This window comes from Glutamicibacter sp. TV12E, from assembly GCF_052441935.1.
Classification (GTDB): Bacteria; Actinomycetota; Actinomycetes; order Actinomycetales; family Micrococcaceae; genus Glutamicibacter.
In genome coordinates, this window is sequence record NZ_JBQVVF010000001.1 from 1,209,328 (window position 1) to 1,263,969 (window position 54,642).

Consider the following 54,642-nt stretch of genomic DNA (forward strand, 5'->3'; position numbering starts at 1 on the left):
AAGCGGACGCCGGAACGTCGTGCTATATGCACGCCGTCGTCAAACCGAAGAGTTTGCCGGGGACCGGTTTGGATTCATAGTTTCCAAGGCTGTAGGTATTGCCGTTAAAAGGAACCTCGCTAAACGACGAATGCGGGAAATTGCCCACGAGCTTCGGCGCGTAGATGGCGATATCGACATTGTCGTGCGGGCCCTTCCTGGCGCTGCGGAACTTTCGTGGGAAGAACTTCGTTCCCAAATAAACGCATCTTTTTCAGCTGCGTTGCGGAAGCTCGAGGATCGCTGATGCGTAAGGATTCTGCTCCCCGGACCGGTGTGCTGTGGTTCATCATCGATATTCCACGCAACGTCGTCATCGGGATGCTCAAGATCTACCGAAAAATCATCTCGCCACTATATGGCGATGTATGCCGATACTTTCCTAGCTGTTCTGCCTATGGGCTCGAAGCAGTGACTCAGCACGGCGTTATCAAAGGTGCCGGACTGACCACTTGGCGTATCCTTCGGTGCAATCCGTGGTCACACGGAGGCGTCGATCATGTTCCCGAGGGACCAAGGATTTGGCCAGAAGGCAAACTGCCGAGGATCATAGTTCTGAATCATCCTGTGATTCCCGACGACGAAGACGCCGCGGATAGCGGCCGCAAGGAGCTCGACCACTGATGAACAACTTCCTAGACACGATATTGACTCCGTTTACATATGCGGTGTCGTGGGTTTTGTGGGCATTCCACGAACTGTTCACCCGGATTGGGATGGATGAAGGGTCAGGCGTTACCTGGACTCTGTCGATCATCTTCCTTGTGTTGCTGATCCGTACCTTGCTGATTCCAGTCTTCGTCAAGCAGATCAAGTCGCAGCGCGCCATGCAGGCCCTTCAGCCTGATCTACGCAAGCTGCAGGCCAAGTACAAGGGCAAGACCGACCAGATGTCGCGCCAGGCTATGGTTCAGGAACAGCAGGCGCTGTTCAAGAAGCATAAGACCAACCCGCTGTCGTCGTGCCTTCCGCTGTTGATTCAGATGCCGTTCTTCTTTGCGCTGTTCCGCGTACTGAATAACGCCTCCCATGCCAGCGAGAACAACCAAGCAGTTGGCGCGCTGTCCGTTGAGGACATCCGCAGCTTTGACAGCGCACAGATCCTCGGCGCTCCACTGTCCGAGACGTTCCTGGGCACCATCAATTCCGGAAACATCAACTGGGCCGTAGTAATCGTGGCCGTGATCATGATCCTTGCGATGATCGCTTCCCAGTTCTTCACCCAGCGCCAGCTGATGACCAAGAACATGAGCAAGGAGGCCCTCGAGGGGCCGTTCATGCAGCAGCAGAAGATGATGCTGTACATCCTGCCGCTGGTCTTCGGTATCGGTGGTATCAACTTCCCTATTGGTGTTCTGATTTACTGGACCGCTACCAACCTGTGGACCCTGTGCCAGCAGTTCTGGGTCATCCGCAACAACCCTACGCCAGGCTCGCAGGCCGAGCGAGAGCTGAACGCCCGCCGTGCTGAAAAGGGTCTGCCACCGGTAGGCGTGAAGAAGGAAGATGCAGCCGCTGCTGCCGAAGAGGCTGCCCAGCAGGCTGCCAAGGGCCAGCGCGAACAGCCAAAGCGTAATAACCGCCGGAAGAAGAAGTAGCGATGACTGCAACTGAGAATATCGACGCACCAGAATTTGAAGCCCAGATCGATGACGAACAGGAGGTTCTGGACGAGGGCGAAGTCGCTGCCGACTACCTCGAGGAACTTCTTGATATCGCCGATCTTGATGGAGACATCGACATCGAAATTCGCGGTGGACGTACCTACATTTCCATCGTGACCGAGGACGAGGACACGTCTTTGGACAGCCTGGTGGGCGAAAACGGCGAGACCCTTGACGCTCTCCAGGAACTGACCCGGCTAGCAGTTCTCACTGCTACTGGTGAGCGTTCACGCCTGATCCTGGACATTGGGGGCTACCGTGCAGACCGTGCAGAGCAGCTCAAGAATCTGGCCGAGGACGCTATTGCCAATGCCCGTGATACCGGCGAAAAAGTCCATTTGGAGCCAATGAGCGCATATGAGCGCAAGCTTGTGCACGACGTGATTGCCGAGGCAGGATTGCATTCGGAGTCCGAAGGCGAATCAACTCGACGCCATATCGTTGTTTCGGTATTGGACAGTTAAGCAAGAATACGCACCAGCGTGATGATCGACCTAAAGGACCAAGACCATGACTGAGGATCTCAGCCTTACTGCAGAAGAGACCCTGGCCGCCGAAAAGATCTTCGGGGACCGCCTGGATCTAGCCAAGCGCTACGTTCAGCATCTGGCTACCTCAGGCATCGAGCGCGGACTGCTTGGGCCTCGTGAGGTTCCACGCTTGTGGTCGCGCCATGTGCTCAACTGTGCAGTGATTGAATCCGTGATGGAGCACGACGTCGAGGTAGCTGACGTAGGCTCCGGAGCAGGCCTTCCAGGCCTATGCCTCGCCATCGCGCGCCCAGACTTGAAGCTCACTTTGATTGAGCCTCTGGAACGTCGCTGCATTTGGCTGTCCGAAGTAATCGAGGACCTTGGCCTTGATAACGTGACCGTCATGCGCGGCCGCGCCGAGCAAATGGTAGAAGTGGTTAACGCACGCTACGTTACCGCACGTGCGGTGTCCGCGTTGGCGAACTTGGCCGGCCTGACTATCCCGCTGCTGCACGGCCAGGGGGAACTCATTGCTATCAAGGGCCGGTCGGCTGCCGAAGAGATTGATAAGGCCTCGAAGGCCATCCGTAAGCTTGGCGGCAAAGAAACTGAAGTCTTGACCATTGGTGAAGATTTGCTTGCAGAGCCGACTACGGTGGTTCGCATTAAGGTTGGCTAGCCCAACGCGATAGTCTGTTAACTAGTTATGGGTGTGCGGTGACTTCATTTTGCAGAGTTCTGCCGAATGAAATTATTTAGCAATCTCAGTAACTTGTTTTGAATGTTTCACGTGAAACATTGTCGGTGTAGCCATCAACATAGGCTTCACCAATTCACGAGGAGGAGTTTTACCTGTGTCCAAGACTAAGAGCTCGTCGGATAGTGCTTTTGACTTCAGTGACTCTTCCTCGCCATTGGCTACGCAGATAGCTAGCGAACATCGTCGTCGCGAAGCTTTGGAGGCCCGAACGGTGCCAGCTCCCGAGAAAACCCGTTATTTCACAATCTCGAACCAAAAGGGTGGCGTCGGTAAAACCACCACCACAGTTAACCTGGCTGCCGCATTGGCCAAGGGCGGCTTGAACGTTTTGGTGATCGACATTGATCCGCAGGGAAACGCATCGACCGCTTTGGGAATTGATCATCATTCCGAAGTGGATAGCATCTATGACGTACTAATCAACGATCTTCCATTGTCTGACGTTGTGGCCACGTGCCCGGACCTGCCAACATTACAAGTTGCGCCGGCAACCATTCACCTGGCAGGCGCGGAGATCGAACTCGTTTCCCTGGTCGCGCGTGAACAGCGCTTGCAGCGCGCGCTAGACGATTACGCGCGTACTCGCCAGCGTGAGGGACTGCCGCGACTTGACTATGTCTTCATCGACTGCCCGCCAAGCCTGGGACTTCTTACCGTCAACGCCTTTGTGGCTGCCCGTGAGGTGCTGATTCCTATACAGTGCGAGTACTACGCGCTTGAAGGTTTGAGCCAGCTGCTGAAGAACATCGAGATGATTCAGAAGCATCTGAATTCCAAGCTCACTGTTTCCACCATCTTGCTGACGATGTACGACGGACGTACCAAGCTGGCAGCTCAGGTTGCCAATGAAGTGCGAGAGCACTTCCCGGAGCAAGTACTTGATGCGGTCATTCCCCGGTCAGTAAGAATCTCGGAAGCTCCAAGCTACCAGCAAACTGTGATCACCTACGATCCAAACTCAACCGGCGCCCTGTCGTACTCCGAAGCTGCCTATGAGATGGCTGAACGAGGCGCCTAGACCTGTGCGTCTAGTCTCCGCAAACTAGCCAATATTTTCAGATGAAAATATTTGTTTTTCTGGAGACTACTCGGTAGTTCAGTACGGTGAGCAACACCTGCACCAACTCTCTATAAGCATCCCCGGTTCAATGCCTAAAAACAGTAGACTAGTCTCGGGCTGAATGTTCGGACGAAAGGGCGTGCAATAATCATGGCAGAGAAGAAGCGTGGATTGGGCAGGGGACTGGGAGCACTTATCTCGAGTTCGCCGGTGTCGGAGTCTCTCGAAGAGACCAACGATGTTTCACGTGAAACAACCAAGCCTGAGGTTAAGGCGGCTCCTGGTAAAGCCAAGGCATCACGCCCCGTGGACATGTTCTTCGAACCTGGACGCAAGTCTTCAACGCCAAAGTCTGCCACAGCGACCACTAAATCAGCGAAGCGTCCTCGCGCTACCATGCCCGGCTTGAACACGACCCTTGCGTCAAAATCGAACTCAACCGAAGAGTCTTCCGCGAAAGCGGCAGAACCAGTCAAAGCAAGCGCGGAGTCAGCGGCAAAAGACGGCGTGCCGACGTCCCCGATCGAAAACTCATCAGGTTTGGTGGAAGTGCCTGGTGCACAGTTTGCTGAACTTGATGTAAAACTGATCCACCCTAACCGTAAGCAGCCCCGCTCCAATTTCGATCAGGAACACATGGATGAGCTCATCCATTCCATTCGAGAAATTGGACTTCTTCAGCCCATCGTAGTTCGCCCATCACGCGAGTCTGACGATGAACCTTACGAACTCGTAATGGGTGAACGTCGTTGGCGTGCCACCCAGGCAGCGGGTCTAGAGACGATTCCCGCGATCATTCGTGATACGCAGGACACCGACCTTCTGCGTGACGCATTACTTGAAAACCTCCACCGATCGCAGCTGAATCCACTCGAAGAAGCTGCGGCTTATCAGCAGCTTTTGGAGGAATTTAACTGTACTCAAGAAGTACTTTCAGATCGCATTGGGCGATCCAGGTCACAGATTTCTAATACGATCCGCCTCATGAAGCTTCCACCCTTGGTACAGCGCCGAGTGGCTGCCGGAGTACTCTCTGCGGGACACGCGCGCGCTCTGCTGGGTCTGTCGAATAACGAAGCCATCGAGCAGCTGGCGCAACGCATCATCAATGAAGGGCTCTCGGTGCGCGCGACAGAAGAAGCTGTAGCCTTGAGCGACGATAAGCCCAAGAAGCCCGCCAAGAAGGCAAGGGAGACGCAGCGAAACGAACGGCTCGATTTCCTTGCCACGTCTCTGGCGGACCGCCTGGATACCAACGTAAAGATTCAGCTGGGTAGCCGTAAAGGCAAGGTCAGTATTGAGTTCGCGTCGGTCGACGACCTGAACCGTATTATGCAAGTCATTGATCCAAGCATGAAGCAGTAATTTCTTCAGACAGGGCGCATGTTTCACGTGAAACATGCGCCCTGTCTGCGCTTGGTGATGTTTCACGTGAAACTTTTTGCCTATGATTGTTCTTCAAGTCAGACCTCCATTAATCGTATTGACTCCGGGGGAGGGTTGTCGGGCTCGACCAATCTAGTTGCCTGATTTGATATTCCCTAGACCAGTTGGACTCTCGTCCCAGACGCGTCTCAAAGTTGAACTGCGGTTTGTGAGATGAAGACAGGTAACTCAGATGCGGTATTGTTCCGCTTCTAGGAATTGGATCATTAGACTAATACTTTGTCTCGGTTACAGTTATCCCACCATCTCCCGCTGGCTGTGGGCGCTAAGCCCCTTTGAAACTAGTGCATATAGCCGTTCCTGCATTCCGGTGTTTCACGTGAAACAAGAAACTGTCTAGGTAACTCCTGCCAGCCAATAATCCGTTGAGTTTCCAGAGTTCCAGGCGAGACTGAGAATAAGTCTCGCTGAAAAATTCTAGAGCATGCCAGCCTGGCACCAACATCCGGAAATGGGCTGCACGCGTAGTTTGCACCAAGAAAGAATTCTGCCAGGCACCTGCCTTGGGATTCCTTATCTCGATGGCGTGAGTAATGAATGCGTCAGGCTCGAACGATGAGAAAGTATTCGCGCGGCGTTGCTTGCAGTTGTAAAGACTGTCAGCAGAGCAACGACGCCAATGCTAAAGCGAATGCTGGCGAACGGATCGTATTGCGGATCTTGTGCACTCTGCGTCATCCAGCCGGATAACTCTACTGATTGTATGCCTGAGGAAGACTGGCAATATCGATGTCGTGAAGAAGATGGTGGACCCTCTTTAGAAAATTTTCCGCCTATCGACGTCACAACTTCTGAGGGATGCACCTTCAGTTCGGCGTTGCCAGAACATTGCGCTGCTAGGCTGGTTCTTCTGATTAGCGTCGGGAGGAGACGTTCTAATTCATCTTGGACTTTGTCCGTTGACTGTCTTTGGAAGAGGGTGGTTTTCCCTGAGGGTAGGTACTTAGAAACTGGATTCCTGCAGATCCTTTTCGCTATGGCATTTAGACATAGGGCCAGAGTCTAGGAGCAGATTCACTTTCGAGAGTTATATAGATACCCAATGCCGAACGGCGGTTGTCGATGGCATTTGTAGCCAGCGTACCGCAAACCTGACCTAGCGCCAGGGGAGTGGCAGGTGAGATTCCTGCTAGTGGCTAGACATGACGCCCCCCCTTGCAAACTGTTTTCAAAGGTTGACGCTCCCTGGATCGATCACTAGCTACGGAAAGGCCACAGAAGCAATCGTGAATGCCGCAGTTCATGCAGCTCTGTTTTGATCATCAAATAATTCTCCAGGTAGATGGCAATCTCAGATTCGCATTCACTTGCCATTATTCTGATAAGTTCTGGGCGACGGCTCTAATCAGTACGAGGGTTTCCGAGAGCCCCATGCCGAGAATTCATAGTTTAGTTCAACGTAAACAGGACACCATTTGATGAAACGACGGGAACTCGAAGGGATCACTTTGGGGACTAGAGGCGTTTCCGTTTCACGTGAAACATCAATTCTCCTGGGTGATGTCATTGGAGTTCAATCATCAGTAGGTCACCGTTTCACGTGAAACATGACGGACTCGGCGAACTAAATGAGCATCGATAGATAAGGAACGAAAGATCTCCTACAGTCGTGATGTTCGAGGATGATCAGATATCGCTGAGGATACGTGGTGCACAATATCAACTCGGTTTAGTCTTAATTTAGAATCTGGCAGGACAGGACTTCGAGTGCCGCAGGTCCAAGCATCCCGCTGATTGTATGCAGGGATGAAAGTTTTCCGGAATTGCATTGTATCGATGCCAATGGTTACTGGAATTTTAGGCACTGGTGGGAATCTCCACGAAAGGGCTCGTACCTGGGCTGGAACCAACGATGACAGATAACCAGGACTTTTAGACGAAGCTAACGCAGTTATGCTTTCCACCTTGACTCCTAATTGTTCCAAGTATTAATTCAAGAACTTGACTTCGATTTCCTAGGGCTGCGTGTATTTGATTCTGCTTCCATGAACCGAACAAGTGCCCATCTAAGCGACAACAAGTCCCACGAGAGCGGCACAGGACAAAGGGTGCTCACTGGTGGCTCCCGAAGGCCTCCTCGGTGCAGCGGCGGGGAGTGGGGTAAGGATCGATCTCGGGCTACTGCAAACACTCAGGGACCGTATAGCGTCAACGTCCACCTCAGAGCGCCCAACGAGTCCCTTAAGGGACGCAGAGAAGGCTACAAGGCCTCTTAGCACCCGCATACCTCGGTGTGGCGACCATGTGCAACGTGTGTTGCTGACAGGAGGATCAGCGATGGCGTGAGCGGTCTATGAAACAGCATCAGCTCGAGCGCGCATCTGCAAGAGCTGCCTGCACCAGAGCTACTAATCCAGAAATCTCGCTCGCTAATGCAGTTGGAAGACCTTGGAGGGTTATGGTCACGGATGAGCGCAGTCGATCTTGCAGCAATCCGGGCAAGGTCCGTGTAGAGCTAGGTTGGGTACTTTACGTCCTCGGGAGAACGATTCCCGTAGGGGAGGAGCCGATCATTGCATTTGTCCCTATGGGCAAGTCTTAGATCACTCGCGAACATCGAATGGTTCGGACCTGCAGCCATCGACTATTGCGGCATTCCCCGAAGATGTGGCACCAGGAAATCGAAACCGTACAGGTTGACTAGCTTTGTCGAGAACCAGATTTAGCAAAGGTTTTGGTCGACACCCTCCGGCCAGTCCACCGTCGATGAGTTGGTACTGATGAGCGGATCAGAATGACTTGAAGAGGTTCCAAGAGGACTCAATCCTGTAGGTGATCCCGCTTCGGCAGACAGAACGAAATCGAAAGGCAGCGTTGAAGACGCGGCGATCAAGGGGATAATCGATTTCCAGACTGGAGTCGCGGAACTGAACCACGGACTGAGGTTAGGTCGGTTCCATCTTTCGATCTAGGTTGGCTACTGGAGAATGACGGGCGTACCAGACGTGGGGGAGGAGGGGCAGTGTCCGAAACTGAAACTTTGATCTAGCGGACTTTAGAACGGCAGCCTTTGAAGACGCGATAGTGAGAACGACAAAATACACCACGAGGCAGTTATCTCGTTTCTGAGTTCGCAATAGGCATGGGGCAAAGCGCGACCTGAACGTTGCGGAGAAGGGAGTTTGGACCAGAACAGCAACGGCGGTCGATAAATGCACTGAACTTGGCGGCCTAGTCCCGTCTTAGCTTCGCGGTTACCGGCAGAGAAGCATCAGAGTGTTGCCTTTCAACCGGTAGAAACCATCATGCACGGCCATGACTTGGCCAAGGTGAAGCATCCCGTCAATTAATGCCGCAGGTACACGGCGATCGACGAACACGGCGCCACACCCCGAGGCAGATACATCTCTCGTCTAGATCAGCGTTGCGTGCTCATATCGGCAAGCGGTCACGGCGACATGATCAGCACCAATCAGATCCAATGGGATGGCCGGCAAGAACGCACGGTACGCGCGTTGGCCGTTGCCATCCAATCACAGAACTGTTCGTTGAAGTCATCAAGCGTGGTGAATCAGGATCGTGGCATCAAGGAGTTTCGTAGTTCCGGTTGCGTCGATCCGCGATGCCCTAGGAGAGGCGCGATCGTGCCGAGGCTACCGTTCCAACCGTGCGCCCAGGGGACCCCTTGAACTGCTCCGGGTCTTTGGCCTTGCAGATGTCCTTGCCGCCGGCAGACCCGTTATCTGAATTCGACTGGTTTGAAACAAGATTCACGTGGTGGCGAGGGTTCCAGATGCGGTGCGTTAGGCCATCGGTATCGACTCTGGGGATTATCTGGCGGCTCGGTTCGACCAGTCCGCTGCTCAGGCAGGACATGGATACCTGCTCCCGAAAATAACGCTCCGGCCCGGTCAAGTGGATCTTTTCAGCGATCGTCGTCGCTGGAGAGAATGATGCACTTTTGCAGCTCCCGCACTCGTGGGGCGTACACATCGAACGTAGTCTTGATCGGTTTTCGTCCGTAACTAGTGAGTCTGGCGAAGACTGCAGGCTCGGTGACAATGGTGTGTAGAGGCCGAGGCCGCTTGTGATACATGCCTTGGGATATTCCCCACTACGAGCCTGCGTCGCAGGGACCGATCTTGCCAAAAGATCGCGTTTCTATCCTGGGGTTCATTTTTCGGCCATCATTAGCGACCAGTATTCAACCGACGGCGTTTACTTGTGGACTCGCTTGAGAAGTGGCGTGCTCGAAGATTGAAAAGTCCCATGGTGACCTTTGAACCTTGAAAGGCAAAAACGAGTAAAAGGAAAATTTTTCTCAGGCGGTGTTCTCTTTATCGGCGGATCCAAATTTTGGTGTTTGCACAAACTTGAAGTTCCAGACTCGCCCGCGGGGGGCTTAGAAGGTGTCCGCTGCTGGTCATGTCGTGTGCCGAACAGAATTGAAAATGATCCTCGTGGGAGAGAAGACCAACTTGTCAGGCGCAGGAAGGAAAATCACTGTAGAGCCGGGCAGCGATAGGAATATGTCCTCAGAATCATGAAAAACAACAGAATCGATTTTGATATCTCCAAATATTCGTCAGATCAGGTTCAGAAATGCTGACAGATCAATCCTGACCCCAGCTAGGGTATGAGGAAACCTCCAGACACAGAAAAAGGGACCGGCCGACGGCCGGTCCCTATCTCAGGTCTTGTGTAGGACTTACAGGTAGTCTGCGAAGTCCTTCTCGATGACAGCCTTTGGCTTGGCACCGATCGAGGTAGCAACGTGCTCGCCACCCTTGAAGACGTAAACAGCTGGGATGCTGGTGATACCGTACTTGGCGGCGATGCCTTGGTTCTCGTCAACGTTGACCTTGACGACGTCTACCTTGGCAGCGTGCTCTTCAGCGATCTGATCCAGAACTGGACCCAGCTGGCGGCAAGGGCCGCACCACTCTGCCCAGAAATCGACGATGACTGGCTTTTCGGCATCCAGAACTTCGCTCTGGAAGGTTGCTTCAGTTACTGCTTTTGCGTTGCTCATAAGAGAGAACCCCTTTCTGGGAAAACTAATTAGACGGTAGCTACAGTCTCGTTGACGTTAGCCAGGTAGTGCTCCACGTCCTGTGCAGCCGCGCAGCCGGAAGCAGCTGCGGTAATTGCCTGGCGGTAGGTGGAATCGATAACATCGCCGGCAGCAAATACACCTGGCAGCGAAGTCTTCGAGGTGCGTCCTTCGACGGCAATGGTGCCCTCGGAAGTCAGCTCGAGCTGATCTTTGACCAGATCAACACGTGGGTCGTTACCAATGGCAACGAAGATGCCGGTGACATCCAAGGTGCTCTTGGCGCCGTTGACGAGGTTGTTCAGCTCGATGCTCTGAACCTTGTCCTCGCCGTTGATGCCCACGACCTCGGAATCCCACACGAAGTCGATCTTCTCGTGCGCCAGGGCGCGTTCAGCCATGATCTTCGATGCGCGTAGCTCGCTGCGGCGGTGCACCACAGTGACCTTGGCAGCGAACTTGGTCAGGAACAGGGCTTCTTCCATGGCTGAGTCGCCGCCGCCGATCACGGCGATGTTCTGCTCGCGGAAGAAGAAACCGTCGCAGGTAGCGCACCAGGAGACACCGTGGCCGGAGAGGCGCTTCTCGTCGTCCAAGCCCAGTTCGCGATAGGCGGAGCCGGTGGAGATGATCACGGTGCGGGCCTGGTAGGTGGTGCCGTCGGCCAGGGACAGGGTCTTGATCTCGCCTGCGAGGTCCATCGAGGTGACATCATCGAAGAGGATCTCGGCGCCAAAGCGCTCGGCCTGCTTCTGCATGTTGTCCATCAGGTCCGGGCCCATGATTCCCTCGGGGAATCCTGGGAAGTTTTCCACGTCCGTGGTGTTCATCAGTTCGCCGCCGGCGGTGACTGACCCTGCGATGACCAGTGGTTTCAGGTTCGCACGCGCGGTGTAAATCGCAGCGGTATAACCCGACGGGCCGGAGCCGACGATGATTACGTCGCGGATTTCGTCGTTCTGTGCTGATGTCACGGGGGTAGAACCCTTTCGTCCTAATAGTGCGAGGTGGATAGCGAGGCTTTACCTCACTATCCACCTCAACGTATGGCTTTGCTAAAAAATTCCGCTTCTGTTACTTGGCGGAGAACTCGCCGATTTGCAGGCCGTATGGACGCGACTCGTTGCCGCCCGAAGCCTTGCGTGGCAGGTCGGTGACGTTCAGGAAGACGTAGGAGCCTTCCATGGAGTCCTTGTCGCCGTCCTTCACGGTTACGGAAACCGATGGGCCGGAGAACGAGCCCTTGGCTACGGACTTGGCATCTCCCAGATCGTCGGAATCGCCGACTAGGATCTCATAGTCGCCACCGGTGGCATTCAGGCCGTCCAAGTTCACCTCGGAGATCGCAGCCTCGTCTTCAAGCTCGAGGATGAAGACCATGTTCGATGCGAAGCCACCGAAGTTGCTGGTGGTGTACGTGTAGGTGTTGTACGAGCTGGAGGCGTTGCCATCGATCATGTTTGACAGGGTGCCATCGGTTTCCGCATTCAACTGCTGATTGCCGGGAACCAGACGTGAAACGTCCGCAATTTCAGGCTTGGGCAGGGTCGGCTCGGTGGATTCCTCGGCCTTGTCGGTCTCCGAGGGCTGAGAGGCTTCCGTCGTTTCGCTCGGCTCGTCCGCGGTGGTGTTCTTGTCTCCACCGAGGAAGTTGAAAGCGAAGACAACGGCAAGGATCAAGACGATCAGCAGAACCGCGCCAACCAGCAGGCGGGTGCCCTTCGAGCTGCTTTCCTCTTCTTCCTCATCGGTGACGGGAGCCGCTGCACTCTGGGCAGGTACATTCTTGGCTGCTGCCGGGAAGGTCGATGCCTTGGCTGCTGCTCCTGCCGCTACGCCAGCTACTGCCGCACCGGCAATGGCTGCGCCACCCTTCTTCTTGGCCGGCTTCTGCTCTTCGTCGGCCGGATCTTGTTCTGGCTTCTTCTCGGCGGATTCGGCCTGAGGCTGTTCAGGGTGGGCTGCGGCCGGCGCATCTCCCTTGGACTGGGCAGCGGCGGCAAGTGCCGCAGTGGCGGTGACATTTGGCTCGTCGGCTTCGTCGTCCAAACGGGTGACCGCTGGCTGTCCTTCGGTAGCCGGCTGCTCGGTGGGAGTGACCGGGGTGGCGGTGGTGGCAGCTACCTGTTCGTTCGGGGCAGTCTGGTCAAACTGCTCCTCTGCGGGCTCCTCTTGGTTCTTCTTGCCGAAGCGGTGCTTCAGGCCAGCGAAGCCGCTGGAGAAGGCAGTGCCGAGCTTGCGCTGATGCTCTGGCTGCCCGTCGTCGTACTGCAACTGGTCGTAGTACTGGCTGTCGTCCTCATAGGTTTCAGGCACGGACTGGCGGGACTCGCCAAAGATCTCGGTGCCGAGGGTATCGGTGAAGAACGGCTCCACATAGGGCGCCTCATCAGATTCCAGCACCAGGTCCAGCAGATCCGAGGATCGTGCCACGTTGGCGACAAGGTAGGTCTGGTTGGCATCGGTGATGCCAAGATCCAGGACCTGGACGTTGGAGGCGCGCTCGCCCATGGCGATTTCGCGGGCGCTGGCCGCAAGCTGCGAGGAGTTATCGGTCGAAGCCACCATGATGCTGACGGATCTGTTCAGGACCTGATCAATGCCGCCGAGTACTAAATCACCTTCAGCTGATGAAAGGACAGTCTCAGTGACCTGGTAACGGCCGCTGAGGACAGAGCCGACATCGATTGGCTGCGACACGTGCATCTCCAAGGGTTGATTGTTCTTCGGTGGCAGTACAGAGACCACCACCAGTCATGTTACCTGTCGGTGCAACCTAAATGGTGCCAATTTGCCCAGAATCACTAGCAAGTTTCAGAGGTTTCTCAGCTCTTGAATCCGGGGATTCTGCGAAGGATCGGGCCGAGGAAGCCTTGGAGCTCTGGGACCTTGGTCTTGTGCAGCAATCCGATGTAGACCACGCCCATGGTTCCTGCGACCAGAACGATCGAAATAATGGCGTTAATCAGCGAGCTGTAGGCGAAACCGAAGCTGAATCCGCCCAGCAGCCACAGCACCACGGAACCCACCGCACCAGCGATGGTCGCCATCCAGCCCACGCGGACGTAGGTATCGATCACCGAGGTGACACCGTAGCTGCCGTAGCGGCGCTTGACCAGGTAATGGGTTCCGATACAGCCGAGCACATTGGTCAGGCCGTAGATGAAAGCGATGGCCGCGGCAATATGCATCGGATCGACCAGTGCGGCGGCGGAGAAGGCAAGAAGCAGGCCGAGAGCCGCGGTGGCGGTCTGGATCAGCATTGGAGTGCGGGTATCTTCTTCGGCATAGAACACGCGCAGCATGAAGAACTGCAGGGATTTGAACGGCAGGCCCAGCGAGGTCAGGAGCAAAAGCTGGCCCAGGGCACCGGCGGCTTGGGCGGCGTTTTCCGAGGAGCCGGCAAAGAGGCGCCCCAATGGGCCGGCGAGCACAATGAACACGATGGTGCAGAAGACAATCGGGATGGCTGTGGAGCGCATGCCTCGGTTGAGCAGCTGGCCGACATCGGAGACGCGCTTCTCGGCGAAGGCCCGGGCGAAGTCGTTGAACAGCACCGTGGCCACGGTCAGGGCGAAGAGGGAATGAGGCAAGACGGTGATCAGCTGGGATGTGTTCAGCGCATATTCGCCAGCGACTGAGGCCGCCTGCTCGGCCGGCAACTGGGCACGCGCTGCGGTCGCCCCGGAGACGATTTTGGAGTACAGCAGCGAGGAGAGGTTGCCGATGACCATGGCGGCCAGCGTCCAGATCGCCAGCTTGCCCACGTGGCGCAGGCCCATGCCACGCCAGCCGAAGTCGAGGGTGAGCTTCAGCCCGCTCTTCTTCAGCGGCCAGAACAGCACCAGGGACTGCATGACGATGCCCAGGGTCGCCCCGCCGGCGAGCCACACGGTCTTCAGATAGCTCCAATCCTGCATCGGATCGCCCGAGGCGTAGGCGCCAAAGGTGAGGATGAAAGCGCCGATGACCAGGAGCTGGATGATGTTGTTGATGGCCGGCGCCCACATGAAGGCGGCAAATCGGCCGTTGGCGTTGAGCACCTGGCCAAGGACTGCGTAGAGCCCGTAGAAGAAGATCTGCGGCAGCGACCAGTATGCGAAGGCGGTGCCGAGCACGATCATCGGTTCGGACCAGTTGTTGGTCAGTGCGGTGATCAGCGGCCTGGCGCCCAGGGTGAGCAGCAGGGTCAGGACGCCCATCACCACCACGGTCAATGAAATCAGCTTGGAGGTGTACGCTGCGCCTCGGTCTTTGGCCTTGGAGGCCTTGATCAGCTGGGGAATCAGCACGACGTTGAACACGCCACCGGCCAGCAGCATGTAGATGATGGTCGGGATGACGTTGGCTTTTTCAAAAATGTCGGCCACCGAGGTGACCGAGCCGATGGCCATGGCCAGCAACGCTGTCCGGGCAAAACCGAGCAGGCGCGAAACCATGGTGCCCGAGGCCATCAGCGCATAGACCTTGGAGCGCGACCTGCCTTGCTGGTGATGCAGCTCCACAGGAGGTTCGGCGACTAGGTCCATGGCTCCGGTCATAGGTTGATGGTCGGCGCCGGCAGATGAATTAGGAACCTGAGTCATGCTTTGTTAGAACCTCGCGTGCCAGATCAGCGATCCGGCGCTCATTAGGGAAGGATAGGCGCTTGCCGAGGGAATCCAGGGGAACCCAGGCAACATCGACGGCTTCGTGGTCGGGGTCATTCTCGATCGTCAGATGCCCGCCGGTAGCTTCCAGCAGGAAATGGTGCACGGTTTTGTGCACCCGATAGTTTGTCACGGTGAACCAGTAGTCGACCGAACCCAATGGTGCGAGGATTCTCCCGGCGATGCCGGTTTCTTCCTCGATTTCGCGGATCGCCGCTTCCTCGTTGGATTCCACGCCCTCGGGGTGCCCCTTGGGCAGGCACCATTCCAGGCGACCGCCGCGGTTGTACCGGGCGATAATCGCTACCGGAAGCTGCGGGGCTTTGAAGTCGATGACGATGCCGCCGGAAGAGACTTCTTCCACTGTTGGCAAGCTCGTGTGACCGCCCGTTGCCTGTGCGCGAGCCATTGACGCAGTCAACGGAGTGCGCTTTGGGGCAGACGGGATCGGTCGGTTCATGAATCCACTCTATCGAGAAAGTGGCCACCTTCGCTTTATCGACGTGGACAAGTAAGTTATCTCGCAAGCGAATTCGGTGCATTTTCAAGCATTTCGCCCAGATTTCTGGCACGCTTAAGTAACTATGCATGCACTTCCCTCACCCGACGCGTTGCGTCAAATCCTGCCTTCGGTCATTTTCGACTTGGCCGACCGCTTCGTCACGGCAGGCCATGAGTTGTCCCTGGTGGGCGGGCCGGTTCGAGATCTCTACTTGGGCCGGGTTTCTCCGGATCTGGACTTCACCACGAGCGCGCGCCCCGAGGAAACCATCAAGGTGATTTCCGGATGGGCCGACAACATCTGGGATGTGGGACGAGAGTTCGGAACCATCGCGCTGAAAAAGGGCGAGCATACCCTAGAAGTCACTACCTATCGCGCTGATGCCTATGACAAGGAATCGCGAAAGCCGATTGTCGCCTTCGGCGATAACTTGCACGATGACCTGTTCCGCCGCGACTTCACCATGAACTCCATGGCCCTTCGTCTGCCGGACCTTGAGCTCGTTGACCCCTTTGACGGCGTCTCTTCCTTGAAGGACCAGTCGATTCGCACCCCCGGGGCTCCGGACATTTCCTTCTCGGATGATCCATTGCGCATGATGCGCGCTGCCCGTTTTGCTTCGCAGCTGAAAATCGAAGTGAGCGCAGACGTGCGCAAGGCCATGAGCGAAATGACCGATCGCATCGACATTATTTCCGCTGAGCGCGTGCGTGATGAGCTGGTCAAGCTGATCAATGGCGCAGATCCTCGAGCCGGCATCAACCTGCTGGTCGACACCGGCCTGGCCGATAAGGTGCTGCCGGAAGTTTCCGCCCTGCGCCTGGAAATTGACGAGCATCATCGGCACAAGGATGTGTACCAGCATTCGCTCACCGTGCTCGAGCAGGCCATCGCCCTGGAAACCGATCAAGATGGTCCGGTTCCGGGACCCAACTTTGTGCTGCGCTTTGCCGCCCTGATGCACGACATCGGCAAGCCGGCAACTCGGAAGTTTGAACCCAGCGGCGCGGTGTCCTTCCGCCACCACGACATGGTCGGCTCAAAATTGGTCAAGGCGCGCATGCGGACCTTGCGCTTTGACAAGGACACCACCAAATCGGTGGCTCGCCTGGTCGAACTGCATATGCGCTTCTACGGCTACGGGGACGCCGGGTGGACAGATTCGGCGGTGCGCCGATACGTCACCGATGCTGGAGAACTGCTCGAGCACCTTCATCGCTTGACCCGTTCGGATGTCACCACGCGCAACCGCAAGAAGGCCGACCGCCTTGCCTTTGCCTACGATGATCTCGAGGAGCGCATCGCCCAGATCACGGAGCAAGAAGAACTCAAATCCATTCGCCCGGATCTGGATGGCCAGCAGATCATGGCAATTCTGGGAATCAAGCCGGGCCCCGTGGTCGGCCGCGCCTACAAGTTCATGCTCGAGCTGCGTTTGGACGAGGGCCCGCTGGGTGAAGAGGCGGCTGTAGAGCAGCTTCGTGCTTGGTGGGAAAAGCAGCCCGAAGCCCAGGAAGCTATCACTGAAGAGTAATCGCTGGCCTGTGGAGAGTACAGCAACAATGCCTGGCGCCGCCGCGGTGCCGGGCATTTTTGCGCCTCAAAAAAAGTTCTTAAACTTTTTGACTTAATTAGTGGCGGACTGGGTGTAATCCATGTAAGCTGAATATTGTGATTGGGAAGTCTCAATGAGACTTGCGGATCGATAAAACTTATCAGCAAAGCCTCGCGTCTGGTCGCGACTGGCTTCAAATAGATTTTAGGAGGTGGAGAAACGATGAATATCACTCTGGATATTTCGACTCATCGCGCATGGCGACGTGGCGGCGGCTTTATGCCTGCCGGCAATTACGGCTTTGTCTCTCCAACCTCCGGAACAGTGGTTTCCTAGACTACGGTGAATCCCACCCAGTTCCTGAGGTTGCAGGTCAGTAATCGACTCTCACCTTAGGAACTTTTTTCATGTCTAGCACCCTGTACTCCTCGTCCGCTCAACGGGCAGTTCGCACCTCGGAACTTATCTTCGCTGGTCCAGAAAGCCTGAAAGCTCGCGCCGTTTCTACCACGCGCCAGGATCTTCCCTCCCCTTCAACTGTGAATGAAGGGAGGGAAAGCAAATGAGAAAGCGTCAAGACAGCAGCAAGCTGAAAAACGTTGACAGCACGGAATTCAATCGCCGAATGCGAGAGCGTGAACTCAAGAATCACGTGCCTGTAGAAATGTACCTTCGTATTCGCTAGGTGGGCACAACGCCATTACCGTTGCCCACAAATTGAATAAGAGGTACCCACTATGATCTCGCATATTAGTGCCCAGAGGCCCGCCGGCCTGCAAGCCGGCGGGCTTCTCCGCGTCTGGGAACAGTTCCAAGTGCGACAATGGGCCAGGACAAAAGTCCTGGCCCATCATCGCGTACCGTTTGAGCGAAAGGCCTAGCGTTCCACGTCGCCCCGGATGAAGGCTTCGACCTTGTTGCGTGCAGTTTCGTCATCGTACTGCTCTGGCGGCGACTTCATGAAGTAGCTCGAAGCCGACAAGATCGGCCCGCCGATGCCGCGATCAAGGGCGATCTTGGCGGCGCGCACGGCATCGATGATGACACCCGCGGAGTTCGGGGAATCCCAGACTTCCAGCTTGTACTCCAGGTTCACCGGGGCATCGCCAAAGTTTCGTCCCTCGAGGCGCACGAAAGCCCACTTGCGGTCATCGAGCCAGGCAACGAAGTCGCTCGGCCCGATGTGGACATCGTCAGCGGCCAGCTTTGCCGACGTGTTTGATGTGACGGCTTGGGTCTTGGAAATCTTCTTTGACTCCAGGCGATCGCGCTCGAGCATGTTCTTGAAGTCCATGTTGCCGCCCACGTTCAGCTGGTAGGTGCGGTCAAGCACCACTCCGCGGTCCTCGAACAACTTGGCCATGACGCGATGGGTGATGGTTGCACCGATCTGGCTCTTGATGTCATCGCCGACGATGGGCACGCCGGCGTCGGTGAACTTCTTTGCCCATTCTGGGGTTCCGGCGATGAACACTGGCAGTGCGTTGACAAAGGCCACGCCTGCATCGATGGCGCACTGGGCGTAGAACTTGGCGGCTTGCTCTGAACCAACCGGCAGGTAGCAAACCAGCACGTCGACGTTGTTGTCCTTGAGGGACTGGACGACGTCTACAGGCGCGGCGTCGGACTCTTCGATAGTTTCGCGGTAATACTTGCCGAGTCCATCAAGGGTATGGCCACGCTGGACCGTCACGCCGGTAGCAGGCACGTCGGCGATTTTGATGGTGTTGTTTTCGCTGGCCAGGATGGCTTCAGAAAGATCGAGGCCGACCTTCTTCGCGTCAACGTCAAAGGCGGCAACGAACTGTACGTCTCCAACGTGGTACTGGCCGAATTGCACGTGCATGAGTCCCGGAACGGTGGACTCCACGTCCGCATTTCGGTAGTACTCGACACCTTGGACAAGGGACGTGGCGCAGTTTCCTACGCCAACAATGGCAACGCGGATCGGATTGGCCGACACATGAGCTCCTTATTGAAATGTACAAATCTTCGGGCATTCGGGCACGTCAAAGACGTGTCCTGAAATTAGGCCCATATTGATCTTAAGTCCTAATGTGTTCAGAACATTCCCAACCTGTGCAGTTATCACCTGGTCGCGGTTCACGGCAGTTGCCTAAAGAGTCCATAAGGGAAGGACCCCCATGGACTCTGGCAGTAATTTGTGTACATTACTAAAAGGCTAATTGATCATGACTAACCCTGAATAAGAAAACCAGAAGGGAAGTCATGAGTAAAGCACTATTTGATCATGACAGGCTTCTGGTTCGGTGGCTACGTGAGTATCGGTAGCCATGACGCATTTTCAGCAGCACCTTCACAACTGGCGATGGCAACGCCGTACGCAGTCGATGGCGCAGCGGCTGGCGGCGGATGAAGGCCAGCACTTCCGGATCGGTACGCAGCTTTCCACCGTTCGCCCGGCGGGCCAGGAACTCCAATGATTGAAAGAAGCTGCGATCCATGCGGTGGAAGTAGTTTTCCCGCAGCCACGCTTTGCTGGGCTCTCCGAAGTTCAGCGAAACAACATCTTCCAATTCGCCGATGATCCCGGAAGCGACAAAGACGGTATTGATCATTTGCCTGTTCACGCCAAAATCGGAAAGCACGATTGTTGGCAAGCCGCGGTCCAAGGATTCCAAGGCAGCAGTGGAAGACACGGTGACCAGGGCACTGCCGGGAACGAGGGCTTCGCTCATGGATCCGGTATCGAACTGGATTCGTGATTCGGCACTGATCCTGTTGCGCGACTGCAGCTGCGTGAAAAGGCTGTCGTATGGATGGGCCTCGAGGTGGGTCTGTGGTTCTCCAGCCTTGGCACGGAGCTTGACCACGACCTCGAGACCCGGATTCATCTTGCTGGCCTGCTCCAGCGCAAGCAGGATCGACTCGCGCTGTTCGGCGGTCTCGGGAACCTTGGCCTGCGGTGCGAAGACCAGGCGATTGACCATCTTTTCCTGGGCTGGAGGGAATCCCGTGCAGTTCAAGAACGGGAGCTTGCTGACCATGATGGTCGGCTGGTGCCCGGCATGGGATTCGGTCATGAACGAAAAATCGCGGGCCTCGGCATGCGAATGGCAGATAAAGGCATCGCCGGCTCGACGATAGTTCCAACCCTTCTGCGTGGCAGGGTAGGCAACACCGGGCAAAGCCGAGATCAAGGCAGTACGGCGCCCATCAACTGGTTCGGTACGCAGGATCCGCGAATAGATTTCGGCAACAACAGGACCTGTCGCCGAAGCGAAGATGATGTCTTCCTGGACCGAATCAGCTTCCAACTGCGAGAGCTGGATGACCTCGAGCATCTGCGGATCCAGATCGGTGCCTTCAAAGGCTGCTGAAATCTGTTGTTCGGTGGGCATTACCGGAGTGCGCGCCAGATATACCTTGCGGTCCCATTCGGGACCCAAGCGATGCAAAAAACTTGTGGCCAGCTTCAGATAGGAATCAGAGTCGGCAATAGCAAGAACTGAGGGTTTCATTAGCGGCTTCACACCTTCAACGAACTGGATAGGTGCTCACGCAACTCGGGGTCGGTACCTTCGGTCCACCAGTTATCGGGGACCGCCTGGGGATAGAGGCATCTGGAATCCGGGCCCAAAAGCAGCCGAAGGGAAGGGATCACGGTAGAAGGCAGGGCCCGGATTTCCTGCCCCGGACGCAGCACCCGCAGGCGCATTTCAATCGGGACAGTATGTTCCTTGAGGACCACCTGGTCGATCTTCGAGATCTTCTCCAGCAGTTCCGGGGTTTCACGCCGGTGCGGGAAATACGCAACCGGTCCGTCTGCGGCAATGCCCTCGATCCACCGCAAATATGGCTGCTCGTGAATCAGCTGATCGGCAACCATGGCGGATCCGATGAGCAAGGTCGGTTCGGCAAAGCTCTCTGCGACCGGCTGGGTAGCCAGCCACTCGAACTTGTGCTGGGCGAACTTGATCCCCAGATCAGCCATCTTCGAGCGCGTTGCAGCATCCACAAAGAGCGCGGAAACAATCAGCAAGCGGTCTTCGCGAGCCAGCTGGCGCAGGCGATGCCAGGTGGCAAGGCCCATGGCAATGCGGGCCGCCGAGTTTTTGGCTCGAGCGCGAACCAACGGGGTGGGGGAGTCGCTGATCAGCTGCTTGATCAGCGCCAAGGTGGCCAGCCCGTCATCGATGATGATGATTTCCTTGGCCTTTACCCCGGCCAGCAAGCTGCGCTGCACCTTGCCCGAGTAGGCATCGCCGGTGACATACCGGTCCGAGGAGCTCTTGGGCTGCGGAGGCTTGCGGGCCGCTGGCTCGAAGTGCACCCCGGCCGGAGCATGGTTGAGCAGCGCCTGGGTAGTGGCCTCCAAGGGCATGCCAAGGCGTGGAACAACCCGGATATCCGTGCCCAGCAGCCCCGCGGCGTGGGTTTCCACGGCGGAGAGCAGCTGCAGCGGGGACTCGACCCACACATGAGCGGTCCCGAATCGCGGACGCGGAACCTCATGGGTGTCGTGCTGGGTCAGTTTCATCATGATGAGGGTCATTTTGCCAGTCGGCTGAGGGATTTGGACAATGTTTCCAGCTGCTTCGACCCTTTTCGCAATACCCGGCGCGAGGCTCCGCGGACCCTGGACGGGAAGGTGCGGCGCGATGCCAGATGCACCCAGCGCGGCGGCAAATCCAGCTTGGTGATCCGGCGGCGCTTGAAGTGGGCGGAGAACTCGGGGTAGTGGACGCCCAGGAATTCGGCGGCAGGTTCGCGCAGCTGAGGCAGCTGGACCGCCTGCATGCAGTAGGCCACGGCCACCAGCAGCTTCGAGAGCTGGTCATCGCCGTCGCTGTGTGCCGGAGCCGGAACGCCTTGGACAAACAGTGCGTGGATGATCGAGAGCGGAATCCGGTTTGAATTCTCATAGGGTGCCAGTGCCTGGAGCATCGCTCCGGTGCCTGCCGCATGGACATCGGTGTTCAGAATGTACTTGGCGGTGGCCAGGCCGGTGGAGAAGCAGGAGATGACCACTTCTGGCCGGGCCGAGGCGATCACGGTTTCGGCCAGGTGATCGGTGTCCAGCAGGCGGAAATCCAGGCCCATCTGCTCAGCGACACTGGCCAGCCGTGCCGCCGAGGTGGCACTTGCTGATGGATGCGCCTTGAACAGCACCGTATCCAGGCCGCGGTCGAGGGCTTCCTGAAGCATCTGCACATGCAGCTCGAACTCTTCATCCGAGTCCATCAGGCGAAGGGATCCAAGGTATTGGCCAAGAATCAGCGCGCTTGAACCGGGAAGCTCGAAGTGCGCTTCCTCGGCCAGCTCGGTGAAGATCCGCTCCAGCTGCTGGGCCCGCAGGACCTTGCGGACCGGCTGAAGCTCGGCCAGCAGGTGCGGCTCCAACCCGGGAACCAGATCAACGTGGATGGTCCCCATCAAGCGTTGGCGCAGCGGCATCGGCAGCCGATTGCGGGTTGGCCCGTAGGACATCAGCCCGTCGGAATGCACCCACAGCTGGGCTTCGAAGAAGATGCGGGCCAGTGCCCGAGCCGGGTTGACTTGGACGGATTCCAGAACGAGGGTCAGCGGCTCGGAACCAAGATCCCAGGCGCTGCGCAGAAGCCGCTCGAAGATGTGCAGCTCGTCCTCGCGCGGGTTGAACTGGGAAGGTCGGCGCGGGGCAGCCAGAGCTGCGAAGTCCACGACCCGGTCGAAACGAGCTGCCAGCTTTTCAAAGCCCGGGACCTGATCCAGCGGTGTCGTCAATTCCGGGACCTGTGAACCGTTGGCCAGGACCAATACCCGTTCATCAGCATCGGGAAGCAGTCCTGCATCGGCCATCGCGGCCAGAGAAGCAAGCTGGAAGTAGCTGCTGGCTTCAATCAGTGCGATCACTTGGCGGCCCCGATCTGACCTGGCTGCAGGAAGGAGAGGATATGGCGGCGACGGGCGACGTCCATTTCGAGTGCCACCTGGCGTGCCAAAGGCGCGTCAATGGTGGTGAACACCTGGCGCAGCTTTTGCTTCATTTCCAGGCGGACCTCGGGCGGATAATTCTTCGCCCGTTTCTCATGATGGCACACGATCGCAAAGAACTGCCGCATGGCTTTGGGCAGGTGCCGTTCGGCATCCGGATGCAGCCGTACTTCGTTGAGGATCTGCGCGTAGGCAGGGATGAAACCCAGCTGGCGCTGGTCGAAGACCTGGGTCAGCGAACCAGGCAGGCCGCGCCGATAGAAGACTCCGGGAGAGGAAACGACCGCATATTTGCTGGTAGTCAAGTGCAGTTTCCAGAGCCACAACCGGTCCTCGGCGCTGTGCAGCTGCGAGTCGAAGTAGTACAGCTCCTGCGTTCGCATCAGCTCGGTGCGGTACATGCCCGCCCAGACGAAGGTGTAGTCCACCATGGACGGCGAATCGACCGGCTCGATATCATCGGCTGGGTCCAGCGGCATGCCGCGCAGCGCCTGCGGGGCCCGGTGAATCACGCGGTTGGTGCCGGTGACCCGCACGTGGTCGCAGCGCACGAAGTCGACATGCAGCTCAGTCAGCGACTCGGCCAAGGTCATCAGGTGCTCGCAAGAGTACCAGTCGTCAGGGTCGAGGAAAGTGAAATATTCGCCGGTGACCTGTTCCAGCCCGGCATTGCGGGCCGCGGATACCCCGGAGTTCTCGGGCAGGCTGATCAGCTGCAGGCCCGGAAGCCGGTCCTGGTAGCTGCGCACCAGCGCGGCCGTTTGGTCGTCGGATGCGTCATCAACCACGAGCACTTCCAGCTCCCAGCGTCCCAGCTTTTGCCGAGTCAGCGATGAGAGGGCATCACAAATATATGCTTCTTGGTTGTAGGCGGGGATAACCACGGAGATGCGCCCGGGGATCAAGTCCATGTCTTCTTCTCGGCCTTCCTTATGCAGACATAAATAAACGGCGGTTGGACCCGTCGGTGAGTCCAACCGCCGGATACCTGGCAGTGATTAGGCGTCGACGCGGCGCAGGCGGCTCAGTGGAGCCAGCTCGCCCGGGAAGACCTTCTTCACGCCGTCGCCCATGGCCTGCTCGAGGATGCGGATGTCGCGGATCAGCGACTCGAAGCCCTTTGGCTCCAGGCTCGAGGCCTGGTCCGAGCCCCACATGGTGCGGTCAAGGGTGATGTGGCGTTCCACGGTGACGGCGCCCAGGGCCACTGCTGCCAGCGAGATCTGCAGGCCGCGCTCGTGGCCCGAGTAGCCCACTGGAACCTGGTAGCGCTCGCGCAGGGTTTCGATCATGCGCAGGTTGGCTTCTTCGGGAGGCAGCGGGTAGGTGCTGGTGGCGTGCATCATGACCAGGTTCGAGGTGCCCAGGGTCTCCACGGCCTTGTCGATCTGCTCGATGGTGGACATGCCGGTGGACAGGATGATCGGCTTGCCGGTCTGCGCCAGCGCCTTGAGCAGCTCGATGTCGGTGACCGATGCGGAAGCGACCTTGTGGGTGACTGCACCCTGCTCTTCCATGAACTGAACCGAAGGAACGTCCCATGGGGAAGCGAAGGCGTGCAGGCCCTTGGAGGCTGCGTAGGAGATGAGCTCCTTGTACTGCGCCTGGTCGAACTCGACGCGATAGCGGTAGTCCAGGTAGGTCATGTCGCCCCATGGGGTGGAGCGGATCTTGTCGCGCATGTCGGTCGGGGTGGAGATTTCCGGGGTGCGCTTCTGGAACTTCACCGCGTTGGCGCCGGCCTCGGCCGAAACGTCGATCAGCTGCTTGGCGATTTCGATATCACCATTGTGGTTGATGCCGATTTCGCCGATGACGTAGACCTGCTGGCCAGCGCCGAGCAGGGATTCGCCGATGGCAACTGGCTTGATTTCGGTGGTCACGGAGGTCATTGATTTGCCTTTCATTGGGTGAAACTTGGAAAAATTTGCGGGTTAGCGTGCTGCGAGGACCAGTTCGGCCAGTTCTCGCACCGCCCCGTATCCGCCCTTGCGGGACAGCCGGTGGCGAGCAGCACGGTGTACTTGCTCGTTGGCATCGGCCACGGCGATGGGCCAGCCAACCAGGCTCATGGCGCCGAGGTCGTTGATGTCGTTGCCGACGTAGGCCACGCGCGCCGGGTTGATCGACTCGTCGGCCAGCCACTGGGCCAGGTATTCGGCCTTGTTCTCGATGCCGTGGGCCACTTCAACCTTGAGTTTTGCGGCCCGGGCGGCAACCACCGGGTTGGCCTCCTTGGAGAGGATCAGGAACTTCACTCCGGCGGCCCGAAGCCGGGCTACGCCCATGCCATCGGAGCGTGAGACGCGCACGGTTTCGGTGCCGTGCTCATCGACATAGGCGGTGTCCGGGGTGTGCACGCCATCAAAATCCGTGATGACCGCATCCACGCTGATCGGTGCCGGTTCATCGGGGAGCGTCAGTTCCGCCAGCAGCAGATCGGCCTCGGTATCGATGTCGATCCCGTGCTCGCCCGGGACCTCGTGGACCTGGACCCGGCCGAAGAACCGGTGCCCAGCGGCCAGGAAGCCTTCGGTGTCCATGGCGTAGAACGCCCCGGTTTCGCGGAAACGCGGTTCGCGGTCCTGGCGGCGCGGGCGGTGCAGCTTTTCGTGCCCCACCGCTACCGCTTCGCCGTTCTCGCCAACAGCCCAGTGGAAACCGTGGTCGGCCACCGCTGCGAAGCTGACTTCCGCTTTTCCGGAGGCGACCGTGGTGATGGCCGCATCCAGATCCGCTGGATCGATCAGCGGGCTGGTGCACTGGATGAAGAGCGTCACCGACGGCGTGGACTGCGTGTTGGCCAGGACGTGCTGCAGAACCGACTCGCTGCTGGCCGTATCCCCGGCGATGTCTGCCGGCCGGTCAACGACGCGAGCGCCGTAGCGCAGTGCTTCGGCCTTGATCTGCTCATGATCGGTGCTGACCACGACGTCGCTGACTGTACTCGCGGCCTTGGCTGATTCAATGGCGCGTCCCAGCAGCGACTTGCCGCCGATCTCACGCAGGTTCTTGAGCCGGATGCCCTTGGAACCTCCCCGTGCGGGGATGATCGCCATGGCATGTGGCTGATTGGTTTTGCTCACGGATATGACGCTATGGGCCCTAGTTAACCAATCGGGAGTATTTAGGTAAACGAGGGGTGAAGTCGCGGTGTAATCGCCTGCATATTTGCTGATAGTGAGGTCAGCAAGCATTTTAGCGGCATCGATGAGACCTGGGTGGCGGGCTTGGCCAGCGGGGCGAAGCCGATAGTTAACGCGAAACCCGGGTGTGCGCAGCGGTAGGCGCCAACAAAACATCTAGGCTGGTGGGTATGCACGAGCCAAACCAGCCACCGCCCCGGCGTGGCCCCCTGCGTATTACCGTGCCATCACGCGCGGACGGCTTCCTCCGCCAGTTCACGGCACTGATCGGCGGCCCGTTGGGCCGGCGCAGCGATCCGGGGCGGATAGACCCGGGATTCTTCAGCGTGGAGCGAGTCATCATCCTGATGACCACGTTCGGCGCCCTGCTGATGCTGCTGGCCAAGAACCCGTGCAGGATCAACGGCTGGGGCGGCAACAACCCCTACCTCTACGCCTGCTACAGCGACTGGGTGCCGCTGTTCGGCGCTCGCGGATTCGCGGAAAACCCCTGGGCGCCTTTTAGCTCCAGCGCCGAATTCGAGTATCCGGTGCTCATGAGCGCGGTTGCGTCCGCGGTGGCCTCGATCGTGCCCGAATCGGTGGCCAACCGCTCGCTGCTGTACTTCGACATGAACCTGGTGCTGGTGGCGATCCTCTGGATGATCACCGTGTTGTGCACCGTGCGCATGGCCGGGCGGCGTCCTTGGGATGCCGCCATGGTGGCCATAGCCCCGGGGATCATCCTGGCCGGCAGCATCAACTGGGACATGTGGGCCGTGGCCCTGCTGGCTGCCGGCATGCTTGCCTTTGCGCGCAAGCACACGGCCCTGGCCGGGATCCTGATCGGCCTGGGCGCTGCTATGAAGATCTACCCCTTCTTCATCCTTGGTGCGATCCTGGTGCTGGCCATCCGCACCGGCCGGCTCAAGACCTTCTGGATCACCGGGGGAACAGCAGCAGCCACCTGGGTGCTGGTCAACCTGCCCTACGCGCTGGCCTTCCCCAAATCCTTCATGCACTTCTTCAGCTTCTCCTCGGAACGCGGCGCGGGCCTCTCCAGCTTCTGGCACGCCTGGAATGTGGTGGCGGCCAAGAACCCCGGCATGCCGAGTTTTGAGGCGGAGCAGATTTCGCGGTACGGGCTGGTGCTCTTCTTCCTGTGCTGCATAGGCGTTGCCCTGCTGGGCCTGTACTCCCGGCGCACTCCGCGGCTGGGCTCGATGGCCTTCTTGATCATCGCCTCCTTTGTCATGGTCAACAAGGTCTACTCGCCGCAGTTCATCGTCTGGCTGATTCCGCTGTTCGTGCTGGCCCTGCCGCGCTGGCGCGAATTCGTGATCTGGATGCTGGTGGAGATCGCCCACTTCTATGGACTTTGGAACTATCTCGATTCCTTCTCCGCCGAGGACCCGCATAAGGCCTTCCCGGAGGCTGGATACGTCGTGCTGGTGCTGGCCCACATGCTCATGCTCGGCTACCTGATGTACCTGGTGGCGCGCTCAATCCTTGACCCGCGGCGCGACCCGATCCGTGCGGTCGGCCAGGATGACCCGCTGGCCGGCGAATTTGCCGGACTGCCGGACAAGACCACCCTGCGCTCGCTGTGGCCGGGAGCGACAAAGCGGCACCAGCCTGCTGGGAGCGGGAAATGATCGACGTCGCCATTGTCGGGGCCGGACCCAACGGGCTGGCCGCGGCCGCCGTGGTCGCCAGGGCAGGACTGGCTGTCCAGGTTTATGAAGCCAACGACAGCATCGGAGGGGCAGCCAGGACCCAATCGCTGAACGGCTCCCAGGCGATCTTCGACCTGGGCAGCGCCGTGCACCCGATGGCCATGCAATCCCCGGCCATGCGCGAACTGGGGGTCCACGAGCGCGTCGAATTCATCACCCCGGAACTGTCCTTCGCCCATGTGCTCGATGGGCGCACCGCGTACGCCTACAAGGATCTGGAGCGCACCGCCGAAGCATTGGGCGGGGCAGAAGGCCGGATGTATCGCCGCTTGCTTGAACCGCTGGTCCACCAGATCGACGGGATCAGCGCCACCCTGCTCGACTCGCTGCTCAAGATCCCGCGTCATCCGCAGGCCCTGGCCGCCTTCGCCGCCGCCACGGTGGGCGGCATGGGGCTCAAGGAAGTGCTCTCCACGAAGTACGAGAAGGCCGCCGCACTGTACTCGGGCTGCTCGGCCCATGTGGCCGGCGGATCGCGCGGACCGGCCAGCGCCGGTGCCGGGTTGTTCCTCGCCGCGACGGCCCATGCCAAGGGCTGGCCGATTCCGCGCGGCGGTTCCCAGGCCATCAGCGATGCCCTGGCCGCCGAAGCCACGGCCCATGGCGCGCAGATCCACACCGGTGTGCGGGTGAACCACATTGATGAGCTGGCCGCGCAGAACATCCTGTTCGACACCTCCGCCGAAGATGCCGCCAAGCTCAGCGCCGGCCACCTGCCCGAACAGCTTTCCCGGGCCCTGTCCACTACCAGGCGCTCGCCGGGCAGCTGCCTGGTCCACTTTGTGCTCTCCGAACCGGTGCCATGGCGGGATCAGGCGCTGTCCGCCGCCGGCACGGTGCATCTTGGCGGTACCGCCGCACAGGTCGGCAAGGCCGAGCGTGCGGCCGCCCATCGCGGATCGGCGGCTCCTTTCATCATCGTGGCCCAGCCCTCGCAGTTCGATAACTCGCGCGCGCCAGCCGGCCAGCACGTCATCTGGGCTTACTGCCATGTTCCGCTCGATTCGCCGGCAGATATGCGCCACGAGATCCAGTCGATGATCCAGCGGGCCGCCCCGGGCTTTTCCGAGATCATCCTCGAAGCGCATGTGGTCACCGCCAAGGACCTCGAGCGGCAGAACGCCGCGCTGATCGGCGGAGACCTGTCGGGAGGCACCATGGATCTGCTGGGCACCATCAAGCGGCCACGGGTTTCCCTGGATCCCTGGTACCTGAAGTCCAAGGGGCTGTACCTTATCTCGTCGGCGGCCCCTCCCGGTCCATCGGTGCATGGCATGGGCGGATACCTCGGAGCCCAATCAATGCTCAAACGCGAATACCGCATCAACGACTGGAAATCGGTGGAATAGTCGACAATGGAGGAACTACTGGTTCAACTCGCAGGATGGGCCCTGCTTGCAGTGCTCTGGGCGGTGTTCATTTGGCAATACTGCAAAGATCCGCGCCGGCTGGGCCTGGCCGCATTGCTGTTCCCCTTGGCGCTGTGCAGCATTGCCGCCGTTGTGGATCTGCTGAGCACCCTGGTGCCGGGCTTCGGGTTCCTCATTGCCATCGTCTTGGTATTGACCCCACTGATCGTGGTGGTCTTCGGCGTGGCATTGATCTACAACGGCGTGTTGATGTGGCGGCGCGAAGGAGCCAGGATCCCCAACCTGCTGTCCCTGGCGGCCGGGGTGCTGGTGTTCATCCTTCCGGTGATCGCGGTGCTGCTGGTGCGGATCAATACCTGGTGGACCTACTCGCTCGCGTTCATCTTGTTCATGGCTTCGGTGTTCACTGCCAGCCTCTTCGCCATGATGCTGCTCTATGCGTGGGTGCACGCCAGGTTCCCGGCCAAAACCCGTGGGGCAGCCGCGGTGATACTGGGGGCGCGCACCATCAACGGGAAGGTCACCCCCTTGCTGCGCGGCCGGCTGGACAAGGCCATCGAGCTCTACGCCTCGCAAGCCGAGCCGCAACTGCTGATGGTTCCCACCGGGGGACAGGGGCACGACGAACAGGAACCCGAAGGCGCGTCCATGGCCTGCTATCTGCGTGAGCAGGGCATCCCCGAATCGCAGATCCTGATTGAGGACCGGGCCAAGGACACCGTGGAGAACCTGGATTTCTCCAATGCCCTGGTGCGTGAACGCCAGCCGGAGGGCCAGCTGTGGCTGGTCACCAGCGACTACCATGCGCTGCGAGCCGCATTGGCATCGCGCCAGATGGGCCTGGAAGCGCGCGCCTTCGGCGGAAAGACGGCTGCCTACTATCGGCCTAGCGCGTTCCTGCGCGAGTGCGTGGCGATCGCCCGAGACCAGCTCAAGCTCATGATCCTGCTGGCCCTGCCCTTCGCCGTGGGCCTGGCCGGGATGATCTTCTTGGCCACCCGGGCCGGATTCTGATGATGCGCGGCAAACATTGATGGCATGCACCAACGGGTGCATGCCATCGCTGCTTCGGCCCGGCGCACTCACCCTTTTGAGTGACCAGAAGATCAGCACTCGGGGCGGTTCATCTTGGTCCCATTTTTTCTAGGCTGGAGATATGATCCAGGCTCAGCAGTTGACGAAGAGATACGGCAATAAAACCGTGGTCGACCAGGTGTCGTTCACGGTGCAACCCGGAAAGGTAACCGGCTTCCTCGGCCCCAACGGGGCCGGCAAATCCACCACCATGAGGATGATCGTCGGATTGGCGGCTCCCACCAGCGGACAGGTGCTGGTGAACCAGCGGGACTTCAAGAAGTCCCGGCATCCGCTGACCGAGGTTGGCACCTTGCTGGAAGCCAAGTCCGTGCACAAGTCGCTCACCCCGTTGGCCCATTTGCGGGCCATGGCGGCCACCGCCGGATTGCCCAGCTCCAGGGTCCATGAAGCCTTGGCACTGACCGGACTGAGCGGCGTGCAGCGCAAGAAGGTCGGCGGGTTCTCCCTGGGCATGGGCCAGCGCCTGGGCATCGCCACCGCGCTGCTGGGTGACCCGCAGGTGCTGATCCTCGACGAACCGGTTAATGGGCTGGACCCCGAAGGCGTGGCCTGGGTGCGCAACCTCGCCCGCCAGCAGGCGGCGGAAGGTAAAACCGTGTTCATCTCTTCGCACTTGATGAGCGAGATGGCGCAAACCGCAGACCACCTCATTGTTATTGGCCGCGGACGCATCATGGCCGATGCTCCGATCAGCGAATTCATTGATAACGGGCTGGCCCAGACGATCGTTCGCGCATCGGATATCGACGCATTGATGAATGCGTTGAGCGCTGAAGGCATACAGCTGCGGCGCATTGACGGCCAGACCCTGGAGGTCACCGGCCCGGATTCGGAAATCATCGGGCGCCGCGCCCTGGAATCCGGCGTGGCGCTCAGCGAGCTGCGGCCACTGCAGCGCACTTTGGAAGATGCCTACATGGAATTGACCCGGGACGCCGTGGAATACAATTCGAATATTGTTGCCGAGCACAGCGGCGGGAAGTAGAAGAAGATGACTACTCATATTGAAGCGCCGCTGCGCGGCAAGGTCACTTTCGCCGGGGCGCTTCGCAGCGAAGCGATCCGCATGTTCGCGTTGAAGTCCACCGCAATCCTGCTTGCCTTGGCGGTGCTGCTCTATGCGGCGATCGCCGTCATTGGCACTTGGGGCGTGGGATCGCTGCTGCAGAGCATGGGCGATGTCAGCCAGATGGAAGGCATGGGTGCCATGACGCAGCCAGGCTTTGCCAGTGAGACCCTCGGCTCCGGCCTGGTCTTCAGCCAACTGATTCTGGGCGTGCTGGGGGTGCTGCTGTTCAGCGGCGAGTTCACCACCGGGTCGGCTGTCAGCACCTTCTTGGCCAGTCCGCAACGAGGGCGCGTGATGTCAGCAAAGATTGTCCTGATTGTGCTGCTGACCGGCCTGACGCAACTGGTATCCAGCCTCCTGGCCTTTGTCGTGGCGAAGCCGATTGCCGAAAAGTACGACCTGGTCCTGGAATTCGGCAGCGAATCCTTCCAGTCGGTGCTGTGGTACGGCACCTTGGCCGTGATCATGGCGGCCCTGATCGGCTTGGCCCTGGGCGTCCTGCTGCGCAATTCGGCCGGTGGAATCACGATTTTGGCCGGCGTGTTCTTTGTCCTGCCGATCATCACGGCGATCCTCGGAACCCTCGTGGACTGGTCCAAGAACATCTCGGCCTTCCTGCCTGACCAGCTGGGGCTGTCGTTGGCCACGCCACTGAGCGTGCCAACCGACTTGGAACTCTGGCAGCAGCTGGCCGGCGTCGCCGGATGGATCATCATCCCATTGGCCCTCGGCGCAGTATTGCTCGCCAAGCGGGACATCAAGTAATCGGCGCAATGGCCGAGAAAACTACACTGGAACCATGACCCAACAGACGCTGCAGGAAACTGTTGCCTCCTTTGACGAACTGACCGCCAAGCGGATGGGCCGGTTGCGCCGTTACCTGCGCACCCACCCCCGCTTGGTGGTCATCGGCGCCGTGGTGCTGTACCTGTTGCTCACCCTGCCAGGAGTCCTGGTAGCCGCGGCCATGCCGGGAGCCAACGCCACCGGCTTGCTGGTCATCACGCTGGCGGTCAGTGCCGCACTGCTCTATCGCCGAAAAGCGCCGATGACCGTCATCATCCTGGTGTTCGTTTTTGAATGCGTAGCCTTGATCATCGCAGGCCCGCAGGGTGGCTTAGGCGGCATGGGGATGATCATTGCCCTGTACACGGTGGCCACCAGCTATTCGGCCAAGCGCACCATTCCCCTGGCCGTGCTGGCCGGCAGCTTCCAAGTGGTGCTCATGGTGCTGATGGGCTTCCCTGACATGGCGGGGATGGAGCTGGATCCGAGCGACGGCATTGATGAAGCAACCTTCAGCCGAATCATCATCGGCATTTCGGGCAGCTTTGTCATTGGTTTCTACATTGCCGCGGCCGCAGTTGGCATGAACGTGCGCAATGCGCGAATTCACGAGGCTGAACTCAACCACTGGGCCCGCCAGGTATCCAGCTTGGCTCAGGTTCAAGAGCGTAACCGCATTGCCCGGGAGATGCATGACGTGGTGGCCCATTCATTGTCCGTGATGATCGCCTTGTCCGAGGGGGCAAGGGTTGTGGCCAAGCGGGATCAGATCCGTGCCGACGAAGTGCTTAATGAGCTTTCGGGCACTGGCAGGGCCGCCTTGGCGGATATGCGCCGCATGCTGGGAGTTCTGCGTCAAAACGAGACGGGCGAATTGGAACCGCAACCTACCGGCGGCAATGTCGAACAACTGCTCGAGGGCTTCCGCACCGCCGGGCTGCCCATCACCTTCACCCAAACCGGGGGAGAACTGCCCGACGACACCACCTTCCAGTTGACGGTCTTCCGCATGATCCAAGAATCCCTGACCAACTCGCTGCGCTATGCCCGCAACGTCAGCGATGTGCAGGTACGTTTGGAACGGCGGCGCGATGAACTGCGGCTGGAAGTCATGGATAACGGGGATGCCACCAGGGTGCCAAGCGTCGGAAGCGGCCGGGGACTGCGAGGCATGCGCGAACGGGCAGCACTTTTCGAGGGGAACGTTGAAGCCGGCCCGGTAGCCAGTGGCGGATGGATAGTTAAAGCGGTGCTGAAGGTTCCCGAATGCGACGTGAAGATCGCCAAGCAGAAAACAGCGAAGGAATAGGCGTGGAAGAGAAAATTAAAGTCTTGCTGGTTGATGACCAGCCGCTGTTGCGCATGGGATTCAGGTTGATTCTCGAAGGCGAGGAAGATATCGCCATTGCCGGTGAAGCCGCCGATGGCCTGGATGCGTTGACGCAGACTGCGGTGCTGAAGCCGGACGTGGTGCTCATGGATGTCCGCATGCCCAAAATGGATGGCATCGAAGCCACCGAACGCATCGCGAAGGAACACCCGGATACCAAGATCATTATTCTGACGACCTTTGACCTTGATGAATACGCCTTCTCCGGGTTGCAGGCCGGTGCCAGCGCATTCCTGCTCAAGGACGTGGCTCCAGAGGAACTGGTTCACGCCGTGCGCCTGGTGGCCTCCGGAGATGCCGTGGTGGCGCCGCGTGTCACCGCGCGGTTGCTGGAAACCTACGTCCGCAATGGCGGCAAGGCCCATGCAGGGCAGCCTGCCGAAGCTCCACGCGACCCCCTGCTTGATGACCTCACTCCACGTGAGCAAGAAGTGCTGCGGGCGCTCGCCGAAGGGTTGTCGAATGCGGAAATTGCGCATCGCTTCTTCCTGTCTGAAGCGACCGTGAAAACGCACGTGCGCAGGATTTTGACCAAGCTGCATTTGCGCGATCGAGTCCAGGCAGTGGTCTACGCCTATGAAACGGGACTGGTTATCCCTTCCCAGGGGCTAGATTACTGATTCCGCAAGCAAAAAGGGGCCGCTGGCTGCCGAAGTGAAAACTCGGCGGCCAGCGGCCCGAAGCGTTATTTGCGCTTGGCTGCCTTGCGCTTCTTCTTCGCAGTGGCGCGTAGCTGGATTACCCGAGCCACTCCTGCGATGGCCACTACCAGGGCACCGCCCACGGCGGCAATGAAGAGCGCCAAGCCCAGATTGACCTGGCCTTCATAGGCAAAGTACCTCAGGGTCACCTGGTCCTGGTTTTGTGCGATGAAGATGATCAGCAGGATCAGCACGATGATGCCCAAGACGGTAGCGGTCCAGATGCGCCCCAGCTTGGTTACCGGAAGCTTTTCCTTGGGCTCTGGCACTTCTCGTGGAGCCTTGCCGGGTTTTGGTGCCCGCGGTTGGACTGCGTGTTCACCGGAATTAACCTGCACGCCATTGTCAGGCTCCACAGGCAAGCTGCGCGGCTCTGGGGTTGGATCAGATGCACTCATGATGATCTCGCTTTCGTAGTCTCCCGCTGTGCCTTCAGCTTTGCCGACGCTAGGCTCCAAGTCAAGCATCAGATGCAGGTGTCTGGGCGGTTATTGGCGGGCCCTGGAACGGCTGATCCGCCGGCAACCGGGCACCGTGAGACTAAGCTGGAGAGCAAACCGATCATCCAGGCGGGAACCTCATCCTGGATTTCAGCGAGACGATGACAGAAAGAAGTGAGTAACCAGCTATGGCACAAGCCGCAGCAATGGCCCACATTGCAGACCTGGCCGAATACGTCGCAACTTCCCCTTCCAGCTACCACGCGGCAGCAACGGCCGCCAAGCGGCTGGATGCTGTCGGGTTCACCGGCTTGAACGAAGCTGACGCCTGGAATCTCGGTCCCGGATCCTATTACGTGGTGCGCGACGGCGCGATTATCGCGTGGGTTCAGCCAGAGGCCGCCACCGCGACTTCCGGGTTCCATATCCTTGGTGCCCATACCGATTCCCCGGGCTTCAAGCTCAAGCCAAAGCCGACCACTGGGTCCAACGGCTGGTGGCAGGCCGGCGTTGAGGTCTACGGCGGCCCGCTGCTCAACTCCTGGCTGGATCGCGAACTGGTTCTCGCTGGCCGCCTGGTGCTCAAGGACGGCACCGAGCACTTGGCCCAGACGCAGCCAATCCTGCGCATCCCGCAGCTGGCCATCCACCTTGATCGCCAGGTCAATGAGGGTCTTAACCTGGACAAGCAGACCCACACCAACCCCATCTTCGGCGCAGGGGACTTGGCAGACGCCGATATCCTGGCGGTCCTTGCCGAGTCTGCCGGTGTGGACCCAGCACAGGTAGCTGGATACGACATCCTCACCGCCCCGGCGCAACGCGGCGAGGTCTTTGGCCAAGGGAAGGACTTCTTCGCCAGCGGCCGGCTCGACAACCTCACCTCGGTGCACGCCGGAATCATCGCACTGACCGGCTACTCGCGGAAGCCGGCGGGCCAGCACATTGCCATGCTGGCTGCTTTTGACCATGAAGAGCTCGGCTCCAGTTCCCGTTCGGGGGCCTGCGGCCCCTTCCTCGAAGAACTGATCAACCGGATTCAGGCTTCGCTGGGCGCCGGTGTGGAAGACCAGGCGCGGGCGCTGGCCAATTCGGTATGCCTCTCTGCTGATGCAGGCCACGCGGTGCACCCGAACTACCCAGAACGCCATGACCCGGCCAACCGGCCACAGGTGAACGCCGGGCCGCTGCTGAAGATCAACGCCAACCAGCGCTATGCCACCGACGCGGTGGGCGCTGCGGCCTTTGCCAACTGGTGCGAGAGCGCCGGAGTTCCTTATCAGGAGTTCGTGTCCAACAACCGCGTACCGTGCGGCTCGACGATCGGCCCATTGACCGCCACCCGATTGGGCATTCGCACCCTCGACGTGGGAGTTGCCCTGCTGTCCATGCACTCGGCCCGTGAAATGTGCGGCGTGGATGACCCTTGGTACCTGTCCAAGGTGGCTCGCGAGTTCTTCTCAGCGTAGTTCCTGCATCGCAAAAGGCCGGTGGCGATGCCGGTCTTTTGCGTATCCACGCCCAGCTATTGGCAGGAAATAATCGGTGGCATAATCATCAGCATGACGATTTTTGGCCAAGACATGCTCATTTTTCAGCAGACAAAGAATTTCTCGAAGAATGATTTTGCAATCCTTGACGCCCACGGCATGCAGGTTGCCCATGTCGAGACCGGGGGCAGTGCGCTGGGGCGGATGTTCGCCGGCGCGCGGGAGCTGACAGTCTTCGACGGGCCGGAGAAACCGGTGATCAAGGTCAAGGACACCATGACCATGGGGCGCGACCGCTTTGAGATCTTCGACGGAAATGGCGGCCCGCTGGCGAGTCTGGTCAAGCGGATCACCCTGTTCAAGACCCGCGTCACCATTTCGATGCTTGGTGAAGATCTGGATCTGCGTGGCAGCGTGTGGGATTTTGATTTCCAGATCACCGGTTCCCAAGGCGTACTGGGCACGGTCACGCGCCAATGGTCCGGAATGGGCAACGCGCTGATGGGCAAGTCGACCTATGCCTTGCAGCTGGCCAGCAATCTTGGCACGCAGCAGCGGCAAGCAATCATCGGTTCTGTCCTCGCCTTGGACCTCATCCGGGAAAAGCAGCAGCGCAACTAATGCCCATGCTGGGCTTGCCCAGGCTATCGGCTGCCGGTGCTTCGCCGGAAGCACGAAGACGCGGTTTCCCATCGGCAGTTTTCCCCGCGGATGCCCATTGATTACCTGTTGTTCATCCCAGGCTGGTCAGATCGAACAATATGAGTTCGAATTCCGTGCAGGTCAATAATTTCAGACCCGAAATCCAAGCGCTGCGTGCACTGGCGGTCCTGCTAGTGGTCGCCTACCACCTGGAGCCCAACGTGGTTCCCGGCGGCTATATCGGCGTGGACATCTTCTTCGTCATCTCGGGTTTCCTGATTACCTCGCACCTGTTGCGCGAAGCCGAACGCACCGGCCGCATCAGGCTATCGGCGTTTTTTGCCGGCAGAGCCCGGCGCATCCTGCCCGCCGCCATGCTCGTGATCCTGGTGGTTGTGGCCGCCAGCTTCATGATCTTCCCGAAGACCCAATGGGGCACACTGGGCTTGCAGGCTTTGGCCTCGGCCTTCTCCGTGCAGAACTGGGTGCTGGCCGCAGATTCCGTTGATTATCTGGCCGCCGAGCAAGCGGCAGGTCCGTTGCAGCACTTCTGGTCCCTGGGCGTGGAAGAACAGTTCTATCTCTTCTGGCCACTGTTGATCCTGGCGGTGTGCTGGCTGGTCAAACCCGAGGTTCCCGGATCGCGTTCGGATCATTTTGCCGCCCGCCGCCGGTGGTTGTGGCTGGCATTTGGTGCGGTGGCCCTCTTGTCGCTGGGGTACTCCGCGTACGCCGGATATTCCGGGGACGCCGCAGGGTACTTCGTGACCACCACCCGAATCTGGGAGCTGGCCATTGGCGGATTGCTGGCGCTTGGCGTGCAAGCGCATGAGAACGATGCCCTGCGCCTTCCACGGTGGTTGACCGCGTGGTCCACGCGAAATTTGGCCGTTCTGGTCGCATTGGGTGCCATTGGAATCGCCGCCTTCAGCTATGACGGAGCCACCGTCTTCCCCGGTATTGCCGCGGCGGTGCCGGTACTGGGCTGCGCGGTGATCATTGCCGCCGGAAGCACCCGCGGCCCCGGCTCTTTGCACCAGCTCGTTAACTGGTGGCCGGTGCAATGGGTGGGCCTTGCCTCGTATTCGCTCTATCTTTGGCACTGGCCGCTGATCGTTTTTTACACCGAGCTCTCCGGAGGCAAGCCGAAGCCACTGCAATCCGCCGCCCTATTGGCCGGTTCCCTGCTCTTGGCATGGGCGAGCCTGAAATTCGTGGAGACGCCGATGCGCCACCTGCGCTTTTTGGCTGTTTCCCCGGCCAAGTCCTTGATTGCCGGTGCTGCCATGGTCGCGGTGGCCGCTACGGCGGGATTGCTTCCGGGCATCGCCCAGCAGCGCATGGTGGAACAGGAGCAGCAGTTGGCGACCGCGCTGGCCGAGCAACCGCCCGAAGGCTTCGGTGCAGCATCGCTGGCTCACGGCGCACCGGCCTTTGTCACCGGCGAACACCAGGTGGTCCCGGTGCCGGCCGAGGCCGCCAAGGATCTTCCCGACATCGGCAGCTGCGTGCAGAATCCGCAGTCGACCCAGATCAAGGAATGCGAGTTCGGCAGCAAGGATGCGACCTTTACGGTGGCGCTTGTGGGGGATTCGCATGCCGCCCACTGGTTCGAGGCGTTGAACGGCTTCGCACGCAGCAAGGGGTGGAAGGTTGTTACCTATCTGAAGAATTCGTGCCCCTTTAGCGAAGCGCAGCGCAAGGCAGATCAAGACGGAAGCATCAACTGCAGCGAAGCCTTTGAGCAGAGCATGGATGACCTGGCCAAGCGAAAAGACATCGACGCGGTGATCACCTCGAACTGGGGCGGGTCCACCTTCGTTTCCGATCCCGCGCAAGGCTTGGCGGCCGCGTGGGGCAAGCTCGAAGATGCCGGCCTGCCGGTCTATGCCATTGTCGATACCCCGCGGCCGCCCCAGGATTCCTACGCCAGGGACTGCGTGGAGCAGAACATCAATAACCCCGAAGCCTGCTCATTCCCCGAAAAGGGGGCCTACGAAAAGGGCGACGCCACCAAGGCCGCCGCCAAGCTGGAGCCGCGAGTGAAGGTCCTGGACTTCAGTGACCAGTTCTGCGTTGCTGGGACCTGCCCAGTGGTTGTCGGCAATGTTTTGATCTATCGGGATAAGCACCACATCAGCGACACCTACATGAGCACGCTGGTGCCGGTCTTCGGGCAGCGGCTGCAGCAGGCCATCGATTCGAAGTAGCCGCCCATGATCTAGGACACGAAGGCTTATGCTTGCGCGAGGATCTCGGGTAGGATTGAAAAGTCTGTGCTACTGCATGCCCGAAACTTGGGCGTCTGGTGCACTGATAACGCAAGAACCTCCTGTTGCGGAAATACCGCGACCGTTTAGCCCAAAGGAGGTGGGTTCACATGCGTGCTTATGAACTTATGGTCCTCATTGATCCAGAGGTCGATGACCGCACCGTAGAGCCAACCATCGAGAAGTACCTCGAGGTTGTTCGCTCCAACGGTGGCACCATCGAAAAGGTTGATGTCTGGGGTCGTCGCAAGATGTCCTACGAGATCAAGAAGAAGGCAGAAGCCACTTACGTAGTGGTGAACTACACCGCAGAACCAGCCGCTTCCGCTGAGCTTGAGCGCCAGCTGAAGATCAACGAGCTGATCCTGCGCCACAAGGTCACCCGTCCGGAAGAGGCCCGCGTTTAATTACGCGCAACCTTCCGTCGTAGGAAAAAACGTTCAATCTTTCTAAGGAGAGTCAATGGCAGGCGAGACTGTTATTACCGTCATCGGAAATCTGACCGCCGATCCGGAGCTGCGTTTCACGCCGTCCGGTTCAGCCGTAGCGAACTTCACGATCGCTTCGACTCCTCGCACCTTTGACCGCCAGTCCAATGAGTGGAAGGACGGGGAAGCCCTGTTCTTGCGCGCATCGGTGTGGCGCGAGGCTGCAGAGAACGTTGCTGAAACGCTGACCAAGGGCATGCGCGTCATCGCCCAGGGTCGTTTGCGTTCACGTTCCTACGACACCAAGGAAGGCGAACGTCGCACCGTGATGGAGCTTGAGGTCGATGAAATCGGCCCATCGCTCCGTTTTGCGTCCGCCAAGGTCACCCGCACCCAGCGCTCCGGCGGTGGCAACGGCGGCTTCGGCAATGGTGGCGGTGGAGGATTCTCCAACGCACCACAGCAAGGTGCTCCAGCCCAGGCGCCGCGTCAGCAGCAGCCGCAGCAGGGCGGCGGATGGAATGCTCCAGCCGCAGACCCATGGAGCACCGGCGGAAACAACGGTGGCGGCTGGGGCAACCCAGGCGCAGACGAACCACCTTTCTAAACAATATTTATTCACCATCCCGCAGATCACTCTGCGGGCTCCAAAGCTAAAGGAGCTCCACGATGGCTAAGGCTGAAATCCGTAAGCCCAAACCAAAGTCCAACCCATTGAAGGCCGCTGACATCACCGTCATCGACTACAAGGACACCGCATTGCTGCGCAAGTTCATCTCTGACCGCGGAAAGATCCGCGCTCGTCGAGTGACCGGCGTTTCCGTTCAGGAACAGCGCAAGATCGCACAGGCTATCAAGAACGCACGTGAAGTAGCCCTGCTGCCTTACTCCGGCGCTGGCCGCGGCTAAGGAAGAAGGGATAGCAAAATGGCAAAGATCATTCTGACTCACGAAGTATCCGGTCTCGGTGCTGCTGGCGATATTGTCGAGGTAAAGAACGGCTACGCCCGTAACTACCTGCTGCCACGCGGCTTCGCAATCGTCTGGACCCTGGGCGGTGAGAAGCAGGTGGAGTCGATCAAGGCTGCACGTGCCGCTCGCGCTGTTGCAAACCTTGAGGAAGCTCAGGCACTTGCAGCCAAGCTGAAGTCCCAGCCGGTGAAGATCACCATCAAGGCTGGTTCCAACGGCCGCCTGTTCGGCACCGTCAAGACCACCGATATCGCTAACGCCGTAGAGGCTGCCGGTCTGGGCAAGATCGACAAGCGCAACATCGAGGTCAACGACCACATCAAGTCGACTGGCAACTACAACGCAACCGTTCGCGTACACGAGGACGTCGTTGCAAACCTGCGCCTGCAGGTTGTAGCTGCTGCCAAGAAGTAAGTCTTCTAGACTCGGCTTCTGTTCAAGAGGTGGCGTGCGCTCCGCAAGGAGCGCACGCCACCTCTTGGCGTTAACCCGCCGTCCAGCCCGCCCAGATGGCAGGCTATCGGAATCGCGGATTCTTAGTGCGCCATCCGGGATCCACCAGTTGCATGGCGCATTTGAATAGCAGGGGCGAGTGCAAGCAGTCCGGCAACGACGCCGGCGCCACCGCAGATCCAGGACATCCAGGCAACGCCGGCGAAATCGGTAAACGATCCCATCCAAGGCGAGGCGAAGAGCAGGGCGCTGGCGATGGCAAGTGCCCATTGCATGGAAACCAGGCGTGGCATCATGACGCTCCAGACGCCGGTGATCACCATGAGCAGGCCGAAGGCCGCCATCAGTCTCATCGAGGTGCTGGTTCCCTCAAGCCACATGGTTGAAACTGCGGCCAGAATACCGGCCGCGACGCCGACCCAGTCTTGCCACCGAGTCCATTTCTTCATTGTGAAAACCTCCAACATCCATTGCAGAGGGCTCCTTAGCGGGAGTCGCTTTAAGGGTAGGTTCGCGGTTGCCGATGCACAATCTACTTTTGGGAGCATTTTGGTAAATCCTTGGCCCTGGATACGTCCCAGCTGCGGCACCGGAGGGCACCCGGTTCTTGTGGGGACACCGCAGGTTCGCGCATAATTCACCAGATCGCCTTGCGCCCGCTGCCGCTTAACCGTTGGCATTGGAGCCGCAGGCTCGTAGCCTCGAAGATGGGACTGGCCAGGCCAACACGATCGAGAGAAATGGCGGAATACATGGGTTTTGCGTTTGCCGATCCTGAAGCATTGACCAAGGAGCAACGCGAGGCAGTGGCCGAGCATCAGCGCACCGTCCGCAGCGGCCTGCGCAAGCTCTCATTGCGCGCCCTGCGCGAAGAAGCCAGCCTGAGCCAGGCCGAAATGGCTGCGCGGCTCAAGCTGCCGGCGGACCGCATTGCCCGCATGGAAACCGGCGACCTGGACCGGGTCCAGCTAGCCACCTTGCGCCGATATGCCTCGGCCATGGATGCCCGGATCGAGATCACGGCGACCCGCGGCGAGGCCTTCGCCCAGCTGGGCTAGCCCGGCCCCGCGGCGCGAATGGCCGACCGGCCACCGCAAATAGCGGGCAGCTCATCGAGAAAAGCGCCACCCACCGCTGGATCCGACCATCTGCCCTCCGGCTCGGCATCTTTAGCGGCTAAAGTGTTCCGGTGAGATGCGGGTTATAGACCTGCGTCACAGCCGAGCTTCTAAGGGGTTATTTTGCACGAGTGTGTAAACGTCTAAACCCACAGTCTAGTTTCCCCGGAATCACACGGATAAAGCTATTGCGAAGTAGGGACTGCCCACTTCGGAACGATGGCGACGTGGCCGGCACCATGACCAGGTGTCACTTCAATATGGTCTACCAAGAGGCCAAGGATCTGCTGCTTCTCGGCCGCATGCATGTGCGGCCAGGCTTCCAATAGCTTTGGATCAACCTTCGGCCGCGTTTGATGCTGCTGAACGCGAAGCTCCCGCAACCTGGTTTCGAATGCCTCGATCTTCTTCAATGACTCATCGCGAAGCTTCTCGTATGACGCCTGGGGAATGACATCGTCTACGTACTTGGCGGTGAGCGAATCCAGTCGTGATTGTTCCTTGATCAGCGCTCGCCGTATCGTCGCCGTGGTATTCGTTGCTGGCAGGGCCGGTGTCTTCCGTGCTGCCTCCCTGGCTGCCGCGTCGGCTTCGTCAGCGATGCGTTCTTTGAACCACGCGAGCACGGCGCGGTCGATCTTGCTTTGGTGGATGGATCCGCCCTTGTGGAGCTTCTTAGTCTGGGCTCCAGAGCACATGTAGCGGGTGGCCCGGTCGTGCTTGTCGTGCTGGTACATCTTGTGGTCGCACCTGGTGCACACGAGTAGGCCGGTATACGGGTTGCGTGGCGCCCTTGGCTTGCGGGTGCCTTGCCGGGCAGCTCGGTTAACCAGGTAGGCTTCCCACTCTTCCGTCGTTATCAGGGGTTCGTGGTCGCCTTGGTAGGTTTTGCCGTTGTAGGTGAAGTAGCCGGCCGCGAAGGGGGACTTGAGCATTTGACTGATTCGGCTGGTGTTCCAGTTGTTCGCGTCTGTCCTGGTGCTTGAAGGTACTCCGGTGCTCACAACGTAGGCGAGGAGCTGGGAGAGGCTTTCGCCTCGGTTGTAGCGGCGGTAGCACTCGACCAGGATCGGCCCGGCGATGGGGTCTGGAGTGTAGCCGGTTGCCTTGTCGTAGATGTAGCCGAAGCGATAGATGCCTGAATGGGGGCGGCCTTGTGCGACGCGGCGTGCTTGGGATTCTTTCCAGGTGTCGCCGATTCGTTCGGATTCGAAGACAGCGAATTCCGCGAGCATGCCACGGGCGAACCGGCCAGTGCTGGTGCTGACGTCCACTTGCTCTGTGGCGGATTCGATGCGGCCGCCGGCGGCCTCCACCTTGTCTAGCGCGATAGCCCAGTCCAGGCGTGCGCGAGATAGGCGCGACCATTTCCAAAGGACGATGATGTCAGCTTCGCCGGTTTCAACCATGGCCATGACTTCTTTGACGGCTTTGCGATTCCAGGTGCGCCCACTGATGCCCTCGTCGGCCTTGACGGCCACCACCGTATAGCCCTGCTGTTCTGCATAGCGACGCCCAGCGTCCTCCTGCAGATCCAGGCTGATTGACTCTTCCCGGGCGATGGATTGACGCAGGTAAAGAATTGCCCTGGGCCTGGAAGTAGTACTCACTTCAATTTCCCGGAAGGCTGTGGCTGAAGCAGATCATCTAGCCGGGCTATCAGGAGTGTCAACAGGTCACCTGAATGATCACCATGGTCATCGAGATTGCAACCAATTGCACCCGGAGGAAGGGTGGCAGGTGACGTCTCGGAAGTAGTTTTCTTATTCGATGACATTGTGGAAACTCCTGTGGAAATCGTGCATTAGTTCGAGTGTGAAGATGTGGAGATGCCGAAGAATAAAAGCATTTCGAGGTGTGGACAACTATGCGATGTACTCGCTAGGCGGCCAAAGCTCTTGCACTTGGTCACCATCAAGCGATTGCAACCTTAGGAGCACCACCTCTTCAGTGACGCCGAGCTCATCGGCCATCTCGGCCGGGCTCTTGGCCCAGCCGGCCACTTGCTTCAAGTCTTCGAAAGAGACCAGGCGACGGGCAACTTCCAGTTGCACTTCCCGCTCCACAGCTGGAGGTTGGCAGCCGGAATGATTGCGCTCTAGATGGATGGCCTCATGAGTTAGCGCGCAAAGCGTCTCGTCTTGAAACAAGTCTGGATCCATGAAAATACGTTGGCCATCGGTAGAGGCCGGGACGGTCGAGTGAGGGCGGGTCCAAACAATCAGGGATGTCGCCAATTGGCGGACAGTCACCCATGGGGAAATTGAATATTTCATGATTCGAATATAGATTCGAACTAACTGAAACACCAACTCCACAAATTAGAACACAAGAACTAGACTAAATTGTCCCCGTCATAAGGTATAAGAAACCCTCTAGAGATCCTCGCCTGAGTCCTGAGACTCCTCGCCGCGCTCGCCGTAGGCTTCTTCCCACTTCTGGCGCTTGCTCTTGAAGTTGGGATGGGCTGCCATTTGGTCAAGGTCCGGGAGGGGGTAATTCCGGGCTTCTTCGCCAAAGATTTCAGTGACCTCGAATTCGCCGGGGGCTATCTTCTGTCCAGGGCGAGAGTCACCCTCGGGCGCCACTGCTCGCAAGTGTCGAGGAAGAGTTGCTTCAGTAGACGTGGATTCATTGCCTGGACCTTTCGACCGAGACAACCGCGAAGACAGTTCCGTAAGAATCTGCTCATTGGTGACCGAGCTTAGGACATCCTCTGGGGGCAGCGCCTCAATGGGAATTCCCAGAGCTTGTGCGCTAACAGTGAGGATCTCCATGGGCGTGACGTTCAGTGCATCCGCCAGAGCGTTGATGGTCTTGCGCTGCGGCGTCTGGTCCATGAAATCGCGGGTGTCAGTTATCAAGTTGTACACGGTCTGACGAGATACGCCGGCACGCCGAGCAAGCTCGGCTGAGGTCCAGCCTTTATCGTCAATTTTGCGCTGAAGGTAGCGCCCTAACTCGTGCATGATTCAACTTTCAATCGGGCCTGCGTGAATGTCCATCGAGAGTGGGCAGTCGGTGTCCACCAAGTTAAACATAGTTCAATACCCATAATGTCAACCAAAAGAAACGCGCAAGGCGGAAATGTCCGCTAGATTCGGGAGTTGTTGTGAGGATAATCGGTTGACAAGACGTAAACCGAGTGATTACTGTTAGCCATAGATCGGTTGACAACTAGAAAGGATGTGGTGAATGATGATGACGACACATGCACGACGTGCAAAGGCGAAGGGAAAGTGGATGAAACTACGGGACCCGGCCGTTTTGAAAGCGTTTATCGACGCCAAGGCGGAAATGAACCAATCCAAGCTCGCGGAGTTCGTTGGGTGTGAGCGTCAGTTCATCAGTGCTCTGGTTCGAGGCAAGAAGAGCGGATGTACGCCCAAGTTGGGTGAAGCAATCGAGGATGTACTGGGTGCGCCCCGGAACACTATTTTTATGCCCGGCGTGTCTATCGAGAAAGTGCCAGAAAGCAAATCTCCAAGGCCTGCCGCGAAGGGGCGAGTATCTGCAGGAAAGCTGAGGGTGGCATGAGTGAGTTCAACTGCCCGGAACCGGGCTGCACTTTCCATATCGGAATCGCCGGAGACCTCGTCACCGCCGAGGACTTCGAAGCCCAGGACTACTACGACCAGGAAATAGAGGAGCACCAGAGAATGCACGAAAAGCAGATGCACCCTCAGCCTCTTCTCTCCGATTTCGATTTGTTGTTGAATCAGGTGATCACGGCAGCTGAGGTGAATTTGAAAGAGGCACGGGGCAATTACGATCTTGCCGCGCATTACCTCGCCTTTGAGGTCTCCGTGGGGGGAGATCTGAGGGAGGCACGGCACCAATATTTGTCGGCTCGTGATCGTCATAAGGGAGCGCTAGGAGCGGTCGAAACACTCCGCAACTTGAAAACGGTGCTGTCCTCAGCTCAGCGGGATGAGGGCAGCACCGATGGAGTGAACGAGGCCAAGTCTTGCTAGCCGCTTTGAGGCAGAGTCCAACCCTCGACTTCGTATGGTTCGGTTTCTTCGAACATTACGGGGATACCGGCGGAGACAAGAATCGAGACCTTGCCGCGGGTGGTCCGTATTTCAATCCACCGAGTTTGGTCGTGAAGATTCACGCCGCGGATCGACATACGCAGGCTGTCGATATTGACAGATTCGTCCAAGGGAATTTCTTGTCCCCAGTATATGAGTTTCTTAGCCAAAAGATTTCCCTCTCGGTAGATGGAGCGCCAAATGGCGCGGGTGTAGGAACCTCTGATTCTACCGAGAGGGGTCAAACTCCGGATTCTCCGGAAATGAAAGTGCCCTCAGCAGTGGCAGCTGCTGAGGGCGATGAAACCAATAATCCAAAACGGTAAGCAAAGGAGATAGTGATTTCAATGTCCACTCTATCGAACAACGCGGGAGAGGCCGAAGCCCTTAGCCCACAGGCGCAGGCCCTCAAAGACAAGTGCATCAACCAGGTTGGAATTGTCCTGGCCGAGGCATGCGCTCGTATCGCCGCTGAAGAGACGGCGGTCGCAGCATGAGCAATCCACATGTTGAACGCTTCTTCCCAAGCCTCACCGGGGCAGCGGCAAAGACGCCAGCGGATATCGCCCGCATGAGCGAGGCCAAGAGACGCCGTGAAGTTCACCAGGACGTGAAGGTCGCGAATGATCGACTGCGTGCGGCGTTGAACGTGACCTATGACTTCGACTCCACTGGCAATGTTGCTTCGGCATTGAATCACGTCATCACCCGTGGCGACCAGCTGGTGGTGGCTTTGCGGAGGCTTCGTGAAGTGTCCGAGCCGTTCATCGAGAAGCAGGCCACGAAATGACTCGGGTGCTTGGACAGGTCCGGATCATTCCCGTTGGCCATGCGAAACCATCTGAGGTCCGAAGTATCTCGTGGCTGGATAAGCCGAAGAGCGACATGGCCCGCGCGGCGAGCAAGTCTGTTCAGGACTGGGCCCAGTTCCAGCAGTATCGGGGCCACCGCATCACGGTATCCAAGGAAAACCTCCATCCGGACAATCCAGAAGGCCGGGGGACCTTGACCGTGGAGGGCGTGGACACTCATTACTTCGTAGTTGTTCCGGCATCTCAGCAGCCCGTCCAGGCAGCGTCGCTGTTTGAAGGCGGTCTGTGATGCCGGCCGATCAGATTTACCGGGCAGGCTCGCAGAGGATGTGGCGGATCTGGTTGCCGATTATCGCCCTCCTGGTTGTGGCATTGCATTTCGTTGTCCCGCTGGATAACGGCTTGTGGGCCTTGATCATGATTCTCTTCGCAGTGGCTTGCGTCGGTGCCCTCGTTGACTGGGCCCAGGTCGAGCTGCAGGCGCATCAAGCACTTCGAGCTGCATAACGCGGCTGGCTGCCGCCGCTCTAAGGCAGTCCATTGATTCCTTACTTCATCAACACTTTGGGGTGTATTTAGTTGTCCAAATTCAGAGGCACGCTGCAAATCCTGTCGATCTCGTCAGTGCACGAGAATGAGAGCAATATCCGCGAGGGGTACGACGCGGAGAAAGTGGAGTTCCTGGCCAAGCAGATCAAATCCGTTGGCCTAATCGAACCGATCACGGTCTACCCGCATCCAGACATCGACGGTGATTATCTGATCCGCGAGGGAAACCACCGCTACCTGGCTTCATTGAAAGCCGGGGAAACGGAAATCCCGTGCATGGTGTGGCCCAGCTCCGAGCGCAACAAGGTCGCCGACGTAGATGCCATGCTCAGCACTGGTCGCACCAAGAACCCGCTTCGCGAGTCTGAAATCTCCAAGGGCATCCAGCTGGCGTTGGATCTTGGCCAGGACGTCACGACGATCGGCAAGAAGCACGGCATGAGCCGTACCGAAGTGAATCTGCGTGGACGCATGGCGCAGCGCAGCGACAAGCTGTCAGAAGACTTCACCAAGGGTGCAGCCACATTGGATACCGTCAAGCGTCTCTACGAGCTGGCAGACCAATCCAAAGATCCAGACCTCTACGACAGGGCGATTAAGGATCTGCCGGCCGGAGCCAATGAAGACGAGATCGAAAAGCACATCGTCGAGACTGAAGCTCGGCTCACCAAGGAACGAATCCAGGCTGAGCTGGAAGCGCTGGGCGCTGTTGAAGCTCCACCTCATGCTCCGTGGTACCGGTCCGAGTGGCAGCCTATCGATGAAGAGATGACTCCGGCCGAACATCACAAGGCAGGCCACAAATATGCTTTCGCATACCGGGCGACCACGCCGGAATGGTTCCTGCAGAAGGAGGCCGCATCGCCGGCCGAACCGGAGCTTACTCCGGAGGAAATAGCGGAGCAGGAAGAGAAGCAGCGGTTGAACGCTGGACTGGCTCAGATTGTCGGAGTCCGGACGAAGAGCATCGCCCGGCGCGTCCAGGAACCTAAGACCGTTTCGGAAGCCGCCGCCAAGTCGTTGATCCTCAAGCGCATCGAACGCTGGTGCAGAAACTCTGAAGGCGAAGAAATGATCGGCTTGATCACCTCCATCCCTCCAGTAGACGGCGAGGGCATGGACGACGGGGAATACGAGCTGGCGCGGGAGAAGTGGATCGGCCAGACCAGGAAATTCTTGACGCGGCTTCCGCTTGCGAATCTCGTTGCCGTGGATGGATTGCTCTGCGGTTCCCCTGCGGAGCTCGATAACCTTAGAGGATTTGTTCGTGGTTCGAACGAGCATGGTGCACCATGGGCGACGTTGTGGACCAACGGTAACTTCAGTTTCTATGACCTGATCGTCAACGTACTTGGCTATGTGCTTGATGCAGCTGAAATCGATGCCATGCAGTACTGCGCCACCAAAAATCCGGATCGCTCAAGAGACCTGGACATCGTGCAGGCCGTGGGTGAAGCGTGCAGATCCTGCGGGACTGAACCATTCGAACCAACCGGCGATGACATTTGCACCGGTTGCGCCTCGGCTGACGAATCCGGCGAGGTGGCCTAATGCCTTTCCTTCAGGACACTGATGGACCGGCAGAGGGCGGAGCATCCACGTTGCGGAGCCACGACCAGAATCTGCGGCTGAAAGCTATGGCCCAGCATCCGTCCACCTCACCGGCACCGCGAGTGATCGATCGCCAACGCATGTACCAGGGATTCGAGCACAAGGACCCAGAAGCCGTGCAATGGCCCCGAAGCTCGGTACGCGCCAGCCCGGGACTCGCGGCCGGGGAGCTGGTCTGGGGCGCGCAGGTCTGGGAAGCACCAGGCGTGCCGGCCCGCTACGCTTCAGGCCTCCTGGTTGCTTTCAGCAAGCATGACCGCGATGAAGCGATTGCCGAGGCCCAGAAGCGTGTGAGCGAGTTGCGTTGGTCAAAACGCGGACGGCTCCGCCTGAACGAATCACAGGGGGAGCCAGAAGAGCCGGAGCAGTCGTGCCAGTAACTCGCAGTTCGGCCAGCACCGTGAAGCACCAGCCGTCAACGCATTCTGATGTTATCGACTGGCGCGAGAAGGCAGCTTGCACCGCGAACTACGAACAGCTGAAAAAGAAGGACATCTTTTTCCCGCCGCAAGGCAAAGCCGAGGTCATCTACGACGCCGCTCTTAAGGTCTGCGCCGCATGTCCAGTTCGGACAGAGTGCCTGGAATACGCGCTGGACAAGAAAGAACTGAACGACGGAATCTTCGGCGGGAAGACTCCAGCCGAACGGAAATGGCTGTACAAGCGCAGGCAGGCGGCCGCCGGCATCAAACCGAAAACTAGACGGAAGAGGAAGAAGAAATGAACACTTTGTCCTTCGTGGTCTCGCTCAACATGTTCCGAGCGGCTCTTGTGGCAACGAGGCCACATGTTGCGTCGGATAAGAAGAACCTCCAGCAGCGGTGCGTGATCGTGTCTTTGACCGATACCGCCGAGATACTTTGCACGGCATCGGATGGACTCACCTCGGCCATTGCTCGCGTCCCTTTCGATAAGGAACGGAACCCGTATTTCGAGCTGGGCCAGTTCTCCATGACTCCGGAGACGTGTGCTGCAGTTCTGAGCATGTTCAAACTCGGCAAAGACGAGGCAGATGCAGAACTCGAAGTGTCGGTGCAGTTCAAGTCGGAGCGAGAGCCAGGAACTAGACGTGATGTTCCGGTGGCCACGATGTCCTTTAGGCGGCTCGGGCAACTCTTTGGAGGCGACGAGTTGAAGTTGACGGAGCCTGTCCAGCAGCGGGACCTTACCGGTTTGTGGGCAACGATTAGCACTTCAGCAGCCCGGGCAGAGGCGAAGCTTCCACCGGTAAAGGTGGACTCCGGTCGTCTAGCAGCGTTCACGCAAGCACAGAAGGCCTACGAGCAGCCGTTGATCTTCTCGGCCGTTGGGCCCGAGTCCTCGGGGCTGTGTGTGTACTGCGGCGATTACTTCGCCGGCTGGGTCGCCGTGGATCGCGTGGACATGGACAAGGCCAGCGAGCTCAGGCATGTCCGACGCCGGGGAATCTGGGCGCGGGTACTGCCGGCAGGACTGAAAGCAATGTGAAAAGCCTTGTTTATCGAAAAACAAACAAAAACCTTTGTAAAGGAGAGATTTCATGAAGAGTTCTGAAAATCCCTACGTTAGTGCGGTCACCAAGGACATGAAGAGAGTGGAAGGGATGAAGGTTACGCAAGACACTGCCGCTATTGGCCAGCTGCTATGCGGGGTCACCAATGCACTGTTGGCGGTTGCCCATGAAGTCGAGGGGTTGCGTGACGATTTGAAGAAGGGGGAACGCAGTGGCTCTTGAGGTTACCGTCCACACGAAGGACGCATGCGGGGAGTGCGTGAAGACAAAGAACACTCTCAACTCGCGCCAGATACCGCACCAAACCATCCATGTAGCGGATGACCATATCGAGAAGATCGAGCAACTGCGAGATATCGCAGAGCAGATGGGCATCAGTCCTACGATGCCGTTCGTCAAAGTCGTAGATACGACCACAGGGGAAGCCGAGCAGTGGTTTGGCCACCGTCCAGATCTGATTGTCCAGCACATCATTGCCAAGAGAAACAGGAAGTAGCCATGACTAACGAAAACATCACCGTCCAGGACCTTGGGGAAGAAACCGATCTTTTCATCGTCACAGGGACGACCGATGCGCACAGCGCGGATGAAGCAGTCCGCACCTATATTGAGAAGCTGACCGGCGAGACGATCGAGACGTTGCAGGATGCTGACGACCTGGTGGAGTTCCGCATCTCGTTCCGAACCGATTGGGCATGGAAGCCGGGCCCCAACGCTGAAGACCCGATGGACGGCGCGACACTCGTCCGGGAAGAACGAGGAGAAGGCCTTCCGCGTTTCGCTGGCTTCATGGTGCAGGCATGAGACACCACGGCAAGCCGCTCTTCGTGAGCGTCCTTGGATTCGGGACGGTGGTTCTCCTGGTCATCAGTGGACTGGGATTGAGCATCGCTGCCAGCTTCCACGAAGTCTCCAAGACTTGCACCGTCACGGGTAAGGAATCGGTGGCCCAGGGCGAGGAAGGCCACGAGTACCGGGTCTATACCGAGCAATGCGGCACCCTGGCCGTTAGGGATGACTGGATTCGTGGCCGCTTCAACGCTGCCGATGCCTACGGGCAACTGCAGCAGGGGCGCACTTACGACCTGGTGACCTTGGGCTGGCGGATCCCTATCTGGTCGATCATGCCGAACATCTACAAAGCTTCTGAGGTGTCGCCATGACAACGATGATCGAAGCCCGCAGGTTGAACGGCACGGATCTGGGAAAGAAGGTTGGGGCCTTCGGCGTATTGCAGGCCGTCGCTCATCGCGTGGTGGCCATACAGGCGCCTGAAGAGCATGAGCAGCAGTTGCAGAAGGTCGTGGTCATCGAGGCCAGTGCTGGAACGTTCATGGTGTGGCCGTCGTCCAAGGTCGAAATTACTGCCGTGTACTCGCCGGAGGTGAAGCCATGACCTGGTCAACTCTGGAAGCCCTGTTCAACGTGTACATGTGCGGATTGCTCATCGTGTTCATCGGTGGATTGATTGTTTCTGGGTTCGCGAAGATGGATGTTCTGTCTAACACTCCTGAAGAAGGCCGCCGCGTTCTCAAGCACTCGGCACGATTAGTGATGTTCTGCTGGGCCTGGCCGTTGATCCTCGCCGCTCTAGCCCTAATTGGGCTGTGGCGGCTAGCGGACTTCCTAGTCGAGCATGCCGAAGTGGAAGAACTCTGGAACCGGGGCAAAAAATGAGCAGCCGGAACATTGCCCGCGCCATCGACATGGCCCAGCACGCAGCACACTGCCACCGTACAGGGCAGCCACGATTGGCAGCCCTGTACGAAAAGAACTGCCGGGAAGCCATGCTTCTGGCCAAGCGCGAGATCCGAAGCATGCGTATCCAGGTGAACCCGTTCCGGGCCTTCCTCTACATCGCAGAAGACATAAATGGCGTCGCGGAAATGGTGGCTGGCGCCGTATCGGAGATGACTGCAGCGGTGTCCAGAAATATTGTCTCCCAGCCAGTGAAGTCCGATTTCGTGCTAGTTGGGCCAAGCCAGCAGTAGCAGACCTACCAGAACAGGAAAACAAGATGAAACCAGGAATCATCAACCTTGCCAAGATCAACCACTTGACGCAGCGCGACGCTATCTCCGAGTGGTTGTTGGCCAATGGCGTTAGGCATCTTGTACCGAGTGATTCACGAGTGATCATCACCGGCAACAAATTCACCGTGGAAGTCTACGACCACGCCCGCCTCGGTCAGAAGAACAGGAAATGGTCTCAGAAGCGACGCAACGGTCAACCATACTTGCCCATCAAAACCCGCACGTATCGCATCAGGGTTCCGCTGCAGATGCCGGAACGAGGCCAACAATTACCGGAAGTTTCATGGAAGGACGAACACAATGACTAACGCCCCGCTTAACCTGGTCGCGGTCGAAGCGGCCGCCAAGGCGATCTTTGATGTTCGCGATGACGAGTTCGATCTCGACGAGTGGGAGGACCTGGACGCTACACGGCGGGAGCGCTATGAATGCGACGCACGGGCCGCATTGTCCGCTTACCGAGACGCCCTACCGCCGACCCTGGTTGCCGAGGCGATCGACAACCCTGGCGAGAGCGTTCACGATTTCGTGAGTCTGCCCGACGTGTACCAGTTGATCGACGACCTCGCCGCCGCCCAGCCGCAGGTGAACGCAGAAGAAGAGATTTACACCGTGGTCGTCAAGAACACCCGGAAATCTGATGGTTACGGATACTTCGAATATCCCGGATGCACCCCCGAAATCGGCACGCTAGACGAAGCACGCAAAATGCAGGAGTGGCTCAAGGACGGCTGGCCAGAACGACCTGACAGCCCTTACGCCAGCGAGATTGGCATCTACAAACTCACGCAGGTGAACGATGCCTAACATGCTCTACCCGTGGTGCCTGATGCTCGGTCATCACTGGGAATTTATACGCAAAAGCCGGAACTACCTGCACTATGAATGCCGAATGTGCGGGCGACGAAGCAAGGAAGACCGCTAATGTCCAGGAATAGCCGACGTGTCCGAATTCGGTTCACCACGTTCAGCCGCGCAACACCTCCGGGGTACGGGCAGGCGAGTATCCGGACCTACAACATTCCTAAAGGGCGAGCTCGTGTGAGGTACGCGGGTATCCGTCTAGCTGAACCGCTCCGCGTCACCACGTTCGGCCTAGTTCCAGCAGCACTAAATTCATGCGGAACGATAAGGAAGCGGTCATGACCAGGGCAACCAAATCGAGCGGCCGGCATGAGAGCCAGGAAACCCCGGAGATGAAGCTGAGCCGGATGATCGGCGAGCTGAATTCGCGGGGCAACGGACGTAAGGAATTCCACGCCAAGGTGATCACCTCAAACGGAGAACGGTTTGAAGCGATCATGACCGGCGCACTGCACAGGGCCGGATCCCCGATTCAGTTAGTCAACGTTTCACCCCACGCCGCCACAGGGTATCCATACCCAACACGAACCATCGTCATTCATGCACAAGCATTGCAAGGCGCTTGAAATGCAAGCAGCAAATTCACGGGCACCGCCAGGTATCCCAGACAAAGCAAGAACTTAACAACGAAAGGAGGGGAATAGGGAGTGTCTTTCTTCCAGGTAGATGACAAGCTGCACGTGAATGAGAAGGCGCGTGAGCTTGCAGAGGCTGCATTGGGTGGCGATCTGACCGGCATGGCAGCGATGGGTTTGTGGACGATGGCTGGAAGTTTCAGCCGCGACGCGAAAACGGACGGCAAACTAACTGAAGTGCATCTGATGAAGATCCTGCTCAATAAGCAAGCAGTTGATCTCTTAGCAGCACAACTGGTCAGAGCCGGACTGTGGCACGCGTCCGGCCATGGGTGCGAGAAATGTCCAGAGATCCCAGCCGGTTCATACGTTTTCCACGATTGGTTCCAGTTCGCTTACGATACGGCCGAGGATGAGAAGCTCAAGCAGGCAAAGGCCAAGGAGCTGAAAGATCCTCAATTGCGCGCTCAGGTGTGGGCTCGCGATGCTACCGATTTCCCTAAGTG

The 54,642-nt window shown here is 58.6% G+C and carries 63 protein-coding genes (2 of these 63 cut by a window edge); 44 read left to right on the forward strand and 19 right to left on the reverse strand.

From position 1 onward, the window contains the following. The 7 genes from rnpA to ACT7DV_RS05600 all read left to right on the forward strand — a co-directional run. On the forward strand, positions 1–286 hold the 3' portion of the coding sequence (gene rnpA / locus ACT7DV_RS05570) for a ribonuclease P protein component (protein ID WP_075972540.1). 68 nt of this gene lie to the left of the window's left edge; only the last 286 of its 354 coding nucleotides appear in the window; its start codon lies off the left edge, out of view; its stop codon occupies positions 284–286. Beyond that, the gene (gene yidD / locus ACT7DV_RS05575) at positions 286–663 is read left to right on the forward strand and encodes a membrane protein insertion efficiency factor YidD (RefSeq protein WP_146277180.1); all 378 of its coding nucleotides are present in this window, start codon (positions 286–288) and stop codon (positions 661–663) included. The genes rnpA and yidD overlap by 1 nt, the downstream gene beginning before the upstream one ends. Further along, positions 663–1,637, forward strand: coding sequence for a membrane protein insertase YidC (yidC, locus tag ACT7DV_RS05580; protein ID WP_444661247.1), 975 nt, complete (start codon positions 663–665; stop codon positions 1,635–1,637). The genes yidD and yidC overlap by 1 nt, the downstream gene beginning before the upstream one ends. A 2-nt stretch (positions 1,638–1,639) precedes the next feature. Then, positions 1,640–2,167 carry a Jag family protein gene (locus tag ACT7DV_RS05585; protein ID WP_444661248.1) on the forward strand — a complete coding sequence of 176 codons (528 nt, stop codon included), beginning with the start codon at positions 1,640–1,642 and terminating at the stop codon, positions 2,165–2,167. Between the two features lie 46 nt (positions 2,168–2,213). Next, positions 2,214–2,855 carry a 16S rRNA (guanine(527)-N(7))-methyltransferase RsmG gene (gene rsmG, locus ACT7DV_RS05590; protein WP_444661249.1) on the forward strand — a complete coding sequence of 214 codons (642 nt, stop codon included), beginning with the start codon at positions 2,214–2,216 and terminating at the stop codon, positions 2,853–2,855. A 175-nt stretch (positions 2,856–3,030) separates the two neighbouring features. After that, positions 3,031–3,954, forward strand: coding sequence for a ParA family protein (locus ACT7DV_RS05595; RefSeq protein WP_444661250.1), 924 nt, complete (start codon positions 3,031–3,033; stop codon positions 3,952–3,954). Between the two features lie 192 nt (positions 3,955–4,146). Beyond that, entirely contained in the window at positions 4,147–5,361 is a 1,215-nt protein-coding gene (locus tag ACT7DV_RS05600) for a ParB/RepB/Spo0J family partition protein (RefSeq protein ID WP_444661251.1), read from the forward strand. Between the two features lie 3,648 nt (positions 5,362–9,009). Here ACT7DV_RS05600 and ACT7DV_RS05605 read toward each other — a convergent pair. The 6 genes from ACT7DV_RS05605 to ACT7DV_RS05630 all read right to left on the reverse strand — a co-directional run bounded on the left by ACT7DV_RS05605 (position 9,010) and on the right by ACT7DV_RS05630 (position 15,544). Then, on the reverse strand, positions 9,010–9,156 hold the full coding sequence (locus ACT7DV_RS05605; RefSeq protein ID WP_444661252.1) for a hypothetical protein: 147 nt from the start codon (positions 9,154–9,156) through the stop codon (positions 9,010–9,012). Positions 9,157–10,090: 934 nt separating this feature from the next. After that, positions 10,091–10,414, reverse strand: coding sequence for a thioredoxin (gene trxA / locus ACT7DV_RS05610; protein WP_061955595.1), 324 nt, complete (start codon positions 10,412–10,414; stop codon positions 10,091–10,093). 29 nt (positions 10,415–10,443) lie between these two features. Then, positions 10,444–11,409, reverse strand: coding sequence for a thioredoxin-disulfide reductase (trxB, locus tag ACT7DV_RS05615; protein ID WP_444661253.1), 966 nt, complete (start codon positions 11,407–11,409; stop codon positions 10,444–10,446). Between the two features lie 100 nt (positions 11,410–11,509). After that, complete coding sequence (locus ACT7DV_RS05620) at positions 11,510–13,135, reverse strand: hypothetical protein (RefSeq protein ID WP_444661254.1); 1,626 nt, start codon at positions 13,133–13,135, stop codon at positions 11,510–11,512. A gap of 125 nt (positions 13,136–13,260) precedes the next feature. Next, complete coding sequence (gene murJ, locus ACT7DV_RS05625; RefSeq protein ID WP_444661255.1) at positions 13,261–15,021, reverse strand: murein biosynthesis integral membrane protein MurJ; 1,761 nt, start codon at positions 15,019–15,021, stop codon at positions 13,261–13,263. Further along, complete coding sequence (locus tag ACT7DV_RS05630; protein ID WP_060703222.1) at positions 15,005–15,544, reverse strand: NUDIX domain-containing protein; 540 nt, start codon at positions 15,542–15,544, stop codon at positions 15,005–15,007. The genes murJ and ACT7DV_RS05630 overlap by 17 nt, the downstream gene beginning before the upstream one ends. A 124-nt stretch (positions 15,545–15,668) precedes the next feature. Here ACT7DV_RS05630 and ACT7DV_RS05635 point away from each other — a divergent pair, with 124 nt between their 5' ends. Beyond that, entirely contained in the window at positions 15,669–17,120 is a 1,452-nt protein-coding gene (locus tag ACT7DV_RS05635) for a CCA tRNA nucleotidyltransferase (protein ID WP_444661256.1), read from the forward strand. An 898-nt stretch (positions 17,121–18,018) separates the two neighbouring features. Here the strand turns inward: ACT7DV_RS05635 and ACT7DV_RS05640 are convergent. The 7 genes from ACT7DV_RS05640 to ACT7DV_RS05670 form a co-directional block, all read right to left on the reverse strand. Beyond that, positions 18,019–19,104, reverse strand: a complete 1,086-nt coding sequence (locus tag ACT7DV_RS05640; RefSeq protein WP_444661257.1) for an inositol-3-phosphate synthase — start codon at positions 19,102–19,104, stop codon at positions 18,019–18,021. 286 nt (positions 19,105–19,390) lie between these two features. Then, on the reverse strand, positions 19,391–20,623 hold the full coding sequence (locus tag ACT7DV_RS05645) for a DUF6716 putative glycosyltransferase (protein WP_444661258.1): 1,233 nt from the start codon (positions 20,621–20,623) through the stop codon (positions 19,391–19,393). A gap of 8 nt (positions 20,624–20,631) precedes the next feature. Next, entirely contained in the window at positions 20,632–21,645 is a 1,014-nt protein-coding gene (locus tag ACT7DV_RS05650) for a hypothetical protein (RefSeq protein ID WP_444661259.1), read from the reverse strand. An 8-nt stretch (positions 21,646–21,653) separates the two neighbouring features. Beyond that, the gene (locus ACT7DV_RS05655; protein WP_444661260.1) at positions 21,654–22,997 is read right to left on the reverse strand and encodes a polysialyltransferase family glycosyltransferase; all 1,344 of its coding nucleotides are present in this window, start codon (positions 22,995–22,997) and stop codon (positions 21,654–21,656) included. Next, on the reverse strand, positions 22,994–23,989 hold the full coding sequence (locus ACT7DV_RS05660) for a glycosyltransferase family 2 protein (protein ID WP_444661261.1): 996 nt from the start codon (positions 23,987–23,989) through the stop codon (positions 22,994–22,996). The genes ACT7DV_RS05655 and ACT7DV_RS05660 overlap by 4 nt, the downstream gene beginning before the upstream one ends. 87 nt (positions 23,990–24,076) lie before the next feature. After that, on the reverse strand, positions 24,077–24,970 hold the full coding sequence (locus ACT7DV_RS05665; protein WP_444661262.1) for an N-acetylneuraminate synthase family protein: 894 nt from the start codon (positions 24,968–24,970) through the stop codon (positions 24,077–24,079). A 42-nt stretch (positions 24,971–25,012) separates the two neighbouring features. Then, entirely contained in the window at positions 25,013–26,164 is a 1,152-nt protein-coding gene (locus ACT7DV_RS05670; protein WP_444661263.1) for a cytidylyltransferase domain-containing protein, read from the reverse strand. 230 nt (positions 26,165–26,394) lie between these two features. Between ACT7DV_RS05670 and ACT7DV_RS05675 the strand changes: the two genes are divergently transcribed. The 7 genes from ACT7DV_RS05675 (at position 26,395) to ACT7DV_RS05705 (ending at position 34,272) form a co-directional block, all read left to right on the forward strand. Continuing rightward, positions 26,395–27,858 (forward strand): glycosyltransferase family 87 protein, encoded by a 1,464-nt coding sequence (locus tag ACT7DV_RS05675; RefSeq protein WP_444661264.1) that lies wholly within the window; start codon positions 26,395–26,397, stop codon positions 27,856–27,858. Further along, on the forward strand, positions 27,855–29,288 hold the full coding sequence (locus ACT7DV_RS05680; protein WP_444661265.1) for a phytoene desaturase family protein: 1,434 nt from the start codon (positions 27,855–27,857) through the stop codon (positions 29,286–29,288). The genes ACT7DV_RS05675 and ACT7DV_RS05680 overlap by 4 nt, the downstream gene beginning before the upstream one ends. Positions 29,289–29,294: 6 nt before the next feature. Continuing rightward, positions 29,295–30,323: a YdcF family protein gene (locus ACT7DV_RS05685; RefSeq protein WP_444661266.1), complete on the forward strand. Its 1,029-nt coding sequence runs from the start codon at positions 29,295–29,297 to the stop codon at positions 30,321–30,323. 142 nt (positions 30,324–30,465) lie between these two features. Then, the gene (locus ACT7DV_RS05690; protein ID WP_444661267.1) at positions 30,466–31,392 is read left to right on the forward strand and encodes an ABC transporter ATP-binding protein; all 927 of its coding nucleotides are present in this window, start codon (positions 30,466–30,468) and stop codon (positions 31,390–31,392) included. 6 nt (positions 31,393–31,398) lie between these two features. Then, positions 31,399–32,241 carry a hypothetical protein gene (locus ACT7DV_RS05695; protein WP_444661268.1) on the forward strand — a complete coding sequence of 281 codons (843 nt, stop codon included), beginning with the start codon at positions 31,399–31,401 and terminating at the stop codon, positions 32,239–32,241. 34 nt (positions 32,242–32,275) lie between these two features. Then, complete coding sequence (locus ACT7DV_RS05700; RefSeq protein WP_444661269.1) at positions 32,276–33,571, forward strand: sensor histidine kinase; 1,296 nt, start codon at positions 32,276–32,278, stop codon at positions 33,569–33,571. Beyond that, on the forward strand, positions 33,529–34,272 hold the full coding sequence (locus tag ACT7DV_RS05705) for a response regulator (RefSeq protein ID WP_444661270.1): 744 nt from the start codon (positions 33,529–33,531) through the stop codon (positions 34,270–34,272). Before ACT7DV_RS05700 ends, ACT7DV_RS05705 begins: the two co-directional genes overlap by 43 nt. Positions 34,273–34,337: 65 nt before the next feature. On the opposite strand, the gene ACT7DV_RS05710 is transcribed toward ACT7DV_RS05705, so the two are convergent. Then, entirely contained in the window at positions 34,338–34,751 is a 414-nt protein-coding gene (locus ACT7DV_RS05710) for a LapA family protein (protein ID WP_444661271.1), read from the reverse strand. Positions 34,752–34,981: 230 nt separating this feature from the next. Between ACT7DV_RS05710 and ACT7DV_RS05715 the strand changes: the two genes are divergently transcribed. From ACT7DV_RS05715 to rplI, 7 genes are all read left to right on the forward strand, one after another. Further along, complete coding sequence (locus ACT7DV_RS05715; RefSeq protein WP_444661272.1) at positions 34,982–36,262, forward strand: M18 family aminopeptidase; 1,281 nt, start codon at positions 34,982–34,984, stop codon at positions 36,260–36,262. A 93-nt stretch (positions 36,263–36,355) separates the two neighbouring features. Next, positions 36,356–36,904 (forward strand): LURP-one-related/scramblase family protein, encoded by a 549-nt coding sequence (locus ACT7DV_RS05720; RefSeq protein ID WP_444661273.1) that lies wholly within the window; start codon positions 36,356–36,358, stop codon positions 36,902–36,904. Positions 36,905–37,044: 140 nt separating this feature from the next. Beyond that, on the forward strand, positions 37,045–39,135 hold the full coding sequence (locus ACT7DV_RS05725; RefSeq protein WP_444661274.1) for an acyltransferase family protein: 2,091 nt from the start codon (positions 37,045–37,047) through the stop codon (positions 39,133–39,135). Positions 39,136–39,305: 170 nt separating this feature from the next. Beyond that, the gene (gene rpsF, locus ACT7DV_RS05730) at positions 39,306–39,602 is read left to right on the forward strand and encodes a 30S ribosomal protein S6 (protein WP_060703203.1); all 297 of its coding nucleotides are present in this window, start codon (positions 39,306–39,308) and stop codon (positions 39,600–39,602) included. A 55-nt stretch (positions 39,603–39,657) separates the two neighbouring features. Continuing rightward, positions 39,658–40,230, forward strand: a complete 573-nt coding sequence (locus ACT7DV_RS05735) for a single-stranded DNA-binding protein (protein ID WP_060703202.1) — start codon at positions 39,658–39,660, stop codon at positions 40,228–40,230. Positions 40,231–40,292: 62 nt separating this feature from the next. Then, positions 40,293–40,532: a 30S ribosomal protein S18 gene (rpsR, locus tag ACT7DV_RS05740; protein ID WP_013350683.1), complete on the forward strand. Its 240-nt coding sequence runs from the start codon at positions 40,293–40,295 to the stop codon at positions 40,530–40,532. A gap of 18 nt (positions 40,533–40,550) precedes the next feature. After that, a complete protein-coding gene (gene rplI / locus ACT7DV_RS05745) occupies positions 40,551–41,009 on the forward strand; it encodes a 50S ribosomal protein L9 (RefSeq protein ID WP_060703201.1) in 459 nt (152 codons plus the stop codon). Between the two features lie 122 nt (positions 41,010–41,131). Here the strand turns inward: rplI and ACT7DV_RS05750 are convergent, their stop codons facing one another. Beyond that, positions 41,132–41,497: an SPW repeat domain-containing protein gene (locus ACT7DV_RS05750; protein ID WP_444661275.1), complete on the reverse strand. Its 366-nt coding sequence runs from the start codon at positions 41,495–41,497 to the stop codon at positions 41,132–41,134. Positions 41,498–41,788: 291 nt separating this feature from the next. On the opposite strand from ACT7DV_RS05750, the gene ACT7DV_RS05755 reads away from it, so the two are divergent. Beyond that, positions 41,789–42,106, forward strand: coding sequence for a helix-turn-helix domain-containing protein (locus ACT7DV_RS05755; protein WP_444661276.1), 318 nt, complete (start codon positions 41,789–41,791; stop codon positions 42,104–42,106). A gap of 245 nt (positions 42,107–42,351) precedes the next feature. On the opposite strand, the gene ACT7DV_RS05760 is transcribed toward ACT7DV_RS05755, so the two are convergent. The 3 genes from ACT7DV_RS05760 to ACT7DV_RS05770 form a co-directional block, all read right to left on the reverse strand. Then, a complete protein-coding gene (locus ACT7DV_RS05760; protein WP_444661277.1) occupies positions 42,352–43,776 on the reverse strand; it encodes a recombinase family protein in 1,425 nt (474 codons plus the stop codon). A gap of 255 nt (positions 43,777–44,031) precedes the next feature. After that, a complete protein-coding gene (locus ACT7DV_RS05765; protein ID WP_444661278.1) occupies positions 44,032–44,328 on the reverse strand; it encodes a hypothetical protein in 297 nt (98 codons plus the stop codon). 213 nt (positions 44,329–44,541) lie between these two features. Next, entirely contained in the window at positions 44,542–45,135 is a 594-nt protein-coding gene (locus ACT7DV_RS05770) for a helix-turn-helix domain-containing protein (protein WP_444661279.1), read from the reverse strand. Between the two features lie 226 nt (positions 45,136–45,361). Here ACT7DV_RS05770 and ACT7DV_RS05775 point away from each other — a divergent pair, with 226 nt between their 5' ends. Together ACT7DV_RS05775 and ACT7DV_RS05780 are read left to right on the forward strand one after the other, a co-directional pair. After that, entirely contained in the window at positions 45,362–45,703 is a 342-nt protein-coding gene (locus ACT7DV_RS05775; RefSeq protein WP_444661280.1) for a hypothetical protein, read from the forward strand. Further along, entirely contained in the window at positions 45,700–46,140 is a 441-nt protein-coding gene (locus ACT7DV_RS05780; RefSeq protein ID WP_444661281.1) for a hypothetical protein, read from the forward strand. The genes ACT7DV_RS05775 and ACT7DV_RS05780 overlap by 4 nt, the downstream gene beginning before the upstream one ends. Here ACT7DV_RS05780 and ACT7DV_RS05785 read toward each other — a convergent pair. Further along, entirely contained in the window at positions 46,137–46,370 is a 234-nt protein-coding gene (locus ACT7DV_RS05785) for a hypothetical protein (RefSeq protein WP_444661282.1), read from the reverse strand. The two genes, ACT7DV_RS05780 and ACT7DV_RS05785, sit on opposite strands and share 4 nt — an antisense overlap. 177 nt (positions 46,371–46,547) lie before the next feature. Between ACT7DV_RS05785 and ACT7DV_RS05790 the strand changes: the two genes are divergently transcribed. From ACT7DV_RS05790 to ACT7DV_RS05880, 19 genes are all read left to right on the forward strand, one after another. Then, positions 46,548–46,697, forward strand: coding sequence for a hypothetical protein (locus ACT7DV_RS05790; RefSeq protein ID WP_444661283.1), 150 nt, complete (start codon positions 46,548–46,550; stop codon positions 46,695–46,697). Continuing rightward, positions 46,694–46,990, forward strand: coding sequence for a hypothetical protein (locus ACT7DV_RS05795; protein ID WP_444661284.1), 297 nt, complete (start codon positions 46,694–46,696; stop codon positions 46,988–46,990). The genes ACT7DV_RS05790 and ACT7DV_RS05795 overlap by 4 nt, the downstream gene beginning before the upstream one ends. Continuing rightward, complete coding sequence (locus ACT7DV_RS05800) at positions 46,987–47,301, forward strand: hypothetical protein (protein ID WP_444661285.1); 315 nt, start codon at positions 46,987–46,989, stop codon at positions 47,299–47,301. Before ACT7DV_RS05795 ends, ACT7DV_RS05800 begins: the two co-directional genes overlap by 4 nt. Next, positions 47,301–47,519 carry a hypothetical protein gene (locus ACT7DV_RS05805; RefSeq protein WP_444661286.1) on the forward strand — a complete coding sequence of 73 codons (219 nt, stop codon included), beginning with the start codon at positions 47,301–47,303 and terminating at the stop codon, positions 47,517–47,519. The genes ACT7DV_RS05800 and ACT7DV_RS05805 overlap by 1 nt, the downstream gene beginning before the upstream one ends. A 72-nt stretch (positions 47,520–47,591) precedes the next feature. Next, positions 47,592–49,112, forward strand: coding sequence for a ParB/RepB/Spo0J family partition protein (locus ACT7DV_RS05810; RefSeq protein WP_444661287.1), 1,521 nt, complete (start codon positions 47,592–47,594; stop codon positions 49,110–49,112). Further along, positions 49,112–49,552 (forward strand): hypothetical protein, encoded by a 441-nt coding sequence (locus ACT7DV_RS05815; RefSeq protein ID WP_444661288.1) that lies wholly within the window; start codon positions 49,112–49,114, stop codon positions 49,550–49,552. The genes ACT7DV_RS05810 and ACT7DV_RS05815 overlap by 1 nt, the downstream gene beginning before the upstream one ends. Continuing rightward, complete coding sequence (locus ACT7DV_RS05820; RefSeq protein ID WP_444661289.1) at positions 49,543–49,896, forward strand: WhiB family transcriptional regulator; 354 nt, start codon at positions 49,543–49,545, stop codon at positions 49,894–49,896. The genes ACT7DV_RS05815 and ACT7DV_RS05820 overlap by 10 nt, the downstream gene beginning before the upstream one ends. Further along, the gene (locus tag ACT7DV_RS05825; RefSeq protein WP_444661290.1) at positions 49,893–50,639 is read left to right on the forward strand and encodes a hypothetical protein; all 747 of its coding nucleotides are present in this window, start codon (positions 49,893–49,895) and stop codon (positions 50,637–50,639) included. Before ACT7DV_RS05820 ends, ACT7DV_RS05825 begins: the two co-directional genes overlap by 4 nt. Before the next feature lie 52 nt (positions 50,640–50,691). Continuing rightward, a complete protein-coding gene (locus tag ACT7DV_RS05830) occupies positions 50,692–50,886 on the forward strand; it encodes a hypothetical protein (protein ID WP_444661291.1) in 195 nt (64 codons plus the stop codon). Next, a complete protein-coding gene (locus ACT7DV_RS05835) occupies positions 50,876–51,160 on the forward strand; it encodes a glutaredoxin domain-containing protein (protein WP_444661292.1) in 285 nt (94 codons plus the stop codon). The genes ACT7DV_RS05830 and ACT7DV_RS05835 overlap by 11 nt, the downstream gene beginning before the upstream one ends. Positions 51,161–51,162: 2 nt before the next feature. Next, positions 51,163–51,468 carry a hypothetical protein gene (locus ACT7DV_RS05840; protein WP_444661293.1) on the forward strand — a complete coding sequence of 102 codons (306 nt, stop codon included), beginning with the start codon at positions 51,163–51,165 and terminating at the stop codon, positions 51,466–51,468. Continuing rightward, entirely contained in the window at positions 51,465–51,827 is a 363-nt protein-coding gene (locus tag ACT7DV_RS05845; RefSeq protein WP_444661294.1) for a hypothetical protein, read from the forward strand. The genes ACT7DV_RS05840 and ACT7DV_RS05845 overlap by 4 nt, the downstream gene beginning before the upstream one ends. Beyond that, complete coding sequence (locus ACT7DV_RS05850; protein ID WP_444661295.1) at positions 51,824–52,060, forward strand: hypothetical protein; 237 nt, start codon at positions 51,824–51,826, stop codon at positions 52,058–52,060. The genes ACT7DV_RS05845 and ACT7DV_RS05850 overlap by 4 nt, the downstream gene beginning before the upstream one ends. Beyond that, a complete protein-coding gene (locus ACT7DV_RS05855; protein WP_444661296.1) occupies positions 52,057–52,341 on the forward strand; it encodes a hypothetical protein in 285 nt (94 codons plus the stop codon). Before ACT7DV_RS05850 ends, ACT7DV_RS05855 begins: the two co-directional genes overlap by 4 nt. Next, positions 52,338–52,655 (forward strand): hypothetical protein, encoded by a 318-nt coding sequence (locus ACT7DV_RS05860; RefSeq protein WP_444661297.1) that lies wholly within the window; start codon positions 52,338–52,340, stop codon positions 52,653–52,655. The genes ACT7DV_RS05855 and ACT7DV_RS05860 overlap by 4 nt, the downstream gene beginning before the upstream one ends. Positions 52,656–52,681: 26 nt before the next feature. Next, positions 52,682–53,005 carry a hypothetical protein gene (locus tag ACT7DV_RS05865; protein WP_444661298.1) on the forward strand — a complete coding sequence of 108 codons (324 nt, stop codon included), beginning with the start codon at positions 52,682–52,684 and terminating at the stop codon, positions 53,003–53,005. Then, positions 52,998–53,504 carry a hypothetical protein gene (locus tag ACT7DV_RS05870; RefSeq protein ID WP_444661299.1) on the forward strand — a complete coding sequence of 169 codons (507 nt, stop codon included), beginning with the start codon at positions 52,998–53,000 and terminating at the stop codon, positions 53,502–53,504. The genes ACT7DV_RS05865 and ACT7DV_RS05870 overlap by 8 nt, the downstream gene beginning before the upstream one ends. A gap of 335 nt (positions 53,505–53,839) precedes the next feature. Continuing rightward, entirely contained in the window at positions 53,840–54,127 is a 288-nt protein-coding gene (locus ACT7DV_RS05875) for a hypothetical protein (protein ID WP_444661300.1), read from the forward strand. An 81-nt stretch (positions 54,128–54,208) separates the two neighbouring features. Next, positions 54,209–54,642: the beginning of an HNH endonuclease gene (locus ACT7DV_RS05880; RefSeq protein ID WP_444661301.1), read on the forward strand. 958 nt of this gene lie beyond the right edge of the window; the window shows 434 of its 1,392 coding nt (coding positions 1–434); its start codon is at positions 54,209–54,211; its stop codon lies off the right edge, out of view.

What these genes read in the sequence shown, in the direction of transcription:
- yidD (WP_146277180.1), top strand. Translation starts at nt 286, where the DNA reads ATGCGTAAGGATTCTGCTCCCCGGACCGGTGTGCTGTGGTTCATCATC.
- yidC (WP_444661247.1), top strand. Translation starts at nt 663, where the DNA reads ATGAACAACTTCCTAGACACGATATTGACTCCGTTTACATATGCGGTG.
- ACT7DV_RS05585 (WP_444661248.1), top strand. Translation starts at nt 1,640, where the DNA reads ATGACTGCAACTGAGAATATCGACGCACCAGAATTTGAAGCCCAGATC.
- rsmG (WP_444661249.1), top strand. Translation starts at nt 2,214, where the DNA reads ATGACTGAGGATCTCAGCCTTACTGCAGAAGAGACCCTGGCCGCCGAA.
- ACT7DV_RS05600 (WP_444661251.1), top strand. Translation starts at nt 4,147, where the DNA reads ATGGCAGAGAAGAAGCGTGGATTGGGCAGGGGACTGGGAGCACTTATC.
- trxA (WP_061955595.1), bottom strand. Translation starts at nt 10,414, where the DNA reads ATGAGCAACGCAAAAGCAGTAACTGAAGCAACCTTCCAGAGCGAAGTT.
- murJ (WP_444661255.1), bottom strand. Translation starts at nt 15,021, where the DNA reads ATGACTCAGGTTCCTAATTCATCTGCCGGCGCCGACCATCAACCTATG.
- ACT7DV_RS05630 (WP_060703222.1), bottom strand. Translation starts at nt 15,544, where the DNA reads ATGAACCGACCGATCCCGTCTGCCCCAAAGCGCACTCCGTTGACTGCG.
- ACT7DV_RS05635 (WP_444661256.1), top strand. Translation starts at nt 15,669, where the DNA reads ATGCATGCACTTCCCTCACCCGACGCGTTGCGTCAAATCCTGCCTTCG.
- ACT7DV_RS05645 (WP_444661258.1), bottom strand. Translation starts at nt 20,623, where the DNA reads ATGAAACCCTCAGTTCTTGCTATTGCCGACTCTGATTCCTATCTGAAG.
- ACT7DV_RS05650 (WP_444661259.1), bottom strand. Translation starts at nt 21,645, where the DNA reads ATGATGAAACTGACCCAGCACGACACCCATGAGGTTCCGCGTCCGCGA.
- ACT7DV_RS05660 (WP_444661261.1), bottom strand. Translation starts at nt 23,989, where the DNA reads ATGGACTTGATCCCCGGGCGCATCTCCGTGGTTATCCCCGCCTACAAC.
- ACT7DV_RS05665 (WP_444661262.1), bottom strand. Translation starts at nt 24,970, where the DNA reads ATGACCTCCGTGACCACCGAAATCAAGCCAGTTGCCATCGGCGAATCC.
- ACT7DV_RS05675 (WP_444661264.1), top strand. Translation starts at nt 26,395, where the DNA reads ATGCACGAGCCAAACCAGCCACCGCCCCGGCGTGGCCCCCTGCGTATT.
- ACT7DV_RS05680 (WP_444661265.1), top strand. Translation starts at nt 27,855, where the DNA reads ATGATCGACGTCGCCATTGTCGGGGCCGGACCCAACGGGCTGGCCGCG.
- ACT7DV_RS05685 (WP_444661266.1), top strand. Translation starts at nt 29,295, where the DNA reads ATGGAGGAACTACTGGTTCAACTCGCAGGATGGGCCCTGCTTGCAGTG.
- ACT7DV_RS05690 (WP_444661267.1), top strand. Translation starts at nt 30,466, where the DNA reads ATGATCCAGGCTCAGCAGTTGACGAAGAGATACGGCAATAAAACCGTG.
- ACT7DV_RS05695 (WP_444661268.1), top strand. Translation starts at nt 31,399, where the DNA reads ATGACTACTCATATTGAAGCGCCGCTGCGCGGCAAGGTCACTTTCGCC.
- ACT7DV_RS05700 (WP_444661269.1), top strand. Translation starts at nt 32,276, where the DNA reads ATGACCCAACAGACGCTGCAGGAAACTGTTGCCTCCTTTGACGAACTG.
- ACT7DV_RS05705 (WP_444661270.1), top strand. Translation starts at nt 33,529, where the DNA reads ATGCGACGTGAAGATCGCCAAGCAGAAAACAGCGAAGGAATAGGCGTG.
- ACT7DV_RS05710 (WP_444661271.1), bottom strand. Translation starts at nt 34,751, where the DNA reads ATGAGTGCATCTGATCCAACCCCAGAGCCGCGCAGCTTGCCTGTGGAG.
- ACT7DV_RS05715 (WP_444661272.1), top strand. Translation starts at nt 34,982, where the DNA reads ATGGCACAAGCCGCAGCAATGGCCCACATTGCAGACCTGGCCGAATAC.
- ACT7DV_RS05720 (WP_444661273.1), top strand. Translation starts at nt 36,356, where the DNA reads ATGACGATTTTTGGCCAAGACATGCTCATTTTTCAGCAGACAAAGAAT.
- ACT7DV_RS05725 (WP_444661274.1), top strand. Translation starts at nt 37,045, where the DNA reads ATGAGTTCGAATTCCGTGCAGGTCAATAATTTCAGACCCGAAATCCAA.
- rpsF (WP_060703203.1), top strand. Translation starts at nt 39,306, where the DNA reads ATGCGTGCTTATGAACTTATGGTCCTCATTGATCCAGAGGTCGATGAC.
- ACT7DV_RS05735 (WP_060703202.1), top strand. Translation starts at nt 39,658, where the DNA reads ATGGCAGGCGAGACTGTTATTACCGTCATCGGAAATCTGACCGCCGAT.
- rpsR (WP_013350683.1), top strand. Translation starts at nt 40,293, where the DNA reads ATGGCTAAGGCTGAAATCCGTAAGCCCAAACCAAAGTCCAACCCATTG.
- rplI (WP_060703201.1), top strand. Translation starts at nt 40,551, where the DNA reads ATGGCAAAGATCATTCTGACTCACGAAGTATCCGGTCTCGGTGCTGCT.
- ACT7DV_RS05750 (WP_444661275.1), bottom strand. Translation starts at nt 41,497, where the DNA reads ATGAAGAAATGGACTCGGTGGCAAGACTGGGTCGGCGTCGCGGCCGGT.
- ACT7DV_RS05755 (WP_444661276.1), top strand. Translation starts at nt 41,789, where the DNA reads ATGGCGGAATACATGGGTTTTGCGTTTGCCGATCCTGAAGCATTGACC.
- ACT7DV_RS05765 (WP_444661278.1), bottom strand. Translation starts at nt 44,328, where the DNA reads ATGGATCCAGACTTGTTTCAAGACGAGACGCTTTGCGCGCTAACTCAT.
- ACT7DV_RS05770 (WP_444661279.1), bottom strand. Translation starts at nt 45,135, where the DNA reads ATGCACGAGTTAGGGCGCTACCTTCAGCGCAAAATTGACGATAAAGGC.
- ACT7DV_RS05775 (WP_444661280.1), top strand. Translation starts at nt 45,362, where the DNA reads ATGATGATGACGACACATGCACGACGTGCAAAGGCGAAGGGAAAGTGG.
- ACT7DV_RS05780 (WP_444661281.1), top strand. Translation starts at nt 45,700, where the DNA reads ATGAGTGAGTTCAACTGCCCGGAACCGGGCTGCACTTTCCATATCGGA.
- ACT7DV_RS05790 (WP_444661283.1), top strand. Translation starts at nt 46,548, where the DNA reads ATGTCCACTCTATCGAACAACGCGGGAGAGGCCGAAGCCCTTAGCCCA.
- ACT7DV_RS05795 (WP_444661284.1), top strand. Translation starts at nt 46,694, where the DNA reads ATGAGCAATCCACATGTTGAACGCTTCTTCCCAAGCCTCACCGGGGCA.
- ACT7DV_RS05800 (WP_444661285.1), top strand. Translation starts at nt 46,987, where the DNA reads ATGACTCGGGTGCTTGGACAGGTCCGGATCATTCCCGTTGGCCATGCG.
- ACT7DV_RS05805 (WP_444661286.1), top strand. Translation starts at nt 47,301, where the DNA reads ATGCCGGCCGATCAGATTTACCGGGCAGGCTCGCAGAGGATGTGGCGG.
- ACT7DV_RS05815 (WP_444661288.1), top strand. Translation starts at nt 49,112, where the DNA reads ATGCCTTTCCTTCAGGACACTGATGGACCGGCAGAGGGCGGAGCATCC.
- ACT7DV_RS05825 (WP_444661290.1), top strand. Translation starts at nt 49,893, where the DNA reads ATGAACACTTTGTCCTTCGTGGTCTCGCTCAACATGTTCCGAGCGGCT.
- ACT7DV_RS05830 (WP_444661291.1), top strand. Translation starts at nt 50,692, where the DNA reads ATGAAGAGTTCTGAAAATCCCTACGTTAGTGCGGTCACCAAGGACATG.
- ACT7DV_RS05840 (WP_444661293.1), top strand. Translation starts at nt 51,163, where the DNA reads ATGACTAACGAAAACATCACCGTCCAGGACCTTGGGGAAGAAACCGAT.
- ACT7DV_RS05845 (WP_444661294.1), top strand. Translation starts at nt 51,465, where the DNA reads ATGAGACACCACGGCAAGCCGCTCTTCGTGAGCGTCCTTGGATTCGGG.
- ACT7DV_RS05850 (WP_444661295.1), top strand. Translation starts at nt 51,824, where the DNA reads ATGACAACGATGATCGAAGCCCGCAGGTTGAACGGCACGGATCTGGGA.
- ACT7DV_RS05855 (WP_444661296.1), top strand. Translation starts at nt 52,057, where the DNA reads ATGACCTGGTCAACTCTGGAAGCCCTGTTCAACGTGTACATGTGCGGA.
- ACT7DV_RS05860 (WP_444661297.1), top strand. Translation starts at nt 52,338, where the DNA reads ATGAGCAGCCGGAACATTGCCCGCGCCATCGACATGGCCCAGCACGCA.
- ACT7DV_RS05865 (WP_444661298.1), top strand. Translation starts at nt 52,682, where the DNA reads ATGAAACCAGGAATCATCAACCTTGCCAAGATCAACCACTTGACGCAG.
- ACT7DV_RS05870 (WP_444661299.1), top strand. Translation starts at nt 52,998, where the DNA reads ATGACTAACGCCCCGCTTAACCTGGTCGCGGTCGAAGCGGCCGCCAAG.
- ACT7DV_RS05875 (WP_444661300.1), top strand. Translation starts at nt 53,840, where the DNA reads ATGACCAGGGCAACCAAATCGAGCGGCCGGCATGAGAGCCAGGAAACC.